This window comes from Leisingera aquaemixtae (assembly GCF_001458395.1).
GTDB lineage: Bacteria > Pseudomonadota > Alphaproteobacteria > Rhodobacterales > Rhodobacteraceae > Leisingera > Leisingera aquaemixtae.
The window spans coordinates 1-56,067 of record NZ_CYSR01000010.1 but is presented as its reverse complement, the minus strand read 5'-3'; the positions used below and the strand labels follow the sequence as shown (position 1 = coordinate 56,067).

The following is a 56,067-nucleotide window of genomic DNA, read 5'->3' as shown; positions in this document are numbered from 1 at the left end:
TCACCGCCGCCATCGGCGCAGGCCCGGAGGCGGACGAGAATCCCAAGACCCGCTATCTGGCAGGCGTGATGACCGGCCTATTCTACATCCTGGTGGGCATGGGCGGCGCCACTGTGATCAGCCTGTTCCTGATCGCCCCCAAGGCGCTGGTCGCCACCGTTGCGGGCCTGGCGCTACTGGCCACCATCGGCAACAGCCTGTCGTCCGCGCTGGCGGAACCGCAGGGGCGTGAGGCGGCATTGATCACCTTCATGACAACGGTCTCCGGCATCAGCTTCCTGGGAATCGGCGCGCCGTTCTGGGCGCTGGTGCTGGGGCTTGCGGTGAATCACTGGCTGAAGCCCCCCGAACCCGTCCCGGTCCGCGCCTGAGGACAGACCGCCAGAGACATTTCGCCACTGAAATCCGGCGCAATCTGCGCCATTATTACCGAAGAGAGCCCCGCCCGGTTGCCTTTATTGCGCAAATCGTGTCCCTGAGGGCAAAGACTAAGGGAACCAGCCTGATGCCAAAGTACCGATCCAGAACCTCCACCCATGGCCGCAACATGGCGGGCGCGCGCGGATTGTGGCGCGCCACCGGCATGAAGGACGATGATTTCGGCAAGCCGATCATCGCCATCGTCAACTCCTTCACCCAGTTCGTGCCCGGCCACGTCCACCTCAAGGACCTGGGCCAGATGGTCGCCCGCGAGGTCGAGGCGGCCGGCGGCGTCGCCAAGGAGTTCAACACCATCGCGGTGGATGACGGCATCGCCATGGGCCATGACGGGATGCTCTACTCGCTGCCCTCGCGCGAGGTGATCGCCGACAGCGTCGAATACATGGTCAACGCCCATTGCGCCGACGCCATGGTCTGCATCTCCAACTGCGACAAGATCACTCCGGGGATGCTAATGGCCGCGATGCGGCTGAACATCCCGGCGATCTTCGTTTCCGGCGGCCCGATGGAAGCCGGCAAGATCGACATCGCCGATCTGGACATGAAAAAGATCGACCTGGTGGACGCCATGGTCGCGGCGGCGGATGACAAGTTCACCGACGAGCAGGTGAAGCACATCGAGGAAAACGCCTGCCCGACCTGCGGGTCGTGCTCGGGCATGTTCACCGCCAACTCGATGAACTGCCTGGCCGAGGCCCTGGGGCTGGCGCTGCCGGGCAACGGCTCGACACTGGCGACCCACGCCGACCGCAAGGGGCTGTTCCTGGAGGCCGGCCGCAAGATCGTCGAGATCACCAAGCGCCACTACCAGGACGAGGAAAAGGGCCTGCTGCCGCGCGAGATCGCCACGTTTGAGGCGTTTGAAAACGCGATGAGCCTGGATATCGCCATGGGCGGCTCCACCAACACCGTGCTGCACCTCTTGGCCATCGCCAACGAGGGCGAGGTCGATTTCAACATGTCCCACATGGACCAGTTGAGCCGCAAAGTACCCTGCCTCTGCAAGGTGGCGCCCAACATTCACAACGTCCATATGGAGGACGTGCACCGGGCGGGCGGCATCTTCTCGATCCTGGGCGAACTGAGCCGTGCAGGCCTGTTGCACAATGACTGCCACACCGTGCATACCGCCACCATGGGCGAGGCGATTGCCAAGTGGGACATCAAGGTCGCTAACAACCCGGAGGCCGAGGAGCTTTTCAAGGCTGCCCCCGGCGGCGTCCGCACCACCCAGGCGTTTTCGCAGGCCAACCGCTACAAGGAGCTGGACACCGACCGTCAAAACGGCGTGATCCGCGCCAAGGAGCACGCCTTCAGTCAGGACGGCGGGCTGGCAGTGCTGTTCGGCAATATCGCGCAGGACGGCTGCATCGTGAAAACCGCGGGTGTCGATGAAAGTATCCTCAAGTTCACCGGCACCGCCCATGTCTGCGAAAGCCAGGACGCGGCGGTGAATGATATCCTGACCGGCAAGGTCAAGGAAGGCGACGTGGTGGTGATCCGTTATGAAGGCCCGCGCGGCGGTCCGGGCATGCAGGAGATGCTCTACCCGACCTCCTACCTGAAATCGAAGGGCCTGGGCAAAGCCTGCGCGCTGCTGACCGACGGGCGCTTCTCCGGCGGCACCTCCGGCCTGTCGATCGGCCATGTCTCCCCCGAGGCAGCCGAGGGCGGCACCATCGGCCTGGTGCGCCAGGGCGACAAGATCGAGATCGACATCCCCAATCGCTCGATCCACCTGGCGGTCTCCGACGAAGAGTTGGCGGCACGCCGCGAGGAGCAGGACGCCAAGGGCTGGAAACCCGCCGAGCCGCGCAAGCGCAAGGTTTCCAAGGCGCTGAAGGCCTATGCGCTGCTGGCAACTTCGGCGGCCAAAGGCGCCGTGCGCGCGCTGCCTGACGAAGACTGAGGCAGCACCCTGGCACAACTCTTTAAACCCGCCGCCCAAAACGCGGCGGGTTTTCTTTTGCCGCACGCGCCTGAGGCCGGATCAAGGGCCGCGCAAGGCGCGGCCGCTTGCCCTTGATGCGGTTTCAGGGGCAATACCATCGAACAGGCGCGTTCAGGGCAAACCTGCCCCTGAACCGCTTCTCAGCATAAGCCCTTCTTCCACAAAGCTCTCCCGCCGCTGCTATGGCCCGCTGGCGGACGCCAGCCCGCCGCGCTGCGTTGGGCCAAGCGCCGTGCTGACGCACGGCGCGCCTCCGGCGGGAGTATTTGGGCAAAGGTGAAGCAGAATGGTCAATTGCAGCTGCCCGCCCGCGCCGCGCCAGCGGCGCCGGGCCCAAGGCTTGGCGCGGCATCTTTGATGCTGCGTCACAGGCGCGGGAGCCCCTGCCCCTATTACGCTACTCCCCCAGCTTGGCGTGCACCTCATCGAGGTCGATCTCCCCCACCGGCATCTTGTTGCCCGGGTTTTCGAAATCGTATTTGAACAGCTCGAAATCGCGCTTGTAGATTTCATAGACCAGATGCATCGACAGATCGTCGAAGTAGTCCCCGACCGGATGCGCACGTTTGGGGCCATGGCCCTCGCTTTCGTTGAAACGCGGGATTGCCCTCAGGTCCACGGAATGAGGCGTCTCGATCGCGTCCAGCACCTGCTGCATCCCGTCGTTGAACGCCTCGGTCCAGAAGATCTGGTTATAGCGCCCGCCGTTCAGGATGAAGGTCGACACATGCCCCGACATTGCCGACCAGTGGATGTCCGGGTCCATCGGGCGGCGCCAGCGGATGGTGTCGCGCGCAAACAGCAGGAACCGGCGGAAGCTGGCGATCTGGTCGAACTCCTGCTTGCCGTCGTCGCCGCCAACCTCGATCCCGTACTCGTAGACCAGCTTCGGCACCAGGTTGCCGCGGTAGCGACGGCCATTGCGCTGGATGCCGCAGATCTTGTCGAAGAAGGAACTGAGGATGCGGGTATAGGGGTTGCGCACACAGGTGAAGGCATAGGCCCGCTGCCCCTGCACATTGCGGGTGATCGGCCCCTGACTGTTCTCCAGCGCCCATTTGTGCAGCCCGTCCTTGGCATCGTGGATGTCGCCGTCAAAGAACCGCCCGTGATCGGAGTAATAGAGGATCTGCCCGATCGTCGAGCAGGCGCATTTGGGCACCACCCGGTAGACCGCACTTTCACTTTCCGTCATCCAGGTGCCGGGGAACCCCATCCGCTGCCCTCATTTTTCTTGCGCTTTGTCCCCAGCTTCTTCGCATAAGTTTAGCGAAACGGGAACTATCTGGTTTATTCGTGCTGTCAGCCCGCTTATCAAGAGAAACAATCAGGCAAGACAAGGCGCTCCGTCCACCCCATGGCGAAAATCGCATATATCCTGCTCTGCCACAAAGACCCCGAAGCGGTTGTCCAGCAGGCTGAACAGCTGACCGCGGCCGGCGACTACATGGCAATTCACTTTGACGGGCGGGCGGCTGCGGAGGACTACCAGCTGATCCGGACGGAGCTGGACGGCAACCCCAATGTCACCTTCGCCCGGAAGCGGATCAAATGCGGCTGGGGGGAATGGTCGCTGGTGCAGGCAACGCTGCACGCCCTGCAAAGCGCGTTGGAGGATTTCCCGCGCGCCACTCATTTCTACATGCTGTCGGGCGATTGCATGGCGGTGAAAACCGCCGAATACGCCCACCGCTTCCTGGATGAGCATGACAGGGATTTCATCGAAAGCTTCGATTTCTTCGAAAGCGACTGGATCAAGACCGGCATGAAGGAGGACCGGCTGATCTACCGGCATTTCTTCAACGAGCGAAAGCACAAGCAGCTGTTCTACTGGAGCCACGGCCTGCAGAAGCGGCTGGGGCTGCAACGGGACATCCCTGCCGATATCCAGGTGCAGATCGGCAGCCAGTGGTGGTGCCTGCGGCGGCGCACGGTGGAGTGGATCCTGGGCTTCATCCGCAAGCGCCGCGATGTGATGCGGTTCTTCCGCACCACATGGATCCCGGATGAGACGTTTTTTCAGACCCTGGTGCGCCATCTGATACCGGAATCTGAAATCGACCCCCGCACGCTCACTTTCCTGATGTTCACCGACTACGGGATGCCGGTGAATTTCTACAATGACCACTATGATCTGCTGCTCAGCCAGGACTTCCTGTTTGCCCGCAAGATCAGCCCGGAGGCAAAGGAGCTGAAACTGCGCCTGGGGCGGCTTTACGCGGCGCAAGGCGTCAGTTTTCAGATCTCCAACGAGGGGCGCAGCCTTTACAGGTTCCTGGCCCAGCGCGGCCGCACCGGGCGCCGCTTTGCACCGCGGTTCTGGAAGACCGAAAGCAGCCTGGGGCGCCAGCGCGAGCTGCTGGTCGTGGTCTGCAAGAAGTGGCATGTGGCCAAACGGCTGCTGGAGCAGATCCGCCAGGCCACCAGCATTCCCGCCGTCGAGTATCTGTTCGATGAGGAAGACACCGCCCTGCCCGACCTTGGCGGCATCCAGGCCGCGCTGATGAAGCGCACCCGCCACCGCCGGGCACTGCTGCGGATGCTGTTCGAATACTACGAGACGGACCAGCTGATCATCTGTCTGGATCCCGCCGCCATCGACCTGATGAATGACTTCCACTCGGACCGCTCCTCGACCCGGTTCCTGCACATAGACTGCGCGTTCAGCGATGACTACCTGGCCGGCCATGCCCAGCGGACCGGCCTGGCGGGCGCGCGCACGCCGCAGCTGACGCTGGAGCGGCTGCTGCCGACAATCCGCAACGATATCCTGCATGAAGGCGACCGCATCCGCGATGCCGGCTACAGCCGGCTGTACAACCTGCGCGAGGGCGCCAGCGCGGAGGAAAACGCAGGCCAGCTGAGCGGTTTCCTGAACCTGCCCTGGGACAAGGCGATGGAGATTGCCGCAAGCCAGTCTCTGTTTGCCGACTGAACCGGCCGCCGCGCCTGCAGCGGCACAGGTTGACAAGCCGGCCCCGGTGGCCTCGGCATGGGCGGATGAAGCGGCCCCGCCCGGGGCCTGCGTGCGCCCGCCTGCCGCAGGAGCGGAACCGGAACAGCAAGAGGGGTAAGGGATGGCAGACCCGGCAGAACGCAAGGCCGTCTTCCTGACAGGCAGCCTGATGCGGCATGTGACCCGCATGTCGCTGACGGCCAGTATCGGGCTGATGGCGATGTTCGCGGTGGATTTCGTCGATATGGCGTTCATCGCCATGCTGGGCAATGACGCGCTGGCGGCTGCGGTGGGCTATGCGGGCACCCTGCTGTTCTTCACCAACTCGATCAATATCGGCCTGTCGATTGCCGCAGGCTCGCTGACCGCGCGGGAACTGGGCGCGGGCCGCCCGGATCTGGCCCGGCATTACGCCACCAGCGTCGCCGCCATCGGCGTGCTGACCGGGCTGGTGATGCCGGTCCTTGTGCTGGCCTGGCTTGAGCAAATCCTGACCCTGCTTGGCGCCCAGGGCGAGGTGCTGCGCCTGGCGATGCGCTATGTCTGGATCATCCTGCCGACGATGTGGGTGATGGCGCTGGCGATGACCGGCATGGCGGTGCTGCGTGCCCATGGCGATGCGCGCCGCTCGATGGTGGCGACGCTTTACGGCGGCGGGCTGAATGCCGTTCTGGATCCGCTGCTGATCTTTGGCCTGGGGCTGGGGCTTGACGGGGCGGCCATTGCCTCGGTGCTGGCCCGGGCCTGTATGCTGGCGGCGGCTTTCTGGCCCGCGATCCGGGTCCACCGGGGGTTCATGCGGCCTGGCTTCGGGCAGATTGCCGGCGATCTGCGCACGATCCGGTCGATTGCGGTGCCGGCGGTGCTGACCAATATCGCCACCCCGGTCGGCAACGCCATCGTGCTGCGCGAAATTGCCCAGTTCGGCACCGAGGCCGTGGCCGGCATGGCGGTGATCGGCCGCCTGATGCCGGTGGCGTTTTCGGTGATCTTTGCGCTGTCGGGCGCCATCGGCCCCATCATCGGCCAGAACTTCGGCGCAGCCCAATTTGCCCGCGTCCGCCAGGCCTTTGCGGCCGGCATCACCTTCACCGCAGTCTATGTGCTGCTGATGGCGGCGGTGCTGTTTGCGCTCAGGGCGCCGATTGCCGACCTGTTCTCGGCCACCGGAGAGACCCGCAGGCTGATCTACCTGTTCTGCGGGCCGCTGGCGCTGGCGTATTTCTTCAACGGGGCGATCTTTGTCGAGAATGCCAGTTTCAACAACCTGGGACGCCCGGTCTACTCCACCTGGATCAACTGGGGCCGCCACACCCTGGGCACCTGGCCGCTGGCGGTGCTGGGCGGCTACCTGGCCGGTGCGCCGGGAGTATTGGCAGGCCAGGCCGCCGGCGGGATGATCTTTGCCGGGCTTGGCGCGCTGCTGGTGCACCGGGTGCTGCGGGGCCTCACCCGGCCTGCCCAAGTCGATGCCTTTGCACCGCAAAACCGGCTGCATGCCCTGCTGGGCCGCCGCGGCTGGTGACGCCCTGCGGCACTGGACGCTTGATCCGGGGCCGAGCCACGAAAGAGGGCGCGCACCGGATCCGGCGCGCGCCCCTGGGCCTTCAGATCTCGACCTCAACCCGGCCGATCGGGTTGGAGCAGCAAGCAAGGATATACCCTGCCTCCACATCCTCCTCCGAGATGCCGCCGTTGTGGACCATATGCACGTCGCCCGCGGTCTTCTTGACCTTGCAGGTGCCGCAGATGCCGAAGGTGCAGCCCGACGGGATATTGAGGCCCGACGCCTTGGCCACTGCCAGCACCGTATCGGTCTCGGTGCAGGTGGCGGTGACGCCCGACGCGGCAAAGGTGATCTCTGCCGCCGCGGTCTCTTCCGGCACCACATCGTCCAGCTCCGGCACATCGGCTTCGGTCTCCACCGGCGCGCCAAAGCTTTCCTGATTGTAGTTCTCCATGTCGAAGCCCAGGCCGTTCAGCATGTCTCGCACCGCCTGCATGAACGGATCCGGCCCGCAGCAGTAGACCTCGCGCTCCAGGTAGTCGCCGGCAATCAGGCCCAGCATGATTTGATTCAGCTGCCCGCGGTAGCCGGTCCAGACCTGATAGGGGTCGTCCTCCTCGACCACGAAATGCAGCTTGATCCCCGGCACCCGCGCCGCCATGCCCTCCAGCTGGCGCCGCGCGATGATCTCGCTGGGGCGCTTGGCGCAATTGATGAAGCTGACATCGGGCGACTGGCCGCGGTCAAACAGGTACTGGGTCATCGACAGGCTGGGCGTGATGCCGGAACCAGCCGAGATGAACAGGAACTTGCCGTTCGGGCGCTTCGGCAGAGTGAACAGGCCCGCCGGACCGGAGGCCTTGAGGAACATGCCCGGGCGCAGGTTGTCCAGCATCCAGCGGGTGCCGATGCTGTCGGCCTGCGCCTTTACCGTGACCGAGATCGACAGCGGCCTCGAGGGCGAGGAGCTGATGGTGTAGGTGCGCCAGACGGTGCCGCCCGGCACCGGAAGCTCCAGCGTCAGGAACTGGCCCGGCTGGTACTTGAACCACGCGCCGGACGGCGCGCGGAAGCTGAAGGTGGCGGTGTTCGGCGCTTCCGGCACGACAGAGACGCATTCCAGCATCTCGTCGTCCTTCCACGCCAGGGTTTCGTCCAGCGTCTCGAAATTGGCCTGCAGTCCCATGATGTTACTCCGCCGCGATCAAGTTGCGGCCGGTCAGCGCACGGGTCAGGTGCTCGGCATACCAGTTGGAGAACTGGATCACACCGCTTTCCTGCACCTCCGAATAGGGGCCGGGCTCATAAGCGGGCGAGTTGATGCCGCGCTGGTTGTCCTCCACCACGATGCGGTCCTCGTCATTGGTGGCAACCCAGACTTCGGTCAGCCGCTTCAGGTCATAGTCCTGGCCCTCGACCGCGTCCTTGTGCACCAGCCATTTGGTGGTGACTTCGGTCTCGGTCGGGCTGATCGGAGTCACCCGGAACACGATGGAATGATCCGGCAGGAAGTGGTTCCAGGTGGTCGGGTAGTGGAACTTCAAGAGCGTGCCCGCATCCGCAAACGGCACCCGGCCCAGCTTCTTGGCCACCGCCGCCTTGCCGTCCATGGTATAGCTCTCGGCGCCCTCGTTCAGCGGCATCCGCGCCACGCGGTACTGGCCGCGCGCGTCGATCTGGAACTGAGCCGGCACGCCTGCCGCCTCGATCCGGTCGAAATGCTTCTGCAGGTGCGGCGGGGTCTCGCCACCCTCAACACCGGTCACCGAGGGATCTTCGGGGAAGGTCCGGCACAGCGACGGGTGGTTGCCGCCGCAGTGATAGCACTCGCGGTTGTTCTCCCAGACCAGCTTCCAGTTGCCGTTCTCGATGATCGAGCTTTCATAGGCAACCTTGGCGTTGGCCAGGTCATGCGGCTCCAGATAGGGACGCGCCACAGCAGCGAAAGCATCGAAGTCCGGCACCTCATCCGCCAGGCAGATGTAGATCAGGCCCGCCAGGTCGCGGCAATGCACCGGCTTCAGCCCGTGCTTGGACGCATCGAAATCCGGCCCCATGTCGCGCGCCCACAACAGCGAACCGTCCAGTTCATAGGTCCACTGGTGGTAGGGGCAGACCAGCTTTGGCGAATTGCCCTTCTTGGCCTTGCACACAACCGAGCCGCGGTGGCGGCAGGCGTTGTGGAAGGCCCGCACCTCGCCATCGGTGCCGCGCACGATGATGACATTGTAGGCGCCGACCTGATGGGTCACGAAATTGCCGGCCTTGGGGATCTCGCAGGCGGGAATGGCAAACAGCCACTCGCGGTAGAAGATCTGGCGCATGTCCAGGTCCAGCACGCCCGGATCGGTATAGAATGCCTGCTCCAGGGAATAATTTTTCTGACGGGCCACCAGTCTGGCCAGGATCTCGCTGTCGTGAAGCATCTGCTTCTCTCCTTTGCCGCATCCCCGCGGCAGGTTGGCTTGGCTGCAGGCATGAGGAGAGAGATCACAGGCCACGCGCCCGCAACCGCCCCGCCGCCGCCCGCGGTTGACGTTTTCGTGGCAAGGCTGGTTTCCGGACTGTCCCGGGGCCATTCGGCGGCGGGGCCTGGCACCTTCCCGAAGCGCATGCTTCAGTGGTCTTTGCCATGCCTTGCCCGGGGTCACCGTTGCGGGGGCAGTGCCGGAGTTTCACCAGCTTCCCAATTCTCCGCCCCAGGGGGCGGCACCTTGCTGAGGCGCAAATTGCCCTAAACGCGGCCGTTGGGCGGAGACAAATCCGACCCGCCGAAACCGGAAAAAGACATGCATGTTTGCCGTGCCCGGCGGGACAGGAATGTCCAGAAACTCAAACCGGCACTCGCCAGCCCGTTTGCGGCAAGCGCTTATCTTTCATGTGGTTAGGCGCTGCCTGCCGCACCGAACCGATTCGCAGCCGGCGTTCCTGGTACCGGCCTCTTGGAAAGCGGGATGCATTAAAATATATATCGTATAGTTTAATGGAACACAGGAGCAGCCGATGACCACCGGCCACGTCTTTATCGCCACTAGCCTCGACGGTTTCGTGGCCCGCAAGGACCATTCTCTGGACTGGCTGTCCAAGCAGCCCGCCGCCGAAGACTGCGATGGCGGATTTGCGGCGTTCATGGACGGCGTCGACGGGCTGGTCATGGGAACAGGATCCTTCCGCACCCTCCTCGGCTTCGGCCAATGGCCCTACAGCAAACCGGTTGTGGTCCTCAGCAGCAGCCTGACCGGGCAGGACATTCCCGAGGAGCTGAAGGACAAGGTGCGCCTCAGCACCGCCGCGCCTGCAGACCTCATGCAGGACCTGCAAGAAGAAGGCTGGAACCGCGCCTATATCGACGGCGGCCGGCTGGTGCAGTCCTTCCTGCGCCAGGGGCTGATTGCCGATCTGACCATCACAACGGTCCCGATCCTGATCGGCAGCGGCATCCCCCTGTTTGGCAGCCTGGACCGCGATATCGACCTCAAGGTGGCAAGCTCCCGCATCCTGCCCGCCGGCATGGTGCAGACCACGTTCCGGGTGATCTGACCGATGCCCCCGCGGATGGGACGCCCGCCCAAGGGCAGCCGGACCCTCAGCAAGGACGATGTGCTGAGGCAGGCCCTGCAGCTGCTCGACACGGGCGGCAGCAAGGCCCTGACCTTCAAGGCGCTGGCCGAGGCGCTTGGCGTCACCCCGATGGCCGTTGCCCATCACGCCGGCACAAGGGACGAGATGATCGCCAGCCTCGTCGCAACTGCGTTTGAAGGGTCAGACACCCCGTCAATGGCAGCAACGCCCAAGCTGCGGTTGCGGGACCTGATGACCCGCTATTGCGCCCAGGTGACCCGGCACCCGGAACTCGCGAAATGCATCCTGGAAAACCCGTCCCTGATCGGCCCCTCCCTGACCGGATTGACGCAGCTTATCGAGGCAGAAATCGCCGCCGCAGGCGTGACCGGAGCGGAGGCCCGCACCCTGCTTTGCCTCATCGTGGATTACACGCACGGTTTCGCCTTTGCAGCCGCCGCGGCACCGGGAGAGGCGCTGCAGATTGACGATTTCACCCCCGCACTGGACTGGGTGCTCGACCGTATCGAATGAAAATACGCGGGCCAATCATGGCCCGCGCATCCGCTTTCGCCTTGCAGAGCCGCCCGAGCGGCGGCCCGACTTCACTTCGATTTCCAGCTGTCCAGCCAGCGGCGGAAGCGGCCCTGCCGTTCCGCAATCGCATCGCCCGCGGCATAGAGGCTGTCTTCTGCGCTTTCGATCATCGGGTCGATCCGTGCCCGGCGGAACCGGCGCCAGCGCACATAGATGGCCCACAGGATGGCGGCCAGCAGCACCAGGAAGATGATGCTGAACCAATTGGTCGGCTTGTCGTCCGGCCCTGCCACCGGTTTGATCGACACCGCATTCGGGAAGATCGACAGGAACTCGTTGCGCCAGCCGTAATGCATCACCGCCACCCACTCCGGGTTGGCCCTGGTCGAGATGCTGTCATTGGCGTCGGTGTACAGATTGGCTGTGTCGAACTTGAAATAGGGCGGCCAGCTCCAGCCGGTGTCCTCATTGCGGTAGACGATGGCGCGGCCGCTGGGGCGCACGCCCTGGATGAATTGCACATCGCGGTTGATCAGCTGCGCCGACTGGTCGTCGGGCTTGGACCAGAACAGGCGGGTCCAGTCGTTCAGCTCCTGCCGCTCCTCGTAAGTGTTGACGATGCGCACCACGTCGTACTGCGGCAGCGTGTAATGCAGGAAGGCACCGAACAGCACCCAGAAGGTGATCAGGAAGGCCCATTTGATGAAACGCATCGGGCAGCTCCTCACATGAAGTTAATGACATAGACCAGAAGCGCGATGGCCCCCAGCGGGATGATATAGACCAGGAGGATCAGCTTGCGCCGGAACGAGCGGTCATACTGCCTCAGCCCCCGTTGGATGAAGGCCGCACGGTCGCCGGTCAACCCCTTGTCTTTCCAGCGCCGTTTCAGCTTCGCCCGCCGCACCTCGCGCGAGTAGAGCGACACCGCGCCATAGGCCAAGGTCAGCACCACCAACAGGATCAGCACCAGGCGGATAAAGCCGAACATCTCTAGCGCCCCCTCACCCGATTCACCGCGCCCCAGGGGCCGACCCGCTCCACCAGCCCCTGGCGCTGGCTGCGCGGCAGCTTGGGCATCCGCCCCTCCATATCCGGCTCATGCCCGAACAGCGCCTGCCGCGCGCCGGCCTTGTCCACCGCATACTCCCGCGCCAGGAACTCCGCCGCATAGGCCTTCTTGGTCTCCGGCCAGCCGCGGTACTGGCGGTAGAACTCCTCCTTGTGGCAGATGAACATCTGCCGGAAATCATGCGGGCACAGCTCCGCCAGCAGCATGTTGACCAGATCGCGGCAGGGCGTGTCCGACGCCCGCAGGGAATAGAAATAGGCCGGATGGTCCGAGGTGATCCGCGGCCAGCTGCCGCCCCCGTCGGCCCAGCGCACCAGTGCTGCCAGCCCCTCGAACTCCGCCGGCAGCTCATCGGCGTGCCGCGCTGCCATCCGCCTGAGATCCGAGCGTGACAGACCGGTCAGATCCCGCCCCTTCTCCGTCAGAACGGACACCGCAAGAAACCCCATCTTCTGCCGCAGGATCGCCGCACCATCAACGCCGCGCGCCCGGATCACCGGCTCCGCCAGCCGGTTCACCTCCAGAAACCGGGCAATCGCATTGCGCTCACTCAGATCGAACACATGTTTCAGCGGCACGCCCTCGGGCTTTGCGCCGCTGGCGATCACCGCCGGATGCCCGACGTCCTGAAACACGTAAAGCCCGCCGAAATGCGCGGTCCAAAAGTTGCCCTGCTCAAAGACCTCATGCTCCAGATGCACCGGATTACGGGTCACATCGCCGGTCTGTTCCGCCGTCGCGATCATCTTTTCGATCAGATCATCGTCAAACCAGGCATCCTCGCCGGTCTTGAACTGCTCCACTAGCTCCGCCAGGTGGTCCGCATGGCGCAGCGTGCCGCGGGTGGTGTCCGCCTCGATCCGAACCTGGCGGATGTCGAACAGCTTCGCGGGCGAGGACACCTCAAACACCGAATTCACCAGCTCCCCCGCCACCGCATCGGTCGCGGTCAGCGCAAACAGCTGGCGTTCATTGACCTCGATAAACCGCCGCAGGATGTCCCGGCTGGTGGAGAATTTCACGTGAAGCAGCGGGCAGCGCTTCTGCTCGGTGCTGAGCAGAATGAACTGCCGGTTGACGCCCGCATGGTTCAGATAATGATCATCCCCCAGATCATCCCCGATCTCCGGCGAGAAGCCCGAGATATCGACGTGGAAATCGGTGAGCGCGGTGGTCTTGCCGGTCAGATGCTTCAGTGCGCGGTTGTAGCGCTCCACCAGCGCGGGCGAGGCCACATGGAAGAGATTGCCGAACATCAGGCCATGCTGGATGAGGCGTTTCATTTCTTCCTCCTGTCCGTATCACGAAAGCGATGCGCCCGGCCCGAGGGTGGGTGCGGAACGCGCCCGCCCTGGGGGGCGGGTCGGGCGCGTCGCGGCTTCGCCGCGATATTGCACCAACTGATAGGGCTTCCGACAGTCATCACTTGCCAATAACCTCTTCAAGTAGCTCGCAGTTTCTATCCCGAAACTGCTGCTCTGCTTTAAGTATTTGCAATTTCTTCTTTTCGTCGAAAGTTGCCTCTATACTGTCATCCCAAGTGTCATCGAAAGCGTATCTTGCAAATTCGGACCACATATAGCCCAACGAAAAATCTACTGATGGGCCCGAGGTTAAACGCCAACTAATTCCAACTGGCACCTCGTTAGTGTTCTCTTTCGTTAACCTTCCTTCTTTCCATGCAACAACAAACTCCCTCATAAGCTCAAATCCGCTGTTAAACAGATTTAGGGCTTCAGGACTATCGTCGCGTGCAACTCCCGACAGGGCGGCGCACTCCCACAGGGAAAACGCCCGTTTTCCAATTAAGTTATAGTCCGGCTCTGCAGTTACGCAGCCAGCTCCAACTCCAAGTGACAGGGCAAATGCAACCACTCCAAGCCTGCTCACCCCTTCCCCTCCAGATACCGCCGCTTGGCCTCTTCCTGCCGCCCAAAGTCCCGCACCATGTTTTCAATCGCCACCTCATCCGACTTGTCGGCATAGCGGAACTCGCTGTCGGCGTAGCGGTTGATCTCCTGCACCACCATGTCGACCGTGATGGGCACCCGCAGCTCGGCAATCATTGCGGATTTGGTCTCGTAATCCTTGAACAGGAATAGCTCCGGGTTCTCCATCCATTCATCCGGCAGCTCAAAATCCATCGCCCGGACCTTGACCGCATCGGTGATGTTCTTGATGGCGCGGCCGGTGAACCGCTCGTCCGCCTGCTGAATGGCCTTCAGATAGGTGCCCAGCTTGGCCAGGTCATCCAGCGCGCCAATCTGATCATGCACCCGGCCAAAGACCTCCATCAGCCCCGGCTCCTGCGGGCGGTTGTGCGCCTCAAACGACCGCGCGACCGCCCGTCTGATCTCCTGCGCGCCGTACAGGTCATGCTCGCCCAGCGGTATCGCATGGTTCTTGCCCATCAGCAGCGTCAGAATGTCGATATAATCCTCCCGCGTCTGCGGCCCGTCCACCAGGAACCGCGCCCCCGCCCGCTGGCGCAGGGCGTCGTCCACATTCTCCGGGTAGTTGGAGAACATGCCAAATGTGCAGTTGCCGCGCACCACGGTGTTGGCGCCGGCAAAGGCCTCCATGAAGACCGCCGTCACCTCCTGCTGGCCCGCCGAGGACTGCCGGTCGCCGCGTTTTCCTGCGATCTGGTCAATGTCGTCGATGGTGCCAAAGCCGATGACGCCCGGGTCGATCACATTCTGGATGAAGGATTTGGCGTTCTGGCCGGATTTTCCCTGGTAGCTGTCGATATTGTCGATGCCGAAATTCTGGTAGCGGAAGGGGTAGCCCGCGTTCTGGCAATAGTCATGGATCAGCCCCGCCATCATCTGGATCAGGGTGGTCTTGCCGGTCCCCGGCTTGCCGTCGCCCATGAAGGTGAAGATGAAGCCGCCCATCTCGGCAAAGGGGTTCAGGCGGCGGTCGAAATCATAGGCCATCAGCATCTTCGCCAGCCGCATCGCCTGGTACTTGGCGATATGATTGCCGACCACCTCATGCGGTTTCTTGAACGCCATCGTCAGGGTGGTGGATTTCGCCTTGGCCGCCGGTTCAAAGCCGCTGATGGTCAGATCATCCGCCTCCACCCGCCAGGCGGCCGCGATGAAGGCCTCCAGCCGTGGCGCGTTCTGCGCGCGCAGGGCAGCCTTTTCCATCAATTGCTCCGCATAGGCTGCCGAGGCCGCAATAAGATGCACATCATCGGGCGCGTGCAGCGCCAGCTTCTGGTCCAGCTCCCACAGCGCCCCGTGCAAAGCCAGCGGCGCATTATCGGTCAGCAGCTCCTCCGCTTCGCCCACCTCGGCCTGCGTCTCGCTCCCGTGCGGCGCCAGCAGATAGGCGGTGGCGTTGGCAAACACATGCGCCGCAATCAGCGCCTCGGCGGCCAGCAGTTCGGTGAACTCCCCCTTGCGTGCGGCGTCCAGAGAGCCTGCCAGATTGGCCCGCTTCAGATCCGCAAGGCCCGAAACATCCGCATAAACCTCCGCCATCGCCAGCGAGACCGCCAGCGCCCGGCGCAGCGCGTGCTGCAAGGTCGCCTGCAAGGGCGAAGTCAGCGGATCTTCCCCGTCCGCCGCCTCGATCCGGGCAATCAGATGCACGCCTTCGGGCCGCGCGGTGGAGCGCGTCACCAGCCCCGGCGTGGTGGAACGGAAGCGGCGGCTGCGGGCAATCCCCGGCGAGCGCTCCTGCACCGGCGCGCTCGCCCGCGGCTTGGCTATACGCGGGGTGTGGTCGAACCCCTCCAGCATCGCGGCCGCGGCGGTGTAATGCTTGCGGATGTCCTCTTCCCGCAGCTCCATCTGAGTGCCTGAAATGCTCATCTCTTCCTCTCAATCCGCAACTCGCCGGCCGAAAACAGGCCCAGCTCTTTCATCTTTCCCAAAATACTCCCGACCCGCTGCCCGGCAGGCGGCTTTGCCGCCGAGAGGCGGGCTCCCGCCCTCGCACCACGCGCGCGCTCAATACCGCAGCACCTGCCCGGTATCGCTCACCACAAACTTCTGCACATCGGCAAACCCCGGCGGGTCCAGCTCTGCCAGCACCTGGAACGGGCGCTGCGGCAGGATGATGGCGCGCTGGGTGCGGGTCGCGCCGGTATCGGCCCCGCGCCCGCCAAAGGGGTCCAGCGCAAAGATCTCCCGCTCAACGGTGCCGAACCAGCCGGCGCGCTCCTCCCGCACCTCCTCGCTTTCCAGCTCCTCCAGCGTCCAGGCCAAGGCCCAGTCCTGGCCCTCGGGCGCCTCCGCCTCTTCCAGCACCCGATGCAGCGGGCCGGACTGCTCGGTATAGGCGGAGGAATACATCGGCCCCACGTGATAGCGGCGCAGGCGCTTGGGGTGGAGGTCCGCGAAATCCTCGTCGAACCCCTTGGCAATTGTCACCAGCTTCAGCCCGGCCAAGGCCTGCGCCATCAGATGCGCCTGCACCTCGGGCCAGCGCCGTTCGTCCTTGGGCAGTGCTACCTTGCCGCTGTCCTCCAGCTCCATCAGGTAGATCACCGGCAGGTTCACCTGGCTGTCATAGGCCGCCCAATGCAGCAGGAACCTGCGGCGGCGCTCGCCGATGTTTTCCAGCCATTCGCAGGCCGGATCGTTCTGCACCCAGAACAGCTGCCCCTTCAAAAGCTCCTGATAATACAGCCGCTGCGACAGCGCGAATTGCAGTTTCAGCGGCGCTGTGCGGTCCGAGATGATGGTGCGCACCATGTCATCCTTCAGCTGCGCTTCGCTCGCCATATTAGCCAGATGCCGCTCCGCCTGCTGGGCGTCATTGGCCATGGTCATCAGCTCCGCCGCCACCGGAAAGCCGCTGTCGCGCTTGTCCATCGCCAGGCTGCCAAAGAACCGCCCGGTGTCGCGCCCCGCCATCAGGTATTTCATGGAGAGCGCGCGGAAGGTGAAGTTCAGCCGCATAAGGTAAGCGGTCAGCACCTTCACGTCGGATTTGCTGAGCCGCCCCTCCGCCTGCATCGCCGCCGCAACCCGGGTCAGATGCCGGATGATGGTCTCGAACTTCCGGAAATACCGGCGCGAGGCGAAGGTATCGGTAAGGCCTGCGTGGTCGCGGGAGGGATCGGTCATTTTAGGCTCCCCAGTCCAAGTCGCGCTCTAACCAGCTATCAAGCTGCGCTGCTTTCAGCCCCAACCAAGGCCACCAATAGCCGAAAAAGACTATTACCGTTGGAAAATAGGTCAGCAAAATCAGTGCAAGGACCACCAACTTGAAGCATATGATCCCCAGCCAAAGAAGCAGCGGCACTTTGAAAATACTGCCAGCCAGTATCACCGGCATCGACAAAAAGGCCGAAACACCCAAGCGAAACGAAATTCGAAACCACCGGGGTCTAAAACCGGGCTCAAGCTCCTTCAGGCTTTTAATCCTAACAGGCCGGTGCCGTCGTTCGAATACCCGGAACATCACCCACCATACAGGTTCTTGTCGTGCTTCTCGACAATCGCGGCAAACCGGCGGGCAAAGCGTTCATCCGCCTTGGCCTTCTTCTCCAGCACGTCGCGGGCAAACACCATGTTGCCCTCATGGCTTTCCAGCATGTCGGCCATCTTCCGGTTGGTCGCGGTGCCGATCGCCGCCATTGCGGTCTGGGCTTCCTTGTCGGTCTGCACGCCGATCTCGTTGATCCGGTGCGCCACATCCTGCTGCTGAGCGGTCTTAAGCGATTTGGTCAGCGCATCATACAGCACCACCCGCTGCTGGGTGTCCGTCTGCAGCTTGTTGATCAGAACCATCTGCGTCGCCGCCTGGTTCTGCAGGGAGTCGACCCAAGTCTTGCCCTTCTCGATATAGCGCTCCAGCGTCTGGGATTTCGCAAGCTTCACCTGCTCCTCCTGCACCAGCGCGTTGTACTTGGTGTTCAGCTCCGCCAGCTCGGTCTCCAGCTTGGTGCGCGCGGCGGCGTCCTGCTCGACCGAGATCTTGTTTTCCAGCTCGATGATCTGCGGGTCCAGCGCCACGATCCGGGCGCGCACGCCTTCCAGCTCCTGCACGGTGAACTCGCGGTCGTCCAGCGTGGCGGTCAGGTTCACCTGCACCTTCTCGCGCTGCTCTTCCAGCGTGGCCAGCTGGCCCTCCAGCAGCTTCACGATCACGTCGGACTTGGCAATCAGATCCTGCAGCTTGTCGTCGATATTGGCGGTGCGCATCCGCTCCTGGCGCATCGAGTCCGATTTCCCTTTGGAGAAGAAGCCGACAAAGCTCTCCCAGCCGGTCTTCGACCGCATCTCGTTGAAATCCTTGGAGAACGCCGCCGTCACATCATCAAGCCCCATGATCAGCTCGGCGATATTGGCGTTCATCACCTCGGTGTGCGCATGCACATCCTCAAGTGTCGCGTTTTCAATGTCGATGCTGGCATCCTCGCCCGCCTCGATCTTGCTGCGCGCAGTCTCGATGCGCGAGGTCAGCGCCTCGATCCTGGCCTGAGAGTCCCGGACCTTCTCCTCGCTCTCCGCCACCATCCTGTCAAATTGGGAAACACTCATCGTGTCCGTTCCTCCCGCTCAAATAACTGATCCGGATATGGGTATGTAAAAACATTTTACATACCCCGGGCGGCGCAATTCCGCCCGTTTCCAAATCACTGTTGCAGAGAGGCTGCACAAAGAAAACCCCCGGACGCGCCTGAGCGGATCCGGGGGCGGTTTCGCGCAAACGGGGCAGCGTCACATGGTCTGCTGCTTGCCCAGAACCAGAAAGGTCATCATGCCGAACGGCGGGATGTTCTCCTGCTGCTCGACGCTCAGCCCGTCTTCCTGCAGCACCGTTTCCAGCGCAAAGTCTGAGTGCCAGCCGATCACATTGGCCAGCGGCGCAGACAGCTTCTCCAGCGAGGCCCTGACCCCTTTGCCGCTTTTGAAATGGTTGGTGATCACCACCTTGCCGCCGGGCTTCAGCACCCGGGCGATCTCGTGCATCACCCGCTCCGGCTCGGGCACGACGGACAGCACATGCATGGCCGCGACGGTGTCAAAGGAGTTGTCCGGGAAATCCAGTTGCCGGGCATCCATCTGCCGCAGCGCCTCGACCTGGGTCAGCCCCATCTCCCGCACTTTGGCTTGCGCCTTCTTCAGCATGTCATGGCTGAAATCAATGCCGGTCACCTGCAGATGCGGCGCATAATGCTGCAGCGACAGCCCGGTGCCGACGCCGACCTCCAGCACGCTGCCCTGCCGGGAATTGATATAGCGGGTTGCGCGGCGGCGGCCTGAGCGCGTTACCGCGCCAAAGGTCCTGTCGTATACCGGCGCCCAGCGCGCGTAAGAGTCCTCAACTGCCTTGATATCCAATTCGTCCCTCCCATTGGACGTCTTGGGCTAGTCCTTTGGCTTGGAAACCAGCCCCCAAATCACCATTGCAACGTAGCCAACGCATAGCACAACCAGCACCGTCCATGCATAGGTCAACAGTGCCGCAGCCATGAAGGCAAATCCCACCAGCAGGTATTTAACATGCTCGCGGGAGATTTTCATCGCCTTGGGCGACCAGGTCTGGATGTGGCTGATCATCAGCAGGCCGACCACCACCATATGCAGGCAGATCAGCAGCTCCGGCAGCACCATCGCTCCGTCAAAGGCAAAGGAGACAAACATCGGCAGCATCGCCAGAAACGCCCCGGCGGGCGACGGGATGCCTTCGAAATAGCCGCTGCGCCCCTTCGGCTCCTCCTCCGACTTGCTGCCGACATTGAACCGCGCCAGCCGCACCACGCAGCAGACCGAAAACACCAGCACCGAAATCCACCCCACGCCGCGCACATCCTGCAAGGCCCAGAGGTAGATCACCATCGGCGTCGCCACCCCGAAGTTCAGGAAGTCGGCCAGCGAATCCAGCTCCGCACCCATCTTGCTTTCGCTGTGCAGCGCCCGCGCCAGCCGCCCGTCCAGCCCGTCCAGCACCGCGGCCAGCAGGATCAGCATCACCGCCAGCGTGTAATTGCCGTAAACCGCAGCGCGGATCGCCGACAGGCCCGCACAGATGGCGCCGATGGTCATCATGTTCGGCATCAGCTGGATCAGCGCAAATTCGGATTTCTTCTTTTCCGGGACGTCATACATGGCGGTGGCACTTTCTTCCTCGCGGGGCGCTGGAGAGGCCGCGGCGCGGAGGCAAACCTTGGGGCAAACTTGGGGGCTATTGTAGCCGTTGCGCCCGTATGCCCCAAGAGCCGCCGCGGCGCAATATTTGCGGCCCCGGCAGCCGCCCCAGTGCAAAGGGGATGCCAAGGGGGTGCACAGGGGGTGTACGTAAGGTGTACAGGCGCTGCCGCCTGAAAAGTGAGGGCACCGTGCATCGCACGGTGCCACGCCCAACTGTGAAGGCCTCCCGCCGGAAGGCCATGAGCAGGCGGGAGCACCCCGCCTGCGCCGCGGCTCAGCCGACCACGTTGAACTCCGGCCCGTAGGGGTACTTGGTGATGTTCTCGTTGCCGTCTTCATGGATCACCAGGATGTCATGCTCGCGGTAGCCGCCCGCGCCGGGATTGCCCTCGGCGATGGTCAGCATCGGCTCCATCGAGATCACCATGCCCGGCTCCAGAACCGTATCAATGTCCTCGCGCAGCTCCAGCCCGGCCTCGCGGCCATAATAGTGCGACAGCACGCCGAACGAATGCCCATAGCCGAAGGTGCGGTACTGCAGCAGATCCCGCTCCTCAAAGAAGGCGTTGATCTTATGGGTGATTTCCGCACAGCTCGCCCCCGGCTGCAGCAGCGAGATGCCGTATTCATGGGCCGCCACATTGGCCTCCCAGATCTTCAGGCTGTCGGCGTCCACTTCTTTCACGAACATGGTCCGCTCCAGCGCGGTGTAATAGCCGGAGATCATCGGGAAGGTGTTCAGCGACAGGATATCGCCGCGCTGAAGCCTGCGTCCCGTCACCGGGTTGTGGGCACCGTCGGTGTTGATGCCGGACTGAAACCAGACCCAGGTGTCGCGGTATTCGGCATCCGGAAAGCGCTTGGCGATCTCCAGCTCCATCGCGTCACGCCCGGCCATCGCCACATCAATCTCGCGCACGCCTTCCTTGACCGCATCGCGGATCGCAAAGCCGCCCACATCGGCCACCGCAGCACCGGCCCGGATCATCTCGATCTCGGCCGCCGATTTGCGCATCCGCTGCTCCATGGTCGGCAGGTAGAGGTCGACCAGTTCCGACGGCGCCAGGAACGCCTCCAGCTTGCCCTTGTGCAGCAGGGTCAGGTGGTCGCTCTCATAGCCGACAACCGCGCCCTCGCCGCTTACCGACTTGATTGCACGCCAGAAATTGTCGCGCTGCCAGTCGGTATAGGTGATGTTGTCGCAGAAAGAGCGGCGCCAGGGCTGGCCCGCGTCGATGCCGGCCGAGATGGTAACCGCCTCGGTCCCGGTCACCACCAGGCCGTAGGGGCGGCCAAAGGCGCAGTAGGTGAAGCCAGAGTAATAGGAGATGTTGTGCATCGAGGTGAAGACGGCGGCGCTCACCCCGGTTTCGGCCATGATCTTGCGCAGGCCGGCGATCCGCGCCTCGTATTCGGAGACGGCAAATTGCAGCGGCGCCTTCTCACCATTGTGAAAACGGTACATTTCAGGACGTGCAGTCATATCAGACCCTTCCTTCTTACAAGAAAGGTCCCGGCGTTCAGGACGGTTTGGGAATGCGGGGGCACCATGTATTCCATGCGGCGACGCCATCGCCTGGCCCTTGCGCAGACGATGCGGCGGAAACCGGATTCTGGCAAGACGTTTTTGCAGCCAGAGAGCCTGCAGGGCGGGCGAACCCGCCCCCCCGCGCCGCGATCAATTCACGATCAGAGCCACCAGGTCGCTTTCGGGGTCCGCCAGCGGGTCGATCACATTGAAATGGTGCTTGCCAAAGGCGATCACGTGGTCGGTCTCCCAGGCCTCCACCAGCCAGATGGCCTGATCCAGAAACGCCGGGCGCTCCTCGCCGCCGACCCAGACGGTGACCTCCGCGGGATAGCGGTCGGTCATCTCCACCGGGCTTTCAGCAATGGCCGCAGCCGAGTCCATCCGGAACTTCTGGTTCATCGACGTCCGCAGCAGGGGCCGCAAATCCGCCAGCGGCGAGATCGGGATCACCGTCTTGATCCGCTCCCCCACCTCTGCGGGCAGCAGCGCCTTGTCCAGCATCCGCGCCACCAGATGGCCGCCCGCCGAATGACCGGCCAGCGCGATCGGGCCGTCCACCTCCGCCGCGATCCGGGTCACCGCCGCGGTGATCTGCCGGGTGATATCGGCGATCCGCACCTCCGGGCACAGGTCGTAAGACGGCATTGCCACCGCCCAGCCATGCGAAATCGCGCCGCGGGCCAGATGCGACCAGGAGCTTTTGTCGAAGGCCAGCCAGTAGCCGCCGTGCACAAAGACAAAGACGCCCTTAGGCTCGCCTTCCGGCAGGAACAGGTCAAAGCGCTGCCGCACCCCCTCGCCATAGGGGATGTCCAGCCGGGCGCGCTGATGCAGGCTGTTGCGGAAGTCCTCGGCTGAGGCGGCCCAGCGCGGCGGGTACTTGTCTGCGTTCTCGATGTAGGCCCCGTTGGCATAGGCATCATCCAATTCCATGCCCAGTCTCCCCGTTGAAATTATGCTTTGCGGCTACCTGACAGTCTCGCACAGGACATGTCAAATTGCCCGGCGGAAATTTCCGCCCCCCGGCACTCTTGGCTAAATAATTTGATCAAATTCTGGACTTATCGTTCTGTCTGGACATATCAAGGCACAGCTGATTTGCATTTCAGTGACAGAACCCCCGGGAGGCCCGCAATGCTTGATGCAACCACTGACCTGAAATCCCTGCTCAAAGACCCCAGCCTGCTGGAGACGCGCGCCTATATCGGCGGCAAGTTTGCCGACGGCGACGGCACCTTTGACGTGACCAACCCCGCCCGCGGCGACGTGATTGCCAAGGTGGCGGATGTCAGCCGCGCCCAGGTGGCGGGCGCCATTGCCCAGGCCGAGACCGCACAGAAGGACTGGGCCAAGTGGACCGGCAAGGAGCGCGCCAATGTGCTGCGCAAATGGTTCGACCTGATGATGGAAAACCAGGAGGATCTGGCGGTGATCCTGACCGCCGAAATGGGCAAGCCGGTCAGCGAGTCGCGCGGCGAGGTCGCCTATGGCGCCTCCTTTGTGGAGTTCTTCGCCGAAGAGGCCAAGCGGATCTATGGCGAGACCATCCCCGGCCATCAGCGCGACAAGCGCATCACCGTGATCAAGCAGCCGATCGGGGTGGCCGCCTCGATCACGCCCTGGAACTTTCCCAATGCGATGATCACCCGCAAGGCCGGTCCGGCGCTGGCGGCGGGCTGCTCCTTCGTTGCGCGCCCGGCGGCAGAGACGCCGCTGTCGGCCATCGTGCTGGCGGTTCTGGCAGAGCGCGCAGGGATCCCTGCGGGCGTGTTCAACGTGGTGCCGTCGTCGCGGTCCTCCGATGTGGGCAAGGAGTTCTGCGAGAACCCCGCGGTGCGCAAGCTGACCTTCACCGGCTCCACCGAAGTGGGCCGTATCCTGCTGAAGCAGGCCTCCGAGCAGGTGATGAAATGCTCGATGGAGCTGGGCGGCAACGCGCCCTTTATCGTGTTCGATGACGCCGACCTGGACGCCGCGGTCGAAGGCGCGATCATGTGCAAGTTCCGCAACAACGGCCAGACCTGCGTCTGCGCCAACCGGATCTATGTGCAGGCCGGCGTTTACGATGCCTTTGCGGAGAAGCTGAAAGCGGCCCTGCAGAAAATGACGGTCGGCGACGGGCTGAAAGAGGGCACGGACTTCGGCCCCCTGATCACCAGGGACGCGGTGGAGAAGGTCGAGGAGCACATTGCCGACGCCAAATCCAAGGGCGGCAGCGTGATCCTGGGCGGCAACCCGTCGGAACTGGGCGGCACCTTCTTCCAGCCGACCGTCGTGACCGGCGCGACCCAGGACATGGCCTTTGCCACCGAAGAAACCTTTGGCCCGCTCGCGCCGCTGTTCAAGTTCGAGAACGAGGACGAGGTGATCGCGGTGGCCAATGACACCATCTTCGGTCTGGCGTCCTATTTCTATGCCAAGGACCTCAGCCGGGTCTACAAGGTGGCCGAAGCGCTGGAATACGGGATTGTCGGGGTGAACACCGGCATCATCTCCACCGAAGTGGCCCCGTTCGGCGGCGTCAAACAGTCGGGTCTGGGCCGCGAAGGCAGCCACCACGGCATCGAAGATTACTTGGAGATGAAATACATCTGCATGTCGGTCTGATCCCGAAACGCAGGCAGCACGTGCAGGTCAATGCCGGGTCATTGTCCCGGCCACCCTGCTGATGGCGCTGGCCCAGGCGGTTTCCGTCTCCGGGTCCAGCGCCGGCCCCAGAACATCGCGCAAAGCGGCAATCAGCGCCCGCTTTGCCGCGTCGCTCTCCCGCGCGCCAAGATGCAGATGCGCGTGGTCCTGAACCAGCCGCGCGCTGAGTTCTGCCAGCGTCGCCGGGTCGTCCAGATTGCGCACACAGGCTGCAATCATCTCCGTCAGCATCGCCTTCTGCTTCACGAAGTTGCCCTGGAACATGCCGCGCGCCTGCGGCAGGCGGGTGAACAGATGCACGTAAAACCGTTCCGCCAGATCCGCCTTGCGGGCAAAAACCCCGGCAAAGCTTTGCTGAACATGCTGAACTTCCTGAGGGGTCATCAAACCGCCAATTCACCGCAACCAAACCAAGGCACCGAACTGCCGCGCCGCGCATCCTGCGGCATGCGGAAACAGCGCCGGTGCACATGACATCTTCCCCAAACAGTGCGGCCAAAAGGCTAAGAATTGTTTGAAGCCCCGGACACAAAAAAGCCCCCCGGCAGAACCGGGGGGCATATACGCTCGGACCGGAGTCCGCGGGATCAGTTGACCGCTTTGGCCTCGATCTCCGGACGGGCCGGGCGGGAGGAGGAAATTTCGATCCGGCGCGGCTTCAGCGCCTCCGGCACCTCGCGGTGCAGATCGATATGCAGCATGCCGTTTTCCAGGCTGGCGCCGGTCACGCGGACATGGTCGGCCAGGGTGAACCGGCGTTCAAAGGCGCGGGTTGCGATGCCGCGGTGCAGGAAGGTGCGCTCCTCGCCGTCCTCAGCCTTTTTGGCGGCGACAACCAGGGCGTCTTCCTTCACTTCAACGTTCAGGTCCTCCTCGGCAAAACCGGCGACGGCAATCGAGATGCGATAGCTGTCGGCGTCGGTCTTTTCGATGTTGTAGGGCGGGTAGCTGGACTGGGCAGCGTCGGCGCTCAGGGCGCGGTCCATCAGGTTGGCGATCTGGTCAAAACCGATGGTTGCACGGTGCAGCGGTGTAAAATCAAAGGTACGCATTTTCCATCCTCATTTATGAGCGATTTCAGGGGGCCTTCCCCGCGGGGACAGGCTGGAATTTTCCGGGCCCCAATCAGCGGCTGCCCGGATAGTCCTCAGATAGGAACGGAAAATGCGGCTTCAAGGGGGCTGTCAGCCGCCCGGGCGCACAAATTTCGCGCCCCCGGCAGAGGCGCCGCCGCCCGCCCGGATCCGCTTGATCCGGCGGTCGGGGGCGGCCGCAGGATTGCGGCGCAGCTGGGCCTTCAACTCGGCCACCCGCTGCGGCAGCTTCATGCCAAACGCCACCTGCTTGCCCCGGTAATTGCCGCCGCCGGACACCAGCGCCAGGATGCGCCCGCGGCCGCCGGCCTGGGAAAACACCGGCGCACCGGAGGACCCGAAGGTGACGTCGCAGTCGATCATCAGCACGTCCTCATGCTCCCCCATCAGGTTGCACTGCCGCTGCCGCGACAGCGCCTCGGCGCGGCCCCGGCCATAGGAGGTCACGGAAATACCGCTGCCGTACCCGCTGCCGGAGTGCAGGGCAAAGGCATCGGCCTCGCCGCTGAGAATGGGCTCAACCAGCCGGATCAGCGCCACATCGTGGCGGACGTTTTCGAGGTCGAGGCGACCGTGCGGATTGTACCCCGGATGCGCGGCGACCTGCAGCGCCTGCCGCTCGGCAATCGCCACCCCGTCACGCAGCCCGGCGCGGAAGATGATCTGGTCTGCCGGGCGCACCTTTGCATTCCGGTCATAGACGCAGTGGGCCGCCGTCAGCACCAGCTCCGGCGCAATCAGCGTGCCGGTGCAAAACCCCTGCCCGTTCAGCTCCAGCCGCCCCACCGCTTCCCAGCCCAGCAGGTCGTCTCGCCCGGTCAGGCGCCGGAGGCCAGTGCCCTGTGCCATTGCGCCGCCGGTATAGGCCAGGGCGGCAACCGCCAGGATCAGCGCCCGCCAAGTCATTGCTTGATGAACTTCGCACCGGAGGAACTGCGCCCCTCGCCGACGCGCACGCGGCCAACGCCTGGCGGCAGGCGGCCGCCGGTGGCGACGCCGGTCAGTTGCGCCTGCAGCAGCGTCAGCTCCTCGGCCAAAGCGGACCCGAGCGAGACCCGTTCACCGCTCACCTCGGCCTTGGCGGAAATCACCGACACGATCCGCGGGGTCCCGCCCTCGAAGGAGAACACCGGCGCCCCGGAGGAGCCGAAATCCACATCGCAGGACATCACCAGCACCCCCTGCTGCCGCGCCATCACCGCGCAGACCTCCTGCAGGGAAGGCGCCTCGGACCGGTCATGGGCGTAGGAGACCACACCGATCTTGGCCCCTTTGCGCGGGCGCTCGTCGGTTTCAAACGGCGTCACCGTAGTGTTGCGGATCGGGCGCTGCAGTTGCAGCAGCGCGATGTCGTTGCGCACCCGGCCGGTCGACAGCTCCCCGTCATAGACATAGGCGGGATGCTGCACCGCCCGCCGCACGCTGCGGTAGGCCGAGGCGCGCCCGTTGCGCCATCCGGCCAGGAATTCAATGGTTGTGGGGTCAATCGGCGCCTTGGTGCGGCTGTCATACAGGCAATGCGCGGCGGTCAGCACCAAGTCAGGCGCAATCAGCGCACCGGTGCAAAACCCCTCGCCATTCACGTCAAGCCGCCCGACGGCCTCCCATTTGCGGCCCGCATCCAGGGTATCCATCCGCTGCAGGCGGCTGTCCTGCGCCATCGCCGCGGCCGGCAGCAACACTGCCAGCACCGCCAGAATCCACTGCCTCACCTGCGTCTCCTCTTATCCACCGGCTGGGAGATTACGTGTCCGATCCGGCAAAATTACGGCAAGCCCGCGGAGAATGCAGCCTGATTCTTTCCCGCAGGCAGCCTCAGCGCAGGATGGGCACCTCCGGGGCGCGTTTGCCGGGCGCGGTCAGCGCAGGCGGCTGCGGACCGCCTGTGGCCCAATCAAGCAGCTCAACGGTGTGCACGATGGGCAGTTCAGTGCCGGAACCGATCTGCATCATGCAGCCGATATTGCCCGCCGCGATCAAGTCGGGGGTCTTTGCCTCCAGCGTCTTCACCTTGCGCGCCTTCAGCTCGGCAGAGATTTCCGGCTGCATCAGGTTGTAGGTGCCCGCCGACCCGCAGCAGAGGTGGCTGTCGGCGGGTTCCACCACGGTGAAGCCTGCGCGTTTCAGCAGGGTCTTCGGATGGGTCTTGATCTGCTGCCCGTGCTGCAGGGAGCAGGCAGCGTGATACGCCACGGTCAGCCCCTTGTCCGCACCCTCAGGCAGCTCCAGCTGCATCAGCAGTTCGGAGATATCCATCGCGATGGCAGAGACCCGCGCCGCATCCGCCGCCAGCGGCTCATTGCGGAACATGTGGCCATAGTCCTTGACCGTGGTGCCGCAGCCGGAAGTATTGATGACAATGGCGTCCAGCCCCTGCCCGTCCATCTCTGCCGCCCAGGCGCGGATGTTTTTAGCCGCGGTGGCGTGGCTCTCGTCCTCGCGCCCCATGTGATGGGTCAGCGCGCCGCAGCAGCCCGCGCCCTTGGCCACCACCACCTCGCAGCCCAGGCGGGTCAGCAGGCGGATGGTGGCATCATTGATATCGGTGTTCAGCGCCTTTTGCGCGCAACCGGTCATCAGCGCCACGCGCTTCTTACGCGGCACGGCGGGGGCAAAGCTTTGCGGATCGTCATTGCGGCTCACCGGCGGGATGTGTTTCGGCGCCATCTCCAGCATGGCGCGCAGCCGCGGATCGGGCAGCAGACCCTTGAATGGCCTGGCCAGCTTGGCGCCCATCAGCGCCAGCCGGAACCGGGACGGATAGGGCAGGATCCGCGCCAGCAGCCAGCGCAGGGCCTTGTCGCTCCAGGGCCTGTCATAGTGCTTTTCTATATAGGCGCGGGCATGATCCACCAGATGCATGTAATGCACGCCCGACGGGCAGGTTGTCATGCAGGCCAGGCACGACAGGCAGCGGTCTATGTGCTTGACGGTCTTGGCGTCCGGCACCCGCTCGTTTTCCAGCATGTCCTTGATCAGATAGATGCGGCCGCGCGGGCTGTCGAGTTCGTCGCCCAGCACCTGATAGGTCGGGCAGGTGGCGGTGCAAAAACCGCAATGGACGCAAGTGCGCAGGATCTCATTGGCGCGCTTGGTGCCCGGATCCTGCAGCTGCTGTTCGGTAAAGGTGGTCTGCATGTCTTATCCCATCAAGCCCGGATTAAGGATGCCGCGCGGATCGAACTGCCGCCGCAGCCCCGCGGAGATTGCTGCCAGCGGAGCGGGCTGCGGCTGGAACACGCCGAGCCGCGCGCGGGTGTTCTGCGCGGCCCGCACCAGCGTGGTGTGGCCCGGCACGTTGATGCGGGCGCGCAGGTCGGTGCCCTCTGGCACCAGCGCCCAGATCAGCCCGCCGCCCCAGTCGAATTGCAGCGCCTCCGCCTCCAGCCGCGGCGCCAGCGTCACCGCGTCCGATGGCTTCACCGATATCCGCCAGACATCCCCCGCGCGCCCGTGAAAAGCCGACACATCGCGCAGGCCTTGCCACAGATCCCGGGCCTGCGGCTGCACCTCTGCCCGGCCAAAGGGCGACAAAAGCTCCGCCAGCTTGCCGCTGCGATAGGCAGCAGATCCGGCAAACCCCTCCACCCGGATGCACACCTGACCAGCCTCTGCGTCATAGGCCGCGCCGGTGACATCATAGGGCGAGCCCAAAGCAGCCGACATCGCCCGCACGGCCTGCGGCAGGTCCAGCCCGGCCACCGCCACCGTCGCTTCCGCCTCGGCCCGCGGCAGCACCTTGAGCGACACTTCCGTCAGCACCCCCAGCGTGCCGTGGGCGCCGCAGAGAAGTTTCACCAGGTCATAACCGGTCACATTCTTCATCACCCGGCCGCCGTTCTTCACCACCTGGCCGGAGCCGTCCACAAACCGCACGCCCAGCAAGTGATCGCGCGCCGCGCCCGCCTGGATGCGCCGGGGGCCGGAGATGCCCGCGGCAATCACCCCGCCGATGGTTGGCTCGCCTTCGGTGCCCAGCAGCCCGCGGTGGTCCATCGGCTCAAACGCCAGCCGCTGGTTTTCAGCCGCCAGCAGCGCTTCGACCTCCGCCACCGGCGTGCCTGCCTTGACCACCAGCGTCAGGGCGCCCGGTTCATACAACTCCACGCCGGACAGCGCGCGTGTGCTCAGAACCTCACCCTCCACCGCCAGCCCGCGGCTGCCGCCGCCCTGAATGCACAGCGGCCCGCTTGCGCCCGCGATGGCCTCCGCCAGCTCTGCCTCGCTCCCTAGTGTCATCATCTTCATCTTTCCGGAAATACTCTGGGGGTTTGGGGGCGAGCCCCCAATCATTCAGCTGCCAGGGCCGCCCGCCGGCCCTCTGTCACCGTAAGCGGGAATACCTTGGCCGGGTTCAGCAGCCACTTGGGGTCAAACACATCCTTGACCTTCAGCTGCGCCTCCAGATCCGCCTCATCATACTGATGCAGCATCAGATCCCGCTTCTCGATCCCGACCCCGTGCTCGCCGGTCAGGCAGCCGCCTGCCTCGACGCACAGCTTCAGGATCTCGGCGCCAAACGCCTCGCAGGTCTCCAGGTCGCCCGGTTTGTTGGCATCGAACAGGATCAGCGGGTGCATGTTGCCGTCACCTGCATGAAACACATTGGCCACGTCCAGACCAAATTCCTTGCTCATCTCGCCGATCCGGCGCAGCACGAAGGGCAGCGAGGACACCGGGATGGTTCCATCCAGGCACATGTAATCGTTGATCTGCCCCATGGCGCCAAAGGCGGATTTGCGGCCCAGCCAGATCCGGGCGGCCTCGTCCGCATCGCCGGCCTCGCGCAGTTCCACCGGGTTGTGGGAGCGGGCAATCTCCGTGATCAATCCAAGCTGGTGGTCAATCTCCTCCGGGCTGCCCTCCACCTCGATGATCAGCAGCGCTTCGCACATCGGATAGCCTGCTTTCGCAAAGGCCTCGCAGGCCTCGATGCAGGGACGGTCCATGAATTCGATGGCCACCGGCAGCACGCCCGCCTTGATGATGTCCGACACGCAGGCGCCCGCGACCTCGTTGCTGTCATACCCGATCAGCACAGGCCGCGCGCCCTCCGGCTTGCGCAGGATCCGCAGGGTGGCTTCGGTCACCACCCCCAGCTGACCCTCGCTGCCGCAGATCACCCCCAGAAGGTCCAGCCCCCCGGCATCCAAATGGGCCCCGCCGATCTCCACCACGGTGCCGTCCATCATCACCATGGTCACACCCAGCAGGTTGTTCGTGGTCACCCCGTATTTCAGGCAATGCGCGCCGCCGGAGTTCATGGCGATATTGCCGGCAATGGCGCAGGCCAGCTGCGAGGACGGATCGGGCGCGTAAAAAAACGCCTCCTCCTCCACCGCGCCGGAAACGCTCAGGTTGGTGCGCCCGGTCTGCACCCGGATGATGCGGTTCTCATAGTCAGTCTCCAGAACTTCATTCATCCGCGCCACGCCCAGGATCACGCAATCCGCGGTCGGCAGCGCCCCGCCCGCCAGCGACGTGCCCGCCCCGCGCGGCACCACCGGCACGCCTTCCTCGTGGCAGATGCGCAGAACATCCGAGACCTCCTGCGTCGAACGCGGCAGCACCGCCAGCAGCGGCGGGCATTTGTAGGCGGTTAGCGCATCGCACTCATAGGCGCGGGTCTCCGCCTCGTCCTGGATCACCGCATCGGCGGGCAGCACAGTCAGCAGCCGCGCGGCAAGCCGCGCCTTGCGGGCCAGAATGGCGGGGTTCGGGGATGGCATCTCCATTGGGCTCTCCTCTTTGGTAAAATAATATTACCAATTTATCGCATCTGGCAAGGGGCGGATTGCCGCGCTAGGGTCGGGCCATGATCTGGACCACCCGCCTTGCGCAGTTTTCTCTGTTCGACCTTGCCGCCGTCACCCTGCTGATTGCCAGCTGGCTGTGGATCGGCTGGCGGATCGAAAACCCGCCTGCGGGGCGGCCATCGGTTTCCTGGCTGATGGCGGATTTCCGGCGCGACTGGATGAAACGGATGGTGGAGCGCGACCCGCGGATCTTTGACTCCCAGCTGGCAGGCAACCTGCGCCAGGCCACCGCCTTTTTCGCCTCTGCCGCGATGATCGCCATCGGCGGCGGGCTGGCGCTGATCGGCAATACCGAACAGCTGGCGGGCGTTGCCGAAGACCTGATCCAGGACAGCGCCCCGGCCTTCGTCTGGGAGGTGAAGATCCTGGTGGTGCTGCTGTTTCTGTCCAATGCGTTTCTGAAATTTGTCTGGTCCCACCGGCTGTTCGGCTATTGCGCGGTGCTGATGGCAGCGGTGCCGAACGACCGTGCAGACCCGCTGGCCTATCCGCGCGCTGCGCAGGCCGCCGAGATCAGCATCACCGCCGCGCGCAGCTTCAACCGCGGGATGCGGGCAACCTATTTCGCCCTCGCCGCGGTGGCCTGGCTGGCGGGCGCGCTGCCGCTGGCCGGTGCGGCGGCGATCACGTTTGCCGTCCTCTACCGGCGCGAGTTTGCCTCGCATTCGCGCACGATCCTGATGCGCATCCCGCCAGAGAGCGACGGGGACACGGTTTCGTGACCGCGCAGCCGCCGCTATGATGCGGGGATGAAAATCCTGCTGCTGACCGGCGCGGTCTGCGCTGCTGCCCTGCCCGCCCGCGCCGGTGAACCGGTTATTGAAGGCGCCACGGCCCGCCAATCCGGCGGCGGCTGGACCTTCAGCGTGACGCTGTCGCACCCGGACACCGGATGGGAGCATTACGCCGACGGCTGGCTGGTGCTCGGCATGGACGGGACCGAACTGGGCCTGCGCGTGCTGGCGCATCCGCATGAGCAAGAGCAACCCTTTACCCGCTCGCTCAGCGGCGTTCAGATCCCGGAGGGCACAGCCCAAGTGCAGATCCAGGCCCGCTGCCTGGTGGACGGCTGGGGCAAGGACACATACGTCCTCACCCTGCCCTGACTTCATCTTTCTAAGAAATACTCGCGCCGCAGGCATGCGCCCAAAGGCGCAGTCACACCCTGTGATAGGGGCTGCCCGCAAGAATGGTCGCGGCGCGGTAGATCTGCTCCGCCAGCATCACCCGCACGAGCATGTGGGGCCAGACCATCTTGCCGAAGGAGATCGAGAAATCGGCTTCTGCCCGCAGGCTGGGATCAATCCCGTCCGCGCCGCCGATGATCAGCGCCAGATCCTGGCGGCCGCTGTCGCGCCACCCGGCCAGCTTGTCCGCAAAATCCGGCGAGGACAGAAGCTTGCCGCGCTCGTCCAGGGTGCAGATTACCGCGCCCTTGGGCAGCGCCTTGCGCAGCAGCGCGGCCTCTGCCGCCATGCCTGCGTTCTTCTTGTCCTCAATCTCCACCACCCGCGCAGGCCCCAGGCCCAGCGCGCGGCCGGTCCGGTCAAACCGGGCCAGATAGTCGTCGATGAGGGATTTTTCCGGGCCGGACCGCAAACGTCCGGCCGCACAGATATGCAGACGCATGACAGTCCTGAAGTTACTGGGCCTGAAGTTACTGGGCCTGAAGTTACCGGGCCTGAAGTTAACCGGCCTGAAGCCATCGGGCCCGCACCCTGCGCTGGCCTGCCTTTGTTCAGCCTGGTATCAGTCCTCGGCCGCCGGGGCTGCCGGCGCCGGCGCGGCACCTGCGGGCATCCACATCTTTTCGAGCTGGTAGAACTCGCGCACTTCCGGGCGGAAGAGATGGACAATCACATCGCCTGTGTCGATCAGCACCCAGTCGCCTGTATCTTTGCCTTCGACCTTGCAGTTGATCCGGAACTCCTGTTTGAGCCGGTCCATCAGTTTTTCCGACATCGCTGCGACCTGGCGGGTGGAGCGGCCGGAAGCCAGCACCATATAGTCGCCAATCGAGGTTTTGCCGCGCAGGTCGATCTGCACAACATCTTCGGCTTTGTCATCGCTGAGTGAGGAGAGAATCCGCTCCAGCAGCTGTTCGCTGGTGGGCTGGGACTGGGCGGCCATCACGGCTGCCCCATTAACAGCGGCATCCGCCGCATGAGGTACGGGTGACAGGACATAGTCCTCCTTGCAACGCGCCGCGAAGCCCCGGCGCCGGGCCTGTTAATAATGTAGCAACCAGTGGGTAAATTTTCAATGAAACCCGGCCCGGCGATGCAAGCCATGGGCTTTACTCCTCATTTCCGTCAGGTGCAACCCTGACCGGCAGCGGGTCATTCAGCATCCGCACTTCGCGCTGCGGGAAGGGGATTGAGATGCCCTGGGCCTGAAACGCATCCCACAGCGCCAGAAAGACGTTGCCGCGAATATTGGTCAGCCCGCCGGTGGGGTCGTCGATCCAGAACCGCAGCACGTAATCAACGCTGCTGTCGCCGAACCCGGTAATGTGGCAGACCGGTTTCTTGCTGCCGTACTGCAGCACCCGGTTCACGCTGGAGGCCGCCTCGATCGCGATTTTGCGGACCTTGTGCGGATCATCGCCATAGGCGGTCCCGAAGGTCAGGTCCAAGCGGACGAACCTGTCCGAATGCGACCAGTTCACCACCTGCGTGGTGATCAGATCCTCGTTCGGGATCAGGTATTCGCGCCCGTCGCGGGTCACGACAGAGACGTAACGGGCGCCCAGCGCGTTGATCCAGCCAAAGGTGTCGCCCAGCGAGATAACATCGCCAGGCTTGATCGACTTGTCCAACAGGATGATCAGGCCGGACACCAGATTCGACACCACCTTCTGCAGGCCAAAACCAAGGCCCACACCAATGGCGCCCGACAGCACCGCCAGACCGGTAAGGTCGATGCCAATCGCCTTGAGACCGATGAAAAACGCGCCGCCGAACAGCAGGATCTGGGCCAGCTTGGCCCCCAGCACCTGCATCGACGGGGAAATTTCGGAGTTGGAGCGGATCCGGTTTGCCGCAAGCTGCGAAATCACCCGCGCCAGAGTCAGCATCACACCGAGGATAACAATGGCCTGCACCACCAGAAACAGCGAGATCCTGAGGTCGCCGAAATCTATGGCAATGCTGTCCAGCAGCGCCGTGGCCTCCTGTGTGACCCCCAGGATGCGCAGGGTGATCCATACCCAGGCGCCGTATTTCACCATATTGCGCAGCAGCGGATTGCCGACCAGCCGGGTGGCGAAGGAGACGATCAGCCAGGCCAGAGACAGGTTGGCCGCCACTAACAGCAGGCGCGAGCGGCTGGGCCATGTGGTCTCCTGCATGATCAGCACAACCGTCCAGATCAGCACCACGAACAGCAGCCCGCGGATCCGCTTGTGCACCACCAGCCCCAGGCGCATCCGCCAGCGCGGCCAGCCTTCGCGCCCGCGCAGCCAGTTGTGAAACGCCTGACTGATGGGCCGCGCGATCACGGTCGCCAGGATAAAAAGCGCCAGCCCGATCCCGACCTGATAGGCGTTCCAGGGCCGCAGCAGCAGTTCGGCGCCGCCAGCGGCGAACTCCCACAGCTGCTGGCCAAGTTCGATCGCTTCAGCGGCGCCTTCTGCCAGCGCGTCCTTGGTTTGGATCTGCTCCTCCGGCTCCATCAAGCCCCCCTGTTTTCTCTGCAGTCTGCCGTTCCTGCCGGTTTCGATCAAGCAGAGACGCCGCAAGCTTGGGACAGAACCGCGCCCGGCCCTGGCGGCAGCCGGGCGGCACCGGTCCGCCCCCTTGAGCAAGCCGGGCTTGAGAGAACGAATCTTGATTGCCGGAGCTTGCGGATGTATCTGACAGCCATGACCCTCGTATTGGCCCAAAAGATCCAACTGCAAGACCGCGCCCGCCTGCGCGAGCGGTTCTTTGGCGCCGCCCGCACGGTCCTGGCGCGCCTATAAGGCGCCTGCCCAGCCCTAAGCCAGCATACCCAATACATCACGGGAGAGGACCCATGTCCCCCAAGACACTCTATGACAAGATCTGGGATGCGCATGTTGCGCATGAAGCAGAGGACGGCACCTGCCTGCTCTATATCGACCGCCACCTGGTCCACGAAGTGACCAGCCCGCAGGCGTTCGAAGGCCTGCGCATGGCCGGACGCAAGGTGCACGCGCCCGAAAAGACCATCGCGGTGCCGGACCACAACGTGCCGACCACGCTGGACCGCGCCAAAGGCATCGAGAACGAGGAAAGCCGCATCCAGGTCGAGGCGCTCGACAAGAACGCCAAGGAATTCGGCGTGCATTACTACCCGGTGGATGACGTCCGCCAGGGCATTGTGCACATCGTCGGCCCGGAACAGGGCTGGACCCTGCCCGGCATGACCGTTGTCTGCGGCGACAGCCACACCGCCACCCACGGCGCCTTTGGCGCGCTGGCGCATGGCATCGGCACCTCCGAGGTGGAGCATGTGCTGGCCACCCAGACGCTGATCCAGAAGAAGTCCAAGAACATGAAGGTGGAGATCACCGGCAAGCTGAAGCCGGGTGTGACCGCCAAGGACATCACCCTGGCGGTGATCGGTGAGACCGGCACCGCCGGCGGCACCGGCTATGTCATCGAATACTGCGGCGAAGCGATCCGCGATCTGTCGATGGAAGGCCGCATGACCGTCTGCAACATGGCGATCGAAGGCGGCGCCCGAGCAGGCCTGATCGCGCCGGACGAGACCACCTTTGAATATGTCAAAGGCCGCCCGCACGCCCCGAAAGGCGCCCAGTGGGAAGCGGCGCTGAACTGGTGGAAGACCCTGTACACCGACGAAGGCGCGCATTTCGACAAGGTGATCACCCTGAAGGCTGAAGACATCCAGCCGGTCGTGACCTGGGGCACCTCGCCCGAGGACGTGCTGCCGATCACCGGTGTGGTGCCGCACCCCGAGGACTTCACGGGCGGCAAGGTCGAGGCGGCGCGCCGCTCGATCGAGTACATGGGCCTCACCCCGGGCCAGAAGCTGACCGACATCGAGATCGACACCGTGTTCATCGGCTCCTGCACCAACGGCCGCATCGAAGATCTGCGCGCCGTCGCCGACGTGGTGAGGGGCAAGAAGATCAAGGAAGGCCTGCGCGCCATGATCGTTCCCGGCTCCGGCCTGGTGCGCGCCCAGGCCGAGGAAGAGGGCCTGGCCGAGATCTTCGAGGCCGCCGGTTTCGAATGGCGGCTTGCGGGCTGTTCCATGTGCCTGGCAATGAACCCCGACCAGCTGGCGCCGGGCGAGCGTTGCGCCGCAACCTCCAACCGGAACTTCGAAGGCCGCCAGGGCTATAAGGGCCGCACCCACCTGGTGTCGCCTGCCATGGCTGCCGCCGCTGCCCTGACCGGCAAGCTGACCGACGTGCGCGAGCTGATGTAAGGAGCCAGAAGCATGGAAAAGTTCACAAAGATCCAAGGCGTTGCCGCACCGATGCCGCTGGTCAACATCGACACCGACATGATCATCCCCAAGGTGTTCCTGAAGTCCATTCAGCGCACCGGCTTCGGCAAGAACCTGTTCGACGAGATGCGCTATAACCGCGACGGCACCGAGATCGAGGATTTCGTGCTGAACAAGCCGCAGTACCGCAATGCCGAGATCCTGATCGCCGGCGACAACTTCGGCTGCGGCTCCTCGCGCGAGCACGCGCCCTGGGCCATTGCCGATTTCGGCATCAAGTGCATCGTGTCCACCTCTTTCGCCGACATCTTCTTCAACAACAGCTTCAAGAACGGCATCCTGCCGATCGTGCTGCCGCAGGAGCAGGTCGACATCCTGATGGCCGACGCGGAGAAGGGCGAGAACGCCCGCATGACGGTGGACCTGGAAGCGCAGGAGATCACCACTTCCGACGGCGACGTGATCAAATTCGACGTGGATCCCTTCAAGAAGCACTGCCTGCTGAACGGGCTGGACGATATCGGCCTGACCCTGGAAAAAGCCGACTCGATCAAGACCTTCGAGGCAAAGGCGGCACAGGAGCGCCCCTGGGTCTGATTCCCGCTGCAACACCTGAGTCTCAATGGAGCCGCCCGCACGGGCGGCTCTTTCGTTTGCCGCGCCAACAGAATCGCACGGCATGTCAGCAGCCGCGTCACTCTTGTGCCGGAAGACCCTGAAACTACAGCATCTGGTAGCCGACCCGAGGGCTCAAGTTCTCTGCCCCAAAGCGCTGATGCAATCCCGCACCAGTCCCGCGGTCAAAGTACCCCCTGCCGCACTGCCGGGCCTTGAGCGGAATACCGCCAACCGGCACCATCAGGGCAAAAATGAGGCAGAGCACCCCGGACCCTACCGGGGGGCTTCAAATCCGGACCCAGAGGCGAAAACGCCCGCGCCGGTTTGAAGGGAAACGAAGACGTGTTTGCACGCATCACAGGCGCGGCGTTCCGCGGCATACTGGTGGCCATGCTGTTCGCGATGCCGACGCTGATTCTGCCGGCGGCCGCGACCGAGTCGCCTGAGATCATCCTGTTCATTGCCTTGCTGGGTTCGGCCCTGGCCTTCAGCGAGTACGTCTCCCACTTCCCCAGCTTCGTGGAGTTCCGAAATGCGCCGCCGATCAACCGGATGCGCTTTGCCGCTGCTGCCGTCACCGTCGGCGCGCTGAGCTTGCTGGCAGCACATCCGCTGGCCCCGACCGGGCTGACAGCGCTGGTGCAGCGGCTGGGCGGCTGGCTAGGCAGCCAGCTGGACTTTGCCTACTCGCCGGTGCAGCTGGCGGTGCTGATGATGCCGCCGCAGGTGCCCGAGGCCACGGTGCTGATGGTGCGCGATGCCGCCGGGCTGGCGTGTTTGATTGCCGGCCTGGCGATTGCCGTCTTTGCGCTGGTGATCCGGATCGGGAACTGGCCGGTGGGCAACGGCGCCTTCAATGTCTGGGTCAATCTGCCCCTGTTCGACCCCACCACCGGCGGCGATGTGGTGCAGCGGCTGCAGCGCGACGGGCGGATCAATATCGTCGGCGGCGTGCTGCTGCCCTTCGCCCTGCCCGCTGCGGTCAAGCTCGCCTCGGGTCTGGTGGACCCCGGAATGCTGGCAGCACCGCATATGCTGATCTGGGTGATCAGCGCCTGGGCGCTGGTGCCCGCCTCGATGATCATGCGCGGCATGGCGATGCTGCGCATAGCCGGCCTGATCGCGCGAAAGCGCCGTGCCGCCTGCACCGATGCGGATGCAGCGATGCAAACTGCATGAGGCCGCTGGCGGCAGGCCTCCTTCTGACACTCGCCGCCGCCGCAGGCCAGACTGAAACCCTGCGCATCGCGACCTTCAACACAGAGCTGTCACGCGACGGGCCGGGGCTGCTGCTGCGCGATATTGAACGCGCCACCGACCCGCAGGTTGATGCCGTTGCGGAGGTCATCGCCGCGGTGCAGCCGGATGTGCTGGCGCTGCAAGGAATTGACTGGGACTTTGAAGGCCGGGCGCTCGCCGCGCTGGCCGGACGGCTGGCGGACCACGGCCTGAGCTTTCCGTACCGCGTGGCTTTGCAGCCCAACGCAGGCCTGCCGCCCCCGGTGCCGCTGGATCTGGATGGCGACGGCCGGGCCGGCGGGCCGCGCGACAACCAGGGCTTTGGCCGGTTCCGCGGCCAGGGCGGCATTGCGCTGCTGTCGCGTCTTCCCATCGGCCACGAGGGGGTCCGCGACTTTTCTGCCCTGCTGTGGCGCGATCTGCCGGACGCGCTGCTGCCGCAGCACCCGGACGGCCGCCCCTTCCCCTCGCCAGAGGCGCAGGCCGTGCAGCGGCTGTCCTCCACCGGGCATTGGCTGGTGCCGGTGGAACTGCCGGGTGGCCGCTGGCTGAATGTGATGACCTTCCATGCCGCCCCGCCGGTCTTTGACGGGCCGGAAGACCGCAACGGGCGGCGCAATCACGACGAAATCCGGCTCTGGCAGCTGCTGCTGGACGGCCGGCTGGGACCGGTACCCGAGGCGCCCTTTGTCATTGCCGGGGACGCCAACCTTGACCCCGGCCAGGGCGAAGGCCGCAAACAAGCCATCCGCAGCCTGCTGGCAGACCCGCGCCTGCAGGACCCGCAGCCGCACAGCCCGCAGGGCACCGCAACGGTGGCCTGGCAGGGCGTAGGGCAGATGCGGGTGGACTATGTGCTGCCCTCCGCCGGGCTGACGGTTGCCGGCAGCGGCATTGCCTGGCCCGATGGCCCGGACGATGCCGCGGCCCTCGCCAGCCGTCACCGGCTGGTCTGGGTGGATTTATTGCTGGACTAGCCCGCTGCTCCACAGCTTCATTGCGCAGGCAAATCCTCCTCAGCTCCTTTATTTCCCAGGGCCGTTATTGACCCTGCCCCGCTGTCCCGCTACGCCCTTGCCAGCTGTTTTTAGGAGGATCCCCATGCCCAACCCATCGATTCTGATTCTGCCCGGCGACGGGATCGGCCCCGAAGTCATGGCCGAGGTGCGCAAGATCATCACCTGGTTTGGCGACAAGCGCGGCCTGCAGTTCGATGTGAGCGAGGATCTGGTTGGCGGTGCGGCCTATGACAAGCACGGCAAGCCGCTGGCGGATGAAACCATGGCCAAGGCGCAGGACGTCGACGCGGTGCTGCTGGGCGCGGTCGGCGGCCCGGCCTATGACAACCTGGACTTCTCGGTGAAGCCTGAGCGCGGCCTCTTGCGCCTGCGCAAGGAAATGGACCTCTACTCCAACCTGCGCCCGGCGCAGTGCTTTGACGCGCTGGCGGACTTCTCCTCGCTGAAGAAGGACATCGTCGCGGGCCTCGACATCATGATCGTGCGCGAGCTGACCTCCGGCGTCTACTTCGGCGAGCCGCGCGGCATCTTCGAGGAAGGCAACGAGCGCGTCGGCATCAACACCCAGCGCTACACCGAAAGCGAGATCGAGCGTGCCGCCCGCTCCGCGTTCGAGCTGGCGATGCGCCGCAACAAAAAGGTCTGCTCGATGGAGAAGGCCAACGTGATGGAATCCGGCATCCTCTGGCGCGAGGTTGTGACCCGTGTGTCTGCAGATTACCCGGAGGTCGAGCTGTCCCACATGTACGCCGACAACGGCGCCATGCAGCTGGTGCGCGCGCCCAAACAGTTCGACGTCATCCTGACCGACAACCTGTTCGGCGACATCCTGTCCGACTGCGCCGCAATGCTGACCGGCTCGCTTGGCATGCTGCCCTCCGCCTCCCTCGGCGCACCGATGGAAAACGGCCGCCCCAAGGCGCTCTATGAGCCGGTGCACGGTTCTGCCCCCGACATCGCGGGCCAGGGCAAGGCCAACCCGATCGCCTGCATCCTGAGCTTTGCCATGGCGCTGCGCTACAGCTTCGACCAGGGCGCCGAAGCTGACCGCCTGGAAGCTGCGGTCGAGAAGGTTCTGGCCGACGGCGTGCGCACCGCGGACCTGCTGGCCAGCGAAGGCGTAGAGCCCGTCTCGACCAGCCAGATGGGCGACGCCGTGGTCGCTGCGCTGGACGCAAGCCTCTGATTTCCTGGATATTCTCGGATCACCCCAAGCCCCGCCCGGTTGTCCGCGCGGGGCTTTTTCATGCCCGCCGGCCCCCTGTTCTAGGCCGCTAAAAAGAATTCTCAAAAACCGCATCTTTCTGTGGAATCGCCCTTGTCAAACCCCGCGCCCTGGGCTATTTCGCCCCCACGGTCGGAGTGTAGCTCAGCCTGGTAGAGCACTGTCTTCGGGAGGCAGGGGTCGGAGGTTCGAATCCTCTCACTCCGACCAATAAAACAAGGCGCCTTTGGGCGCCTTTGTTGTTTTTAGCACTCTGCCAATACGAAACCGCAGCTCAGGCGGGCGCCTGTTCCGGCGCTCAGGCGGCTTTCATTGCGGAGCGTTTCAGCTGCTTCCACAGCACATCCAGCGTCTGCTTGGTGCTGCGCGGATCCCGGTAGAGACGGATTTCCAGGTCAGTGCCCAGCCGCTCGTCGACGAGGGCAAACCGGCCCGACGCGATCTCCTGGCGGCACAGGCTCAGCGGCAGCCAGCCCATGCCGAACCCCTCCTGGATCATTGCCTTGACGCTGTTGGCCAGCGCGTTCTGATTGACGACAAAGACCTTTTGCGTGGGCAAGAGCTGGGTCAGCGCGAACTCCTGCACCGAGCGCAGGGCGGACACCGCGCCATAGGACAGCAGCGGCACCGCGTCCTTGCTGCCGGCCGCAAATCCAAACTCCGGCGTGCCGTCCGCGGCGGTGCGCGAGACCGGCACATAGCGGTCGGTCGACAGGGTCAGGTATTCGAAGTTGGCGACCTCCAGCGGCCCCAGGAAATCCATCGACGGATGCCAGTAGGTCAGGATCACATCGCAATAGCCCTGCTGCAAAGCGCTCACGAACTGATCGGCGGCCCAGGAGGTGGAGTTGAGGTCGGTATCCACCCCGCCCTGGCTCGCCAAGGGCGCAATCAGGGTCTTGTAATGGGTCATGTACAGCGACTGCGACGCCGCAAAGCGGATCACGTTTTCGCCCGCCGCATCAATCGTCTGGCAGCGCTCGATGGTTTCCTCGTAGGTGCGCAGCATGATGCGGGACTGGGACAGAAACACCTCCCCTGCCGGGGTCAGCGTCAGCGGCAGGGTCTCGCGGTTGATCAGCCGCACGCCGATTTCATTCTCCAGCGCCCGGATGCGGCGGGAGAAAGCCGGCTGGCTGACATTGCGCTCTTCGGCCGCGCGCGAGAAATTCTTGCACGCGACCAAAGCCTCGAAATCCTTAAGCCAGATGATGTCCAACTAGCGTCCCGTCCTAGCCGGCGGCCACCGCATCCAGCCTGTCTTCTTCGACAGCATGGCAGGCAACAAGGCTGCCATCGGGCTGGTGAATGGCTTTCGGCTTTTCACTCTTGCATCGTGCGTCCGCAAAGGAGCAGCGGCTTTGGAACGGGCAGCCTGTCGGGAGGTTGATCGGCGTCGGAATCTCGCCCTTGAGGCGGATATGGTTCGGCCGGTCGTCCTTCAGCTGCGGCACCGCGGACAGCAAGGCCCGAGTATAGGGGTGTTTGGGGCTGGAGAACAATGTCGCGGTGTCGGCAATTTCGCAAACCGACCCGAGGTAAAGAACCGCAACACGGGTGCCGAAGTGCTCCACCACACTCAGATCATGAGTGATGAACAGATAGGTCAGGCCGCGGCTTTCCTTGGCTTCCAGCATCAGGTTCAGCACCTGCGCCTGGATCGAGACATCCAGCGCGCTGATCGGCTCGTCCGCGATGATGAACTCCGGATCCACCGTCAGGGCGCGGGCAATGGCGATCCGCTGGCGCTGGCCGCCGGAAAACTCATGCGGGTAGCGTTTCGCCCAGCTGGGATCGACGCCCACCGACAGCATCACCTCGGTCACCTTGTCGCGCACTTCGGCCGCCGAGGCGTTGGGAAAGTGATGGCGCACCGGCTCTTCCAGCGCCTGCCGGATGGTCATGCGCGGGTTGAGCGAGGCATAGGGGTTCTGGAAGATCATCTGGATCTTCTTGCGCAAAGGCTGCATCTCGCCGCGCGACAGATTGTCGATGCGCTGCCCGTCATAGCGGATCTCGCCCGCCGTCGGGGTCAGCAGCCCCGCCACCAGCCGCGCCACGGTCGACTTGCCGCAGCCCGATTCGCCCACAACGCACAGCGCCTCGCCGCGGTTGGCGTCCAGAGTGATGTTGTTCACCGCGTGGACCGAGCGGGTTTCCCGCACGAATTTGCCCTTTTTGAACTTCAGCGTCTCCAGGAACCCGTGATCGAGATCGAACCGCTTTTCCAGGTTCTGGATCTCCAGCAGCGGGCGGTCAGTGTTTGCGTCCTTCATGCCCGTGCCTCCTGACGGTCTTCATCGCTGTGCAGGCGCTGCACCTCATGGCAGGCCACTGCGACCTCACCGTATTGCACGATTTCCGGCACCCGGCTGCGGCACAGGTCGGTGGCGTATTTGCAGCGCGGGTTGAAGGCGCAGCCCTGGGGAATGCTGGCCAGGCCCGGCATGTTGCCTGGGATCTGCTTCAGCCGCTGGCCCGGCACCGTCTGCTGCGGCAGCGCGTTGATCAGGCCTTGGGTATAGGGGTGCTGCGGGTCGTTGATGATCTCCCGCGTGCGGCCCGCTTCGATGATGCGGCCGGCATACATCACCAGCGTGCGCTCGGTCATCTGGCTGACCACGCCGAGGTCGTGAGTGATCAGGATCAGCCCCACCTGGTTGGACTGGCACAGCTCCAGCATCAGTTCCATGATGTCGGCCTGGATGGTTACGTCCAGCGCGGTGGTCGGCTCATCCGCGATGATCAGCTGCGGGTCCAGCAGCAGCGCGATGGCGATGATGATCCGCTGGCGCATACCGCCCGACAGCTCGTGCGGGTACTGCTCCAGCCGTTCTTCCGGCGACGGGATATAGACCTCGCGCAGCTTGACGATGGCGATCTGGCGCGCTTCCTCGCGGCTCAGCTTGCGGTGCGCCATCAGGGTTTCGATCATCTGCTGGCCGATGGTCAGCACCGGGTTCAGCGTGACCATCGGATCCTGAAAGATCATCGCCATCCGGTTGCCGCGCAGATTGCGCAGGCGCTTGTCGTTCATCTGAACGACATCCTCGCCGTCGAACAGGATCTGGCCGCTGTCGATAAAGCCCGGGCGGCTCAGCAGGTTCATCAGCGAAAAGCCGGTGATTGACTTGCCGGCGCCGCTTTCGCCGACGATGCCCAGACGCTCGCCCTTGGCCAGGTCGAAGGAAATGCCGTTGAGGGCGGTAACCGTTTGGTCGCGCATGGCGAATTTGACGGTGAGGTCGCGCACGGAAAGAAGGCTCATCGCGTTACCCCTTGTAGAGTTTCGGGTTCAGGACGTCGCGCATCCAGTCGCCCAGCAGGTTGATGACAAGGACCAGGACCACCAGCACCACGCCCGGAATGGCGGTGATCCACCAGCTGCCGGAGAAGATGTAGTCGAAGCCGGAAGAGATCAGCGAGCCCAGCGACGGCTGGCTCGGCGGCATTCCCAGGCCCAGAAAGCTGAGCGAAGCTTCCGAAATGATCGCATTGGCGACCTGCACGGTGGAGATCACGAAAATCGGCGACAGCGAGTTCGGCAGGATATGCCGCACCATGATCCGCATCGGGCCAAAGCCCAGCACGCGGGCGCTGTCGACATATTCCTTTTTCTTTTCGGCCAGCACAGTGGCGCGCACGGTACGGGCGTACTGCGGCCACTCCGCCACCCCGATCACCGCAATCAGAAAGACAACGGCATAGCGGTTGAAGGTGTCGGAGCCGAACATCGCCTGCGTGACCGCCAGAAAGATGATCGCCACCATCAGGGTCGAGAACGACAGCTGGATGTCGGCAAGCCGCATCAGCAGGCTGTCCAGGCGGCCGCCGACATAGCCGGCCAGCAACCCGATGGAGATGCCCAGAAAGGCCTGCAGCGCCACCGCGCAGATGCCGATCAGCAGCGACAGGCGGGTGCCGTACAGGATCGTCGACCACAGGTCGCGGCCCTGGTCATCCGTGCCCAGCATGAATTCCGGCAGGGCTCCGTCGATCCAGACCGGCGGGTATTCCGAGTTCATGATGTCAATGGATCCCGGATCGTAGGGATCATAGGGCGCGATCAGCGGCGCCAGAAAGGCCGCGACGGCAATCATCAGGAACACAACCATGCTGACCACCGCCACCGGATTACGGCGAAAGCTGTAGCCCATGTTGGAATTCCAGACCTTGGACCAGCGCGACGGTTCAGATTTCGGGTTCAGCGTTTCGGTGCTCATGCGCCCATCCTCGCAATATTCACGGTCGGGTTCACCAGGCCATAGATCAGGTCGACGATGGTGTTGGTGACCACAAAGATGAAGCCGACAACAATCAGGTAGGCCACGATCAGCGGGGTATCGACGCGGTTCACCGCCTCAAGGAACATGAAACCCATGCCCGGCCACTGGAACACCGTCTCGGTCAGGATGGTGTAGGCCACCATGGTGCCGATCTGCACGCCGCCCACGGTGATCACCGGCAGAAGCGTGTTCTTCAGCGCATGCACAAAGTAGATGCGCCACGGGTTGATGCCCTTGGCCTTGGCGTATTTCACGTATTCCGACTGCAGCACTTCCATCATCTCGGCCCGGATCAGGCGGACGAACAGCGGCAGCATGATCGACGCCAGCGCAACGGAGGGCAGGATGATGTGCATCCAGCCATCGGCGGTGGCAAAGTTGGTCTCCCAATAGCCCCAGACATGCACGGTGTCGCCGCGCCCGTAGGAGGGGAACCAGCCGTATTCCACCGAGAAGACAAAGATCATCAGGATGGCGGTCAGGAACACCGGGATCGAGATGCCGACAATCGACAGGCCCATGATGACGCGGCTCAGGATGCTGTCCGGCTTGATCGCGGTATAGACGCCCAGCGGCACCGAGAAGCCGATGATGATCAGGGTGGCCCCGAACACCAGCTCCAATGTCGCGGGCAGCTTCTTCAGGATCACATCGAGCGCCGGCTCCTTGAAGAAATAGGAGGTGCCCAGATCGCCCTGCAGCGCATTGCCGGCAAAGCGCAGGTATTGGGTCACGAAGCTGTCGTTCAGCCCCAGTTCATCGCGCAGCTGCTGGCGCACTTCTTCGGACACCGACTGGCCGACCAGCTCGCGCAGCGGGTCGCCCAGGTTGCCCTGGATGGCAAAAGCAATCAGCGAGATGACGAACATCACCGCAATCGCCTGAATCACTCGCTTGGCGAGATAGGCAAACATCTTCCTGACCTTTGTAGAGTTCGATGACAGCGCAGGCCGCAATGCCGAAGGGACCGGCGGAGCCTGCAATCGCAGCCTTGGCGGCCGCTTGTTATAGGGGTGGCCCGGGCCGGCCGGGGGAGACCGGCCCGAGTCTTTTCAGTGGCTTAGCTGCCGGTTTCGACAACCAGGTCACCGAAATAGGGGAAGTTCAGCGCGTTCACGATCTCTGCCGCGTTCATGCCGGACTTGGCGCCCCAAGCAAGGTTCTGCCAGTGCAGCGGGATAAACGCCGCCTCATTGTACAGGATGCCTTCCAGCTTCTTCAGCAGTTCCCCACGCTTGTCCGGATCGGTTTCCGCGTTGGCCTGGTTTATCAGCTTGTCGGCTTCTTCGTTGCAGTAGTTGCCGGAGTTGTACTGGCCGTTGCCGGTTGCTTCATCCGGGCAGGCGGTCAGGAACTGATGGAAGTTGGCAGAGTCTTCTGTATCCGCGTGCCAGCCGATCATCATCATGTCAGCTGCGCGCTCGTCGAACGCCGGCCAGTACTGCGCCTTGGGCATGGTCTGCAGGTCAACTTTGATGTTGATCTGTGCCAGCATCGAAGCCACCGCCTGCGCGATCTTGTCGTCGTTCACATAGCGGTTGTTCGGCGCCATCATAGTGATCGAGAAACCATCGGCATAGCCTGCCTCGGCCATCAGCGTCTTGGCCTTTTCCAGGTCGAAACGCGGTGCCAGCGCCTCGTCATAGCCCAGGTAACCGGCCGGGCTGGCCTGCGCGCCAACAGTGCCGAAGCCGCGCATGATGCGGTCAACGATGCCTGCGTTGTTCACCGCATAATCGATCGCCTGACGGACGCGGGCGTCCTTGAAGGCTTCGACGCGGTTCTGGTTCATCTGGAAGGTGATGATGCGGGTGCCGGGCATGGTGATCAGGTCAACGCCCTCGGCCTCTTCCACGCGCTTCAGGTCGGTCGGCGGAACCGGCGCGATAAAGTCCACGTCGCCGGACAGCAGGGCTGCCACGCGGGTCGGGTCTTCCTTGATCGGGGTCAGCACGATCTTGTCGACGTTGCCGCCGCTTTCGGTGTCCCAGTAGTCAGCATAGCGGTCGAACACGACGCGCACGCCCTGCTCACGCTCGGAGACGATGAAGGGGCCGGTGCCGGAGACATTGCGCGAGGCAAAGCTGTCGCCGTGCTTGACCACTTCGGCCTTGTCCTTGCCGTTAGCGGTGGTGCCGGAATAGAAAGCGCTGTCCATCGGGAAGATGTAGGTCGCGGTGTGCAGGACCAGCGGATACGGCTCCGAGGTCTTGAGGTCGAAGGTCATGTCGTCAACGACTTCGACATCGGTGAAGGGGGCGAAGATGCCCTTGAAATCGTCACTTTGCTTCAGACGGTCAAAGGTCCAGTCGACGTCCTTGGCGGTCAGCGCATTGCCGCTGTGGAAGGTCACGCCGCTGCGCAGCTTGAAGCGCATGGTGGTCTCGTCGATCTGCTCCCAGCTTTCGGCCAGGCGCGGTTCGAACTGCAGGTCCTGGGTCCAGCGCACCAGCGGGTCAAAGACCATGTGCGACAGCTGCAACGTGCCGCCGGACAGCTGCTCGTGCGGATCCAGCGAGACCGGGTCAGCGTCATAGGCAACGCGCACGGTGGTTTCGGCATAGGCAACCGGTGCCATCGCCACCACCGCAGCAGCCGCCAGGCTTCTGACAAATTTCGTCATTAGGCATACTCCCCTGTGATTATGCCGCAAACGCTAGCCTGCGCGGCGGGAACTGTGAAATGCCTATATCGCATAGGGTATGCAGGACTCACATCAGGGCTATGCAAGAAAGGAATAGCTGAGCCTGAGCAAAGACTTACTCAGGCTGTCCTGTACCGCCTCCGCCTTCGCAAGGCGGCCAATCCGGCCCGCAGCTCGTGCATAACCTGCGCAAAAGGGTGCCGGGAACGCGGCCCAGTGCGCGGTCCGTGAATTTTTCCTTCTGCGGTTCCAGCATGTTCCCCTTCAGGACCCGCTAAAGATCTTTTTCAAGCGGAGACCTCCCAAGCTGCCGCGGCGCGGCACGGACTGCCGTCTCCAGATGCCAGCGATGGTCAGCGCCGCCGCCACTTGCGCCGCGGCAAAGACGGCCAGCGCGGGCAACAGCCCCAGCATGTCCGCCAGCGCACCGCTGGCAATCACCGGCAGCGAGAACCCGCAGTAGGCATAGACAAACAGACCTGCTGTGGCGCGGGCGCGGTCTTCCGGCGCACGCTGCGACACCTCTGCCAGGGACGCCAGATACGTGAACCCGTAACTCGCCGCGCTGGTGATGCAGGTTCCGGCCAGCACAAGAACCAGCGCCTGCAGCCACACCCCCGCCAGCAGCGCCAGGAACCCAAGCGGAACCAGAACAAACCCGGCGGCAAGCGCCTGGCTGTTGGACAGGCGGCGGGCAACCGGCTGGCACAGGAAGCCGGTAAAGATCGCCAGGAAAATCACCAGCCCGGTCCAGCCGCCCAGGCCGTGCGCCGCCAATTGCAATGGCACCACGGCGATGGTCATTCCGGTGGCGGACCAGGCCAGCGCCATCGCGGCGCCATAGACCCAGGTGCCGGACGGAAACACCGGCAAGCGCAGCAGCGATACCCTCTGCGGCCGGTCCGCCCGCGGCAGTGCAAAGATCAGCGCGGCCAGAACCGGCGCGGCGGCCAGCAAGGCAACATAGCTGACCGGGACCAGCACCGCCCCCTGCACCGCCAGGGATATCCCGGTTGCCAGCGCGCCGCCGCCGAACCCCAGTGACGTCGCGGATGTCACGGTCAAAGCTGCCGTCCGGGCACGGCCTTCACCCAGGATCTCTGCCATCCAGGCGGTCCCGGCGGTTGTCGCCAGCGCTGTCCCGGCCCCCAGCAAAACCCGCGCGGCAACCAGACTGGGCCAGCCCGGGGCCAGAACCAGCAATCCGGTGGCCGCCCCGCCGAGGATCAGCGCCAGCGCCACCGGAATGCGGCGCCCGATCCGGTCCGACAGCCCCCCAAGCAGCAGCAGGGCCGGCATCAGCCCCGCGGCATAGGCCGCGAAGGCCACCGTCACCGCCGTTGCCCCAAGGCTGCTGCCAGCCGCATAGACCTCGTACAGCGGGGCCTGAAGATTGACGGCAAAGGTCACCATGAACAGGCACAGGGCCAGCAATGACGCGGACAGGAAACGGGGCATGACGCGAACCTCAAGGTTGACTTGAGACCGGGATGCCACGAGGCTCAATCCATGACAATTTTTCTATTGTACTAATGACAGCGCCCCGATGAGCAAAGCCAGATACACCCAGCTTGCCGACCTGATGTCCAAGGCGATCCGCGAGGGCAAGCTGGCGCCCGGGTCCAGACTGCCAACGCACCGGGCCTTTGCCGAGGCCTCCGGCGTCGCCCTGGCTACCGCGACGCGGGTTTACAAGGAGCTTGAGAGCCGGGGGCTGGTCGCCGGCGAAACCGGCCGAGGCACATTTGTGCGCGACCCCGGCCTGCCCATGACGCTTGGCGTTCATCAGTCCGCGGCTGAAGGGGTCACCGACTTGGTTTTCAACATGCCCGGCGATCCCGACGACGCCGCCATGCTGCGCGCCGGGCTGCGGCGGCTGGCTGCCGCGGGCGACCTGGAGGCGATGCTGCGCTATCAGCCCCACGGCGGGCGGATGCATGAGCGCCGGATCATTGCCGGGCACCTCTCCACGCGCCTTGGCCCCATCGGCGCGGACCGGCTGCTGGTCACATCGGGCAGCCAGCACGGCCTGGCCGCCGTCTGCCTGGGGCTGTTCCGGCCCGGCGATGCCATTGCCGCCGATGCCCTCACCTATCCCGGTTTCAAATCCGCCGCGGCCCTGCGCGGCCTAGAGCTTGTGCCGGTCAGCTCACCGCAGGGCATCATGGATCCGGACGATCTGGACCGGCACTGCCGCCAGCGCACGATCCGCGCGGTCTATCTGATGCCGACGGTCCAAAGCCCGCTTGGGGCGGTCATCGATGAGGCAGCGCGCCGCCGTCTGCTTGCCATTGCCGAGCGCCACAGCCTTCTCATCATCGAAGACGCCGCCTACGCCTTTCTGGAGCCTGACCCGCCGCCCAGCTTGCTGGCGCTGGCGCCGGACAGGACCGTGCACATCGGCGGGTTCTCCAAGAACCTCGCGACCGGGCTGCGGCTGGGGTATATGGTTGCGCCGCCCGCGCACACCGCGCCGCTGCTTGAGGTGATCCGCGCCACGACCTGGAACGCCCCGGCGCTGGTTTCCGCGCTGGTGACCGGATGGATCGAAGATGGCACGCTCAGCCAGTGCGAAGAAAACCGCAGGCGCGACGGGGCTGAGCGTCAGTCGATCCTCAAAAGCGTCTTTGCTGACATGCCCGTCCTTGCGCACCGGAACGCGGGCTTTGCCTGGCTGCCGCTCGGCAAGGGCGTGCGCGCGCAGCCCATCGTGACAGAGCTGAAGGAGCAGGCGATCTCGGTATCGGGTGCCGAGCCGTTTGCGGCCACCGCAGCCGCGCCGCAGGCCTTGCGGCTGGCCTTTGGCGGTGTGCCAAAGGCAGGCCTCGCCGGCATCCTGCAAACCGTGAAGGCGGCGGTGCGCAACCAAAACCCGCCCGCCTGATGGCGGCGGCTGCCTGCTGCGCAAAGGGGCCGTGCGCCCATTGCGCATTTGGCCCGCGTTCGCTCCAATCCGAAATCCTTGCTTTGGACGGCCCGCAATGGCAGCATAAAACCCGGAACGCGCTAGGGCAGCGAAACCGGATTCGCACGTCAGTGGGACGGCCGCGCCTCTTCCAGTCTTCAGGTTTTCAGTAACGGGCGCAGCCCCGGCGGCGCCGGGAGTGCAGGTTTATGACACCATTTTCACGAGTCTATTATTTCGGCGACAGCCTGACGGATGAGGGCAACGCCGTAAACCTTCTGGCGTCGGTGATCGAGCCGGTCATTCTGACCGGTCTGATCCTTGATTTCGGCAGCATCCCGTCATCACAGGAACTGGACGCGCTGCGCGCACAGGCCAAGACCGAGGCCAGACAGACCGTGATTGCCAGCTTCTCTGAAATCGGACCCGCAGGCGCGGTGACCAATGCACTGACCCATGCCAGCTATGCCGCTGCCCTGGGCGGGTTCGAGGTTCAGAACTATGCGGTCGCAACGGCGACGGCCCTGGGCGACGGGATACTGGAGGACATGATTGACCTGGAAGCGCAGATTTCGGATTTCGCAGAAGATGCCGCTGGCGGCGTGCCGGCGGACTCGGCGGCGTTTCTGCTGATCGGGGGCAATGACTTCACCTCCCTGCTGGACACCGTGCAAGACCAGCAGATCACCACCGAGGCCGGCTTCCTGACTCTGGCAACCCCGGTGATGGAAGGTCTGATCGCGCAGATCACCGCCGCGGCAACCACGCTCAGCGCCGCCGGTGTCGGGACAGTGTTCCTGGCAACCCAGCCGCGGGCAAGCTTTTATCCGGAGTTTGACACGCTCTCCCCCTTGTACACCGGCTTTGCCGACCTCCTCATCGGCACCTTTAACAGCCTGATTGCGGACACTATTTCTGACCTGCGCAGCATCGGGATTGATGCCCAGGCGGTTGACCTATCTGCCGTCTCGGAAGCCCTGACCGAGGATCCGGCGGGTTTCGGCATCCTGGCGGAGCGGACCGATTACCTGATCGACGGCAGCCCCTTTGACAGCGATCAGGTTCTGGCGTGGGACGCGATCCACCCGGCCGAGACCGCGCATCAGCTGTGGGGCGCCCACAGCGAATTCGTCATGGGCGGCGGCAAGACCGCGCTGCTGGACGGCGGCGCAACGGACCGGGGCTGGGGGGCCAAGGACAACGCCATTTTCGCGCTCGGCGGCGATGACACCATCCGCGCCGGCGGGGGCCATGATGCCGTGGCGGGCGGTAGCGGAAATGACGGCATCCGGGGCGGCAGCGGCAACGACGTGCTCCTGGGCGGCAGCGGCAATGACACCGTGCAAGGCAACCGGGACGACGACATCATCAGCGGCGGCGATGGCAATGACCAACTGCGCGGCGGCGGCGGCAACGATGTGATCGCGGATGGCCGCGGCAGCGATTTGGCGATTGGCGGCCGGGGCAACGACACCTTCATTTTCACCGAAGCCGCGCTGGCTGGCGGCGGCGGCGCTTCGGCGGACACGTTCCGCGGCGGGGCGGGGTCGGATACGCTCTACCTCGTGCTGGACGCGGCGCATTATGCAGCGTTCAGCGCCGGCAGCGCCGATGCTGTGCTGAACAGCCTCGGCATCACCGTATTCGGGATCGAATTCATCCGCGCCATCGACGGCCGCAGCAATATTGCCGCCCAGCTTGACGGCTTTGACTGGTTCCAGGCCGCCGACAGCTGGGGGGCGGTCTCAGCGCCGCAATCAGGCGACGCGCTGCTGGTTTGACGCCCCAGCCCGGGCACAGGCCGCATCGGGGCTAGTCAATCCCGTTGGCCCGCTGCAGTTCCCGCACATACCTGGTGATGCCCTTGACGTCGGCATCGGTCAGCCCCTGCTGCACAGGCATGTTGCCGAACTTCCAGTGATGCGCGCGCACGCCGTTGCGGACCGCAAGCATGAAAGCAGCATCGCCATGGTGCGAGGGCTCATAGATCTTGTGAACCAGCGGCGGCCCCATGCCATTGCGGCCCGCAGCGCTATCGCCGTGGCACTCGGCACAGACCGCGTCAAAGGCGCGCTTTCCGATCATGGCAGTATCACTCAACTCCGGCGGCAGCTGAACCGCAGTCAGCGGCGCGCCGGGCTCCAGCACGGCGCGCTGCAAGGTTGCATCGTCTCCGCCCGCGCTGCTGTAGACGAAATAGACCGCGGCGGCTGCCACGGCAGCGGCGGCTGTGAGGGCAAAGATCTTTCTCATCAGGGAGTCTTTCTTTGGTGGGTGAATGACGTGCCGCAATGGGCAGGGGCCGGGGTGTAGCAGGGACGGCCCGCAGCTTGCGCAAATCCAGCTGCCCCGCCGGCGGGGGCGGCAAAGGCGCGGATCTCCTGGTAGCGGATCCGCACGTCTTCGCTTTGCTGGTAAAACCGGAACAGATCCTTCAGCGGCGAGGAGAATTCCTTGTGCGCCGACAGCATCGCCACCAGCGCCCCCAGCGAAACCCGCTCCTGCAGCACAAAATAGCCGCCCAGGGAGTAGAACAGGAACGGCGTCAGGGCGGTCAGGAAGTTGTTGATCGCCTTGGCCAGAAATTTGAGGCGGTGGATCTGCAGGCGCAGGTCCTGCAACTGCCGGAAACTGCGCGCGGCCGGCAGCGCGCCCTGCCCCGAAGCCCGCATATCCCGGTCCAGGATTTCCCCCAGCAGGCGCATTTCGCGGATCCGTTTGCGGGACACTTTGTTCACCCTCCTCTGCAGCCGCGGCACAATGATCAGCTGCAGGGGCAGCACCGTCAGCGCAGCCGCCGCCAGGATCGGGTCCTGCACGAACATGAACAGAAGGATCGTCGCCAGCGTCCCGCCTTGCAGCAGCGGCACCGTCAGCAGTTCTGAGGCAAAGCCGCCGACGGGTTCAACCTCGGGACCCAGAACCGGCATGACGGCAGGCTTGCGCCGTTCGGGCCGGTCCCGCCGCCACTGGCGGTAAACGGCAAGGCGGAGGCGGCGCACAAAACGCTCGGCAACCCGGCCCTTGCTGATGTTGAGCCAGTATTTGTTGAGGCCATTGAGCGAGATGGCCGCCAGATAGGCGCCGCACAGCAGAAACAGCAGCGAGACCTGCGAGAGCTCAAACCCCAGGACCGGAACCGCAATATCCTGGCTTTCGAAGACACGGTTCACGATCTGCTTGGGCAGTTCCAGGGTGAGGTAGAGGATCGGCATCGCGGTCAGGCTGAGCAGGACCAGAACCATCTGATGCCGCCCGGTCGTGCGCAAGATCTGGCGCGGCAGACCGGCCCATGCGCCGCCATCCAGTCCTTGCTCAGCCGCACCGGCTGCCGGCGCCGCCTGCAGTCGCCGCCGCAGCAGCCAGACGGCCTGGGCCGCCAGGGTCACGGCCAGCAGCGCAGGGGCCAGCACCAGCACCAGATGCATCATCGGGTGCAGCCAGGCCGGCGCCGTGCTGTCGTAATTGAAGCCCAGCGCCGCCGCCGCGTCATGCGCAAGAGAGTGGAATTCCGGCATCGGCCGTCCTTGTTCCGGTGTACGGAAGGCGGGCAGGCCCGCCTTCCGCCGCAGGTTTACTTCAGCGCGGTCAGGGTCAGCTTGCCCTTGATCCGCTCGGCAACGAATTCGATGGGATCGCCGGCCTTCAGCTGGTCCAGCATCGCGTCATCCGCCACCCGGAACACCATGGTCATCGCGGGCATCTCCAGGTTCACCAGCTCCTCATGGATGATGGTGACCTTGCCGGACGCCGCATCGACTTTCTTGACCGTGCCCTTGGTGAAGCTCCCGCCGTTGCCGTCAAGCACGGCGATCGGCCCATGCATGCCGGATTCGTAATGGCCGGGGATCAGGCAGGCGAACTCAAAAGTGCCGGCGTTGGAGAAGGTCCAAACCACCTCCCCCGATTTACCCGGCTCCAGGCGCACCGAGTTCGGATCGTCATGCTCCATCTCCATCTTGGCCATCATCGCCTTGTGGTGGACATTGCGCTCTGCCGTATCCAGCACGAACTCATGCTCCAGCTCACCGGCGTTGGTGATCACGAATTTCACCGTCTCATCCTAGGCAAAGGAAAAGCTGGAGGGCTCGAACAGCATTTCGCCATCATCGGTTTCGTTCATGGTGACGGCGACCTCGCGGTCCGCGTGCGCAGCCTTGCCGGGTTTGCCGACCTCCATGCCGCCGTGGGTGCCGCCGGCCAGGGCCGGGGCGGAGGAAAGAGCGCCAATCAGCGCTGCGGAAAGGATCTTGTTCATGTCTGTCTCCTCGTCAGGTTTGGTGAAAGCCAGGGCTCAGCCCTTGGCGGTTGGTTTCGGGGTAATGCGGGTCTGTGCGTCTTCCACGCGGGCAAAGTCCGGCAGCTCGCCGGTCCACTCATAAGCCTGGGTGCCGGGCGGATTCTCGTACCAGCCAGGATCGCTGTAATCGTTTGCGGCGATGCCCTCGCGCACCTTCACGACCGAGAACATGCCGCCCATTTCCAGCGGCCCATAAGGGCCCCAGCCGGCCATCATCGGCACGGTGTTGTCGGGCAGCGGCATCGACATCTCGCCCATATCGGCCATGCCTGCGGTGCCCATTGGCATGTATTCGGGCTGCAGCTTGCGGATCTGGCCTGTCAGCTTGCGCTTGTCGGCACCGATGAAGGTCGGAATGTCGTGGCCCATGGCGTTCATCGTGTGGTGCGACTTGTGGCAGTGGATCGCCCAGTCGCCCGGATGCACCGCGTCGAACTCATAGGCACGCATGGCGCCGACGGGAATGTCGATCGACACCTCCGGCCAGCGGGCGCTTTGCGGAACCCAGCCGCCGTCGGTGCAAGTGACCTCGAAGTCGTAGCCGTGCATGTGGATCGGATGGTTGGTCATGGTCAGGTTGCCGGTCCTGACCCGCACCCGGTCACCCTGATTGACCACCAGCGGGTCGATGTCCGGGAAGATCCGGCTGTTCCAGCACCACAGGTTGAAATCCGTCATCTCCATCACCCGCGGCACATAGGAGCCGGGGTCGATGTCGAAGGCGTTCAGCATGATCAGGAAATCCCGGTCGACGGGCATGAAGGCGGGGTCCTTGGGATGCACGATGAACATCCCCATCATGCCCATCGCCATCTGCACCATCTCATCGCCATGCGGGTGGTACATGAAGGTGCCGGATTTGATCAGGTCGAACTCATAGACAAAGGTCTTGCCGGGCGGGATGCCCGGATGGCTGAGGCCTGCAACCCCGTCCATGCCGGAGGGCAGGATCAGCCCGTGCCAATGCACCGTGGTATGCTCCGGCAGCTTGTTGGTCACATAAATCCGCACCCGGTCGCCCTCCACCGCCTCGATGGTGGGGCCGGTGGACTGGCCGTTGTAGCCCCACAGGTGAGCGATCATGCCGTCGGCCAGCTCGCGCTCGACCGGCTCGGCCACCAGGTGGAATTCCTTCACCCCGTTGTTCATCCGGAACGGCA

54 protein-coding genes, 1 tRNA gene and 1 riboswitch (1 of these 56 only partly in view) are annotated in these 56,067 nt (G+C 64.1%); of the genes, 18 read left to right on the top strand and 37 right to left on the bottom strand.

Features of this window, described 5'->3' with window-relative positions:
• Together PHA8399_RS03990 and ilvD are read left to right on the top strand one after the other, a co-directional pair.
• A protein-coding gene (locus PHA8399_RS03990) for a benzoate/H(+) symporter BenE family transporter (protein ID WP_058284898.1) crosses the window boundary here: on the top strand, positions 1-371 show its 3' portion. The gene continues 808 nt to the left of window position 1, outside the view; only the last 371 of its 1,179 coding nucleotides appear in the window; its start codon lies beyond the left edge, outside the window; it ends in the stop codon at positions 369-371.
• A 134-nt stretch (positions 372-505) separates the two neighbouring features.
• Entirely contained in the window at positions 506-2,350 is a 1,845-nt protein-coding gene (gene ilvD / locus PHA8399_RS03985) for a dihydroxy-acid dehydratase (RefSeq protein WP_058284897.1), read from the top strand.
• Between the two features lie 439 nt (positions 2,351-2,789).
• Here ilvD and PHA8399_RS03980 read toward each other — a convergent pair whose 3' ends face one another.
• Complete coding sequence (locus PHA8399_RS03980) at positions 2,790-3,608, bottom strand: sulfotransferase family protein (protein WP_058284896.1); 819 nt, start codon at positions 3,606-3,608, stop codon at positions 2,790-2,792.
• A gap of 141 nt (positions 3,609-3,749) precedes the next feature.
• Between PHA8399_RS03980 and PHA8399_RS03975 the strand changes: the two genes are divergently transcribed.
• Together PHA8399_RS03975 and PHA8399_RS03970 are read left to right on the top strand one after the other, a co-directional pair.
• Positions 3,750-5,327 (top strand): DUF5928 domain-containing protein, encoded by a 1,578-nt coding sequence (locus tag PHA8399_RS03975; RefSeq protein ID WP_058284895.1) that lies wholly within the window; start codon positions 3,750-3,752, stop codon positions 5,325-5,327.
• A 142-nt stretch (positions 5,328-5,469) separates the two neighbouring features.
• Positions 5,470-6,873: an MATE family efflux transporter gene (locus tag PHA8399_RS03970; RefSeq protein WP_058284894.1), complete on the top strand. Its 1,404-nt coding sequence runs from the start codon at positions 5,470-5,472 to the stop codon at positions 6,871-6,873.
• A gap of 82 nt (positions 6,874-6,955) precedes the next feature.
• Here PHA8399_RS03970 and PHA8399_RS03965 read toward each other — a convergent pair whose 3' ends face one another.
• Both PHA8399_RS03965 and PHA8399_RS03960 read right to left on the bottom strand, forming a co-directional pair.
• The gene (locus PHA8399_RS03965; protein WP_058284893.1) at positions 6,956-8,041 is read right to left on the bottom strand and encodes an FAD-binding oxidoreductase; all 1,086 of its coding nucleotides are present in this window, start codon (positions 8,039-8,041) and stop codon (positions 6,956-6,958) included.
• A 4-nt stretch (positions 8,042-8,045) separates the two neighbouring features.
• On the bottom strand, positions 8,046-9,281 hold the full coding sequence (locus PHA8399_RS03960; protein WP_058284892.1) for an aromatic ring-hydroxylating oxygenase subunit alpha: 1,236 nt from the start codon (positions 9,279-9,281) through the stop codon (positions 8,046-8,048).
• 107 nt (positions 9,282-9,388) lie between these two features.
• A riboswitch (cobalamin riboswitch) is annotated at positions 9,389-9,587 on the bottom strand.
• Between the two features lie 271 nt (positions 9,588-9,858).
• Between PHA8399_RS03960 and PHA8399_RS03955 the strand changes: the two genes are divergently transcribed.
• Together PHA8399_RS03955 and PHA8399_RS03950 are read left to right on the top strand one after the other, a co-directional pair.
• Positions 9,859-10,395: a dihydrofolate reductase family protein gene (locus PHA8399_RS03955; protein WP_058284891.1), complete on the top strand. Its 537-nt coding sequence runs from the start codon at positions 9,859-9,861 to the stop codon at positions 10,393-10,395.
• 15 nt (positions 10,396-10,410) lie between these two features.
• Positions 10,411-10,950, top strand: coding sequence for a TetR/AcrR family transcriptional regulator (locus PHA8399_RS03950; protein WP_058284890.1), 540 nt, complete (start codon positions 10,411-10,413; stop codon positions 10,948-10,950).
• A gap of 71 nt (positions 10,951-11,021) precedes the next feature.
• Here the strand turns inward: PHA8399_RS03950 and PHA8399_RS03945 are convergent, their stop codons facing one another.
• The 12 genes from PHA8399_RS03945 to PHA8399_RS03895 all read right to left on the bottom strand — a co-directional run bounded on the left by PHA8399_RS03945 (position 11,022) and on the right by PHA8399_RS03895 (position 22,606).
• Positions 11,022-11,666, bottom strand: coding sequence for a DUF1523 family protein (locus PHA8399_RS03945; protein ID WP_058284889.1), 645 nt, complete (start codon positions 11,664-11,666; stop codon positions 11,022-11,024).
• An 11-nt stretch (positions 11,667-11,677) separates the two neighbouring features.
• Positions 11,678-11,944: a hypothetical protein gene (locus PHA8399_RS03940; RefSeq protein ID WP_058284888.1), complete on the bottom strand. Its 267-nt coding sequence runs from the start codon at positions 11,942-11,944 to the stop codon at positions 11,678-11,680.
• 2 nt (positions 11,945-11,946) lie between these two features.
• On the bottom strand, positions 11,947-13,308 hold the full coding sequence (locus PHA8399_RS03935) for a DUF6638 family protein (RefSeq protein ID WP_058284887.1): 1,362 nt from the start codon (positions 13,306-13,308) through the stop codon (positions 11,947-11,949).
• A gap of 139 nt (positions 13,309-13,447) precedes the next feature.
• Positions 13,448-13,900, bottom strand: a complete 453-nt coding sequence (locus PHA8399_RS22190) for a hypothetical protein (protein ID WP_145976970.1) — start codon at positions 13,898-13,900, stop codon at positions 13,448-13,450.
• Between the two features lie 11 nt (positions 13,901-13,911).
• Entirely contained in the window at positions 13,912-15,849 is a 1,938-nt protein-coding gene (locus PHA8399_RS03930; RefSeq protein WP_058284886.1) for an AAA family ATPase, read from the bottom strand.
• A gap of 138 nt (positions 15,850-15,987) precedes the next feature.
• On the bottom strand, positions 15,988-17,109 hold the full coding sequence (locus PHA8399_RS03925; protein ID WP_058284885.1) for a hypothetical protein: 1,122 nt from the start codon (positions 17,107-17,109) through the stop codon (positions 15,988-15,990).
• A gap of 1 nt (position 17,110) precedes the next feature.
• Positions 17,111-17,446, bottom strand: a complete 336-nt coding sequence (locus PHA8399_RS22540; protein ID WP_058284884.1) for a hypothetical protein — start codon at positions 17,444-17,446, stop codon at positions 17,111-17,113.
• Positions 17,446-18,528, bottom strand: a complete 1,083-nt coding sequence (locus PHA8399_RS03915) for a coiled-coil domain-containing protein (RefSeq protein ID WP_058284883.1) — start codon at positions 18,526-18,528, stop codon at positions 17,446-17,448. Before PHA8399_RS03915 ends, PHA8399_RS22540 begins: the two co-directional genes overlap by 1 nt.
• Positions 18,529-18,708: 180 nt before the next feature.
• The gene (locus tag PHA8399_RS03910; RefSeq protein WP_058284882.1) at positions 18,709-19,332 is read right to left on the bottom strand and encodes a class I SAM-dependent methyltransferase; all 624 of its coding nucleotides are present in this window, start codon (positions 19,330-19,332) and stop codon (positions 18,709-18,711) included.
• Between the two features lie 27 nt (positions 19,333-19,359).
• The gene (gene pssA / locus PHA8399_RS03905) at positions 19,360-20,100 is read right to left on the bottom strand and encodes a CDP-diacylglycerol--serine O-phosphatidyltransferase (protein WP_058284881.1); all 741 of its coding nucleotides are present in this window, start codon (positions 20,098-20,100) and stop codon (positions 19,360-19,362) included.
• Positions 20,101-20,416: 316 nt separating this feature from the next.
• Positions 20,417-21,625 carry an aminopeptidase P family protein gene (locus tag PHA8399_RS03900; protein ID WP_058284880.1) on the bottom strand — a complete coding sequence of 403 codons (1,209 nt, stop codon included), beginning with the start codon at positions 21,623-21,625 and terminating at the stop codon, positions 20,417-20,419.
• Between the two features lie 195 nt (positions 21,626-21,820).
• Positions 21,821-22,606 carry a hormone-sensitive lipase gene (locus tag PHA8399_RS03895; protein ID WP_058284879.1) on the bottom strand — a complete coding sequence of 262 codons (786 nt, stop codon included), beginning with the start codon at positions 22,604-22,606 and terminating at the stop codon, positions 21,821-21,823.
• A 201-nt stretch (positions 22,607-22,807) separates the two neighbouring features.
• Here PHA8399_RS03895 and PHA8399_RS03890 point away from each other — a divergent pair, with 201 nt between their 5' ends.
• Positions 22,808-24,280 carry an NAD-dependent succinate-semialdehyde dehydrogenase gene (locus PHA8399_RS03890; RefSeq protein ID WP_058284878.1) on the top strand — a complete coding sequence of 491 codons (1,473 nt, stop codon included), beginning with the start codon at positions 22,808-22,810 and terminating at the stop codon, positions 24,278-24,280.
• Positions 24,281-24,307: 27 nt separating this feature from the next.
• On the opposite strand, the gene PHA8399_RS03885 is transcribed toward PHA8399_RS03890, so the two are convergent.
• The 7 genes from PHA8399_RS03885 to PHA8399_RS03855 form a co-directional block, all read right to left on the bottom strand.
• Positions 24,308-24,706, bottom strand: a complete 399-nt coding sequence (locus tag PHA8399_RS03885; protein WP_058284877.1) for a globin domain-containing protein — start codon at positions 24,704-24,706, stop codon at positions 24,308-24,310.
• Between the two features lie 203 nt (positions 24,707-24,909).
• Positions 24,910-25,374 carry an Hsp20 family protein gene (locus tag PHA8399_RS03880; RefSeq protein WP_058284876.1) on the bottom strand — a complete coding sequence of 155 codons (465 nt, stop codon included), beginning with the start codon at positions 25,372-25,374 and terminating at the stop codon, positions 24,910-24,912.
• A gap of 132 nt (positions 25,375-25,506) precedes the next feature.
• Positions 25,507-26,322: a trypsin-like serine peptidase gene (locus tag PHA8399_RS03875; RefSeq protein WP_058284875.1), complete on the bottom strand. Its 816-nt coding sequence runs from the start codon at positions 26,320-26,322 to the stop codon at positions 25,507-25,509.
• On the bottom strand, positions 26,319-27,077 hold the full coding sequence (locus PHA8399_RS03870; RefSeq protein ID WP_244270160.1) for a trypsin-like serine peptidase: 759 nt from the start codon (positions 27,075-27,077) through the stop codon (positions 26,319-26,321). Before PHA8399_RS03870 ends, PHA8399_RS03875 begins: the two co-directional genes overlap by 4 nt.
• A gap of 154 nt (positions 27,078-27,231) precedes the next feature.
• Complete coding sequence (glcF, locus tag PHA8399_RS03865; protein ID WP_058284873.1) at positions 27,232-28,554, bottom strand: glycolate oxidase subunit GlcF; 1,323 nt, start codon at positions 28,552-28,554, stop codon at positions 27,232-27,234.
• Between the two features lie 3 nt (positions 28,555-28,557).
• Positions 28,558-29,664, bottom strand: coding sequence for an FAD-binding protein (locus PHA8399_RS03860; RefSeq protein WP_439330516.1), 1,107 nt, complete (start codon positions 29,662-29,664; stop codon positions 28,558-28,560).
• Between the two features lie 41 nt (positions 29,665-29,705).
• On the bottom strand, positions 29,706-31,151 hold the full coding sequence (locus PHA8399_RS03855; protein WP_058284872.1) for an FAD-linked oxidase C-terminal domain-containing protein: 1,446 nt from the start codon (positions 31,149-31,151) through the stop codon (positions 29,706-29,708).
• 80 nt (positions 31,152-31,231) lie between these two features.
• Here PHA8399_RS03855 and PHA8399_RS03850 point away from each other — a divergent pair, with 80 nt between their 5' ends.
• Together PHA8399_RS03850 and PHA8399_RS03845 are read left to right on the top strand one after the other, a co-directional pair.
• Entirely contained in the window at positions 31,232-31,954 is a 723-nt protein-coding gene (locus tag PHA8399_RS03850) for a DUF599 domain-containing protein (protein WP_058284871.1), read from the top strand.
• A gap of 27 nt (positions 31,955-31,981) precedes the next feature.
• On the top strand, positions 31,982-32,338 hold the full coding sequence (locus tag PHA8399_RS03845) for a hypothetical protein (RefSeq protein WP_058284870.1): 357 nt from the start codon (positions 31,982-31,984) through the stop codon (positions 32,336-32,338).
• Between the two features lie 52 nt (positions 32,339-32,390).
• Here the strand turns inward: PHA8399_RS03845 and rlmH are convergent, their stop codons facing one another.
• The 3 genes from rlmH to PHA8399_RS03830 all read right to left on the bottom strand — a co-directional run bounded on the left by rlmH (position 32,391) and on the right by PHA8399_RS03830 (position 34,905).
• Positions 32,391-32,861 (bottom strand): 23S rRNA (pseudouridine(1915)-N(3))-methyltransferase RlmH, encoded by a 471-nt coding sequence (rlmH, locus tag PHA8399_RS03840; protein ID WP_008556327.1) that lies wholly within the window; start codon positions 32,859-32,861, stop codon positions 32,391-32,393.
• A 120-nt stretch (positions 32,862-32,981) separates the two neighbouring features.
• Positions 32,982-33,362, bottom strand: a complete 381-nt coding sequence (gene rsfS / locus PHA8399_RS03835) for a ribosome silencing factor (protein ID WP_058284869.1) — start codon at positions 33,360-33,362, stop codon at positions 32,982-32,984.
• 166 nt (positions 33,363-33,528) lie between these two features.
• Positions 33,529-34,905, bottom strand: coding sequence for a mechanosensitive ion channel family protein (locus tag PHA8399_RS03830; protein ID WP_058284868.1), 1,377 nt, complete (start codon positions 34,903-34,905; stop codon positions 33,529-33,531).
• Between the two features lie 189 nt (positions 34,906-35,094).
• Between PHA8399_RS03830 and PHA8399_RS03825 the strand changes: the two genes are divergently transcribed.
• From PHA8399_RS03825 to PHA8399_RS03795, 7 genes are all read left to right on the top strand, one after another.
• Positions 35,095-35,193 (top strand): isopropylmalate isomerase, encoded by a 99-nt coding sequence (locus PHA8399_RS03825; RefSeq protein WP_244270149.1) that lies wholly within the window; start codon positions 35,095-35,097, stop codon positions 35,191-35,193.
• Positions 35,194-35,246: 53 nt separating this feature from the next.
• Positions 35,247-36,650, top strand: a complete 1,404-nt coding sequence (gene leuC, locus PHA8399_RS03820) for a 3-isopropylmalate dehydratase large subunit (RefSeq protein ID WP_058284867.1) — start codon at positions 35,247-35,249, stop codon at positions 36,648-36,650.
• A 12-nt stretch (positions 36,651-36,662) separates the two neighbouring features.
• A complete protein-coding gene (gene leuD, locus PHA8399_RS03815; protein ID WP_058284866.1) occupies positions 36,663-37,268 on the top strand; it encodes a 3-isopropylmalate dehydratase small subunit in 606 nt (201 codons plus the stop codon).
• Between the two features lie 363 nt (positions 37,269-37,631).
• Positions 37,632-38,468 carry a hypothetical protein gene (locus tag PHA8399_RS03810; RefSeq protein WP_058285237.1) on the top strand — a complete coding sequence of 279 codons (837 nt, stop codon included), beginning with the start codon at positions 37,632-37,634 and terminating at the stop codon, positions 38,466-38,468.
• Complete coding sequence (locus PHA8399_RS03805; protein ID WP_058284865.1) at positions 38,465-39,505, top strand: endonuclease/exonuclease/phosphatase family protein; 1,041 nt, start codon at positions 38,465-38,467, stop codon at positions 39,503-39,505. The genes PHA8399_RS03810 and PHA8399_RS03805 overlap by 4 nt, the downstream gene beginning before the upstream one ends.
• Before the next feature lie 124 nt (positions 39,506-39,629).
• Positions 39,630-40,733, top strand: a complete 1,104-nt coding sequence (gene leuB / locus PHA8399_RS03800) for a 3-isopropylmalate dehydrogenase (RefSeq protein WP_058284864.1) — start codon at positions 39,630-39,632, stop codon at positions 40,731-40,733.
• 172 nt (positions 40,734-40,905) lie between these two features.
• A tRNA-Pro gene (locus PHA8399_RS03795) sits at positions 40,906-40,982 on the top strand.
• Positions 40,983-41,070: 88 nt separating this feature from the next.
• Here the strand turns inward: PHA8399_RS03795 and PHA8399_RS03790 are convergent.
• From PHA8399_RS03790 to PHA8399_RS03760, 7 genes are all read right to left on the bottom strand, one after another.
• A complete protein-coding gene (locus PHA8399_RS03790) occupies positions 41,071-41,991 on the bottom strand; it encodes a LysR family transcriptional regulator (protein WP_058284863.1) in 921 nt (306 codons plus the stop codon).
• Between the two features lie 13 nt (positions 41,992-42,004).
• Positions 42,005-43,048: an ABC transporter ATP-binding protein gene (locus PHA8399_RS03785; protein ID WP_058284862.1), complete on the bottom strand. Its 1,044-nt coding sequence runs from the start codon at positions 43,046-43,048 to the stop codon at positions 42,005-42,007.
• Positions 43,045-44,040, bottom strand: a complete 996-nt coding sequence (locus PHA8399_RS03780; protein ID WP_058284861.1) for an ABC transporter ATP-binding protein — start codon at positions 44,038-44,040, stop codon at positions 43,045-43,047. The genes PHA8399_RS03785 and PHA8399_RS03780 overlap by 4 nt, the downstream gene beginning before the upstream one ends.
• Positions 44,041-44,044: 4 nt before the next feature.
• Positions 44,045-44,995 (bottom strand): ABC transporter permease, encoded by a 951-nt coding sequence (locus tag PHA8399_RS03775; RefSeq protein WP_058284860.1) that lies wholly within the window; start codon positions 44,993-44,995, stop codon positions 44,045-44,047.
• The gene (locus PHA8399_RS03770; protein WP_058284859.1) at positions 44,992-45,972 is read right to left on the bottom strand and encodes an ABC transporter permease; all 981 of its coding nucleotides are present in this window, start codon (positions 45,970-45,972) and stop codon (positions 44,992-44,994) included. Before PHA8399_RS03770 ends, PHA8399_RS03775 begins: the two co-directional genes overlap by 4 nt.
• 146 nt (positions 45,973-46,118) lie before the next feature.
• Complete coding sequence (locus tag PHA8399_RS03765) at positions 46,119-47,681, bottom strand: ABC transporter substrate-binding protein (RefSeq protein WP_058284858.1); 1,563 nt, start codon at positions 47,679-47,681, stop codon at positions 46,119-46,121.
• Between the two features lie 285 nt (positions 47,682-47,966).
• Entirely contained in the window at positions 47,967-49,160 is a 1,194-nt protein-coding gene (locus PHA8399_RS03760; RefSeq protein ID WP_058284857.1) for an MFS transporter, read from the bottom strand.
• A gap of 88 nt (positions 49,161-49,248) precedes the next feature.
• Between PHA8399_RS03760 and PHA8399_RS03755 the strand changes: the two genes are divergently transcribed.
• Complete coding sequence (locus PHA8399_RS03755; RefSeq protein ID WP_058284856.1) at positions 49,249-50,586, top strand: aminotransferase-like domain-containing protein; 1,338 nt, start codon at positions 49,249-49,251, stop codon at positions 50,584-50,586.
• A gap of 230 nt (positions 50,587-50,816) precedes the next feature.
• The gene (locus tag PHA8399_RS03750; protein WP_058284855.1) at positions 50,817-52,388 is read left to right on the top strand and encodes an SGNH/GDSL hydrolase family protein; all 1,572 of its coding nucleotides are present in this window, start codon (positions 50,817-50,819) and stop codon (positions 52,386-52,388) included.
• Positions 52,389-52,419: 31 nt separating this feature from the next.
• On the opposite strand, the gene PHA8399_RS03745 is transcribed toward PHA8399_RS03750, so the two are convergent.
• The 5 genes from PHA8399_RS03745 to PHA8399_RS03730 all read right to left on the bottom strand — a co-directional run.
• Positions 52,420-52,860, bottom strand: coding sequence for a c-type cytochrome (locus PHA8399_RS03745; RefSeq protein ID WP_058284854.1), 441 nt, complete (start codon positions 52,858-52,860; stop codon positions 52,420-52,422).
• On the bottom strand, positions 52,860-54,125 hold the full coding sequence (locus PHA8399_RS03740) for a 6TM ABC transporter family protein (protein WP_244270148.1): 1,266 nt from the start codon (positions 54,123-54,125) through the stop codon (positions 52,860-52,862). Before PHA8399_RS03740 ends, PHA8399_RS03745 begins: the two co-directional genes overlap by 1 nt.
• Positions 54,126-54,181: 56 nt before the next feature.
• Positions 54,182-54,661 (bottom strand): copper-binding protein, encoded by a 480-nt coding sequence (locus tag PHA8399_RS03735; RefSeq protein ID WP_342027515.1) that lies wholly within the window; start codon positions 54,659-54,661, stop codon positions 54,182-54,184.
• A gap of 9 nt (positions 54,662-54,670) precedes the next feature.
• Entirely contained in the window at positions 54,671-54,865 is a 195-nt protein-coding gene (locus PHA8399_RS22910; RefSeq protein WP_342027514.1) for a hypothetical protein, read from the bottom strand.
• 36 nt (positions 54,866-54,901) lie between these two features.
• Positions 54,902-56,067 (bottom strand): multicopper oxidase family protein (locus PHA8399_RS03730; protein ID WP_058284853.1); only part of this gene is annotated, 1,166 nt, incomplete at its 5' end.

Coding starts and splice junctions, on each gene's coding strand:
- PHA8399_RS03970 (WP_058284894.1), top strand. CDS start 5,470: ATGGCAGACCCGGCAGAACGCAAGGCCGTCTTCCTGACAGGCAGCCTG.
- PHA8399_RS03750 (WP_058284855.1), top strand. CDS start 50,817: ATGACACCATTTTCACGAGTCTATTATTTCGGCGACAGCCTGACGGAT.
- PHA8399_RS22910 (WP_342027514.1), bottom strand. CDS start 54,865: ATGAACAAGATCCTTTCCGCAGCGCTGATTGGCGCTCTTTCCTCCGCC.
- PHA8399_RS03960 (WP_058284892.1), bottom strand. CDS start 9,281: ATGCTTCACGACAGCGAGATCCTGGCCAGACTGGTGGCCCGTCAGAAA.
- PHA8399_RS03770 (WP_058284859.1), bottom strand. CDS start 45,972: ATGTTTGCCTATCTCGCCAAGCGAGTGATTCAGGCGATTGCGGTGATG.
- ilvD (WP_058284897.1), top strand. CDS start 506: ATGCCAAAGTACCGATCCAGAACCTCCACCCATGGCCGCAACATGGCG.
- PHA8399_RS03745 (WP_058284854.1), bottom strand. CDS start 52,860: ATGAGAAAGATCTTTGCCCTCACAGCCGCCGCTGCCGTGGCAGCCGCC.
- PHA8399_RS03860 (WP_439330516.1), bottom strand. CDS start 29,664: ATGAAGATGATGACACTAGGGAGCGAGGCAGAGCTGGCGGAGGCCATC.
- PHA8399_RS03880 (WP_058284876.1), bottom strand. CDS start 25,374: ATGCGTACCTTTGATTTTACACCGCTGCACCGTGCAACCATCGGTTTT.
- PHA8399_RS03915 (WP_058284883.1), bottom strand. CDS start 18,528: ATGAGTGTTTCCCAATTTGACAGGATGGTGGCGGAGAGCGAGGAGAAG.
- PHA8399_RS22540 (WP_058284884.1), bottom strand. CDS start 17,446: ATGTTCCGGGTATTCGAACGACGGCACCGGCCTGTTAGGATTAAAAGC.
- PHA8399_RS03780 (WP_058284861.1), bottom strand. CDS start 44,040: ATGAGCCTTCTTTCCGTGCGCGACCTCACCGTCAAATTCGCCATGCGC.
- PHA8399_RS03845 (WP_058284870.1), top strand. CDS start 31,982: ATGAAAATCCTGCTGCTGACCGGCGCGGTCTGCGCTGCTGCCCTGCCC.
- PHA8399_RS03940 (WP_058284888.1), bottom strand. CDS start 11,944: ATGTTCGGCTTTATCCGCCTGGTGCTGATCCTGTTGGTGGTGCTGACC.
- PHA8399_RS03900 (WP_058284880.1), bottom strand. CDS start 21,625: ATGACTGCACGTCCTGAAATGTACCGTTTTCACAATGGTGAGAAGGCG.
- PHA8399_RS03740 (WP_244270148.1), bottom strand. CDS start 54,125: ATGCCGGAATTCCACTCTCTTGCGCATGACGCGGCGGCGGCGCTGGGC.
- PHA8399_RS03755 (WP_058284856.1), top strand. CDS start 49,249: ATGAGCAAAGCCAGATACACCCAGCTTGCCGACCTGATGTCCAAGGCG.
- leuD (WP_058284866.1), top strand. CDS start 36,663: ATGGAAAAGTTCACAAAGATCCAAGGCGTTGCCGCACCGATGCCGCTG.
- PHA8399_RS03895 (WP_058284879.1), bottom strand. CDS start 22,606: ATGGAATTGGATGATGCCTATGCCAACGGGGCCTACATCGAGAACGCA.
- PHA8399_RS03955 (WP_058284891.1), top strand. CDS start 9,859: ATGACCACCGGCCACGTCTTTATCGCCACTAGCCTCGACGGTTTCGTG.
- PHA8399_RS03870 (WP_244270160.1), bottom strand. CDS start 27,077: ATGGCGCAGGACAGCCGCCTGCAGCGGATGGATACCCTGGATGCGGGC.
- glcF (WP_058284873.1), bottom strand. CDS start 28,554: ATGCAGACCACCTTTACCGAACAGCAGCTGCAGGATCCGGGCACCAAG.
- leuC (WP_058284867.1), top strand. CDS start 35,247: ATGTCCCCCAAGACACTCTATGACAAGATCTGGGATGCGCATGTTGCG.
- PHA8399_RS03950 (WP_058284890.1), top strand. CDS start 10,411: ATGGGACGCCCGCCCAAGGGCAGCCGGACCCTCAGCAAGGACGATGTG.
- PHA8399_RS03965 (WP_058284893.1), bottom strand. CDS start 8,041: ATGGGACTGCAGGCCAATTTCGAGACGCTGGACGAAACCCTGGCGTGG.
- PHA8399_RS03760 (WP_058284857.1), bottom strand. CDS start 49,160: ATGCCCCGTTTCCTGTCCGCGTCATTGCTGGCCCTGTGCCTGTTCATG.
- rlmH (WP_008556327.1), bottom strand. CDS start 32,861: ATGCGTCTGCATATCTGTGCGGCCGGACGTTTGCGGTCCGGCCCGGAA.
- pssA (WP_058284881.1), bottom strand. CDS start 20,100: ATGTATGACGTCCCGGAAAAGAAGAAATCCGAATTTGCGCTGATCCAG.
- PHA8399_RS03830 (WP_058284868.1), bottom strand. CDS start 34,905: ATGGAGCCGGAGGAGCAGATCCAAACCAAGGACGCGCTGGCAGAAGGC.
- PHA8399_RS03805 (WP_058284865.1), top strand. CDS start 38,465: ATGAGGCCGCTGGCGGCAGGCCTCCTTCTGACACTCGCCGCCGCCGCA.
- PHA8399_RS03765 (WP_058284858.1), bottom strand. CDS start 47,681: ATGACGAAATTTGTCAGAAGCCTGGCGGCTGCTGCGGTGGTGGCGATG.
- PHA8399_RS03980 (WP_058284896.1), bottom strand. CDS start 3,608: ATGGGGTTCCCCGGCACCTGGATGACGGAAAGTGAAAGTGCGGTCTAC.
- rsfS (WP_058284869.1), bottom strand. CDS start 33,362: ATGGCCGCCCAGTCCCAGCCCACCAGCGAACAGCTGCTGGAGCGGATT.
- PHA8399_RS03925 (WP_058284885.1), bottom strand. CDS start 17,109: ATGACCGATCCCTCCCGCGACCACGCAGGCCTTACCGATACCTTCGCC.
- PHA8399_RS03885 (WP_058284877.1), bottom strand. CDS start 24,706: ATGACCCCTCAGGAAGTTCAGCATGTTCAGCAAAGCTTTGCCGGGGTT.
- leuB (WP_058284864.1), top strand. CDS start 39,630: ATGCCCAACCCATCGATTCTGATTCTGCCCGGCGACGGGATCGGCCCC.
- PHA8399_RS03855 (WP_058284872.1), bottom strand. CDS start 31,151: ATGGAGATGCCATCCCCGAACCCCGCCATTCTGGCCCGCAAGGCGCGG.
- PHA8399_RS03825 (WP_244270149.1), top strand. CDS start 35,095: ATGACCCTCGTATTGGCCCAAAAGATCCAACTGCAAGACCGCGCCCGC.
- PHA8399_RS03975 (WP_058284895.1), top strand. CDS start 3,750: ATGGCGAAAATCGCATATATCCTGCTCTGCCACAAAGACCCCGAAGCG.
- PHA8399_RS03775 (WP_058284860.1), bottom strand. CDS start 44,995: ATGAGCACCGAAACGCTGAACCCGAAATCTGAACCGTCGCGCTGGTCC.
- PHA8399_RS03930 (WP_058284886.1), bottom strand. CDS start 15,849: ATGAGCATTTCAGGCACTCAGATGGAGCTGCGGGAAGAGGACATCCGC.
- PHA8399_RS03850 (WP_058284871.1), top strand. CDS start 31,232: ATGATCTGGACCACCCGCCTTGCGCAGTTTTCTCTGTTCGACCTTGCC.
- PHA8399_RS03935 (WP_058284887.1), bottom strand. CDS start 13,308: ATGAAACGCCTCATCCAGCATGGCCTGATGTTCGGCAATCTCTTCCAT.
- PHA8399_RS03945 (WP_058284889.1), bottom strand. CDS start 11,666: ATGCGTTTCATCAAATGGGCCTTCCTGATCACCTTCTGGGTGCTGTTC.
- PHA8399_RS03875 (WP_058284875.1), bottom strand. CDS start 26,322: ATGACTTGGCGGGCGCTGATCCTGGCGGTTGCCGCCCTGGCCTATACC.
- PHA8399_RS03890 (WP_058284878.1), top strand. CDS start 22,808: ATGCTTGATGCAACCACTGACCTGAAATCCCTGCTCAAAGACCCCAGC.
- PHA8399_RS03785 (WP_058284862.1), bottom strand. CDS start 43,048: ATGAAGGACGCAAACACTGACCGCCCGCTGCTGGAGATCCAGAACCTG.